The sequence below is a fragment of the Pseudomonas viridiflava genome, assembly GCF_900184295.1.
Lineage (GTDB): Bacteria > Pseudomonadota > Gammaproteobacteria > Pseudomonadales > Pseudomonadaceae > Aquipseudomonas > Aquipseudomonas viridiflava.
This window is the reverse complement of the sequence record NZ_LT855380.1, coordinates 792,436-850,106: the sequence shown is the minus strand read 5'-3', so window position 1 is coordinate 850,106 and position 57,671 is coordinate 792,436. Positions and strand designations below refer to the sequence as shown.

Here is a 57,671-nt window from a genome sequence, read left to right as displayed (position 1 = left end):
GAGCACCACGCTGGGCAACGTGATCACCGGCGCGGCCACTCTGCTGAACAGTCTGACCGGCGCACTGGATGTCATCGTCGAGAATACCCTAAAGCCCTTGCTGACCTCATTAGTGGACCCACTGCTGGCGTCCCTTGGCGTGACACTGGCGCCTGCCGATGTGGGCGCCAACCTGAGCTGCAATTTTGGCCAGGCCTATCTGGTGATCTAACCGGCGTTGAAGATCGGCAGTTCGACGCGGAATCGTGCGCCTTCGCCAACGTTGCTGACGCTCAACTGGCCACCCATCTGATCGACGATGCCATAGCTGACTGACAAGCCCAGCCCGGTGCCGACACCGACTGGCTTGGTCGTGAAGAACGGCTCGAAAATCCGCTCCAGCAAGCGCGGGTCGATACCGCCGCCGTTGTCCTGCACGACGAGCCGGATAATGTTTTCATCGCGCTCGACTTCGACACTGATCCACGGCTCGAACTCGCGGTCGTTCTCGCGACGTGAGAGCAAGGCATCACGGGCGTTGACCATCAGGTTGATCAGCACCTGCTCCAGTTGATCGACATGCCCGCGCACCTGAACAGGCGCGCTCATTTCACCGATGCGCAGCTGCACGCCCTTGCCTTTCATGCCCTCGGCCAGCATCGAAACGGTGCCTTCCACCGCCTGGGCCGGGTCGAACAATTGCTCCTCGATTTCCGAGCGCCGCCCGAACACGCGCATGTGGTCGACCACCCGTGCAGCACGCTGCACCTGCGTGTCGATGCGGTTGAGCTTTTCGGTGAGGTACTCGATGTCCACATCACCCCTGCCCAGCCGCTTCAACACATTGACCACCGCCATACGCATGACATTGAGCGGCTGATTGATCTCGTGGGCCAGCCCGGTCGACATCTCGCCCAGCGTGGCCATCTTGGCGCTCTGGTTCAGTTGCATGCGAGAGCGGCGCACGTCCGTGTTGTCGCGACCCACGGCCTGAACTTCGATCAGCCTGCCCTGCTCGTCGAAAACCCCACGATCCGCCCAGATCCACCAGGCGTATTCACGGCCGGGCAATTCAATACAGATTTCCTCCGTGCTCATCGGCTCTTCGGGCGTTAGCTGGCCGATACGGCGGACGAACGCCTCACGCTGCTCGTCGGACATCCAGTCGCCCAGATTGATGCCGGTCAGTTGCTCGGGCGTACATTCCATGTAGCTGGCCAACGGTTTGTTACCGAAGCTGAGCACCAGATCCGGCGTGTAGCGGCAGATCATCGCGGGCGAGTCCTCGACCAGAATCCGGTAGCGCTCCTCGCTCTTGCGCACCTGTTCGGCGGCCAGCGTGGCCTCGGTCACATCCAGCCATAACCCGACCGCCTCGACCGGCATGCCGAGGTCGTCACGCAGCAGGCGGGCCTCGTCCAGTAGCCAGTGGTAACTGCCGTCCTTGTCGCGCAGTCGATAGCGACGGCTGACGAACCCTTCACGCAACAGCTGGCGACTGCGCTCGAACCAGATATCGCGGTCTTCGGGATGAATATATTCGGCAAGCTGGCCCTCGACGCACTCGGCCAGGGTCCAGCCCAGCAACGGCGTCAGGCTGTCGCTGAAAAAACTGGGCTCAAGATTGCCCTGGTCATAGCGCTGCACGTAGATCACGGCGGGTGAACTGGCGATCAGGTTATCCAGCCGCTTGTGCGCGGCCGCCGCATCGGTTTCCTGGTTCTTGATGTCGCTGACGTCGAGCATGAAACCCAGCACACGCTGCACCTGCCCGCTGATCAACGCCTGGCCCTGAATCCGGAACCAGAGGGTTTCCTGAGCGGGATCGGCCTGCGCCAGACGCACACACAGCAGCATGGGCGTGCCTTTGTCACGCAACTGGGTCAGGCGGCTGGTCAGTTCCTGACGGTCCGCCGGATGAATCAGCGCCAGCCAGTCCTGACGCGACAGGCTTTCGACCCGATCACCCAGGCGCAGGCTGCGCGCAAGTTGTGGTGCCAGCAGAATCTCGTCCGTGCCGGGCAGCAATTCCCACCAGCCGGTGCCCAGCAGATCCTGAAGCACGGCCAGCCGCTCTACGTGATGCCGGTTGTGCTGTTCCGACAGCCTGAACAGCACCGGCCCGGCCAGGGCAGAACACAGGTTCAGCCATTCTCGCTCGCCCAGGTCAGGTGCCTGTTGCCCGGCATCGTAGAAACCGAACAACAGCCAGGCCCTGGCCACGCCTTCGCGGCTGTGCGGCATCAGAAAGCCGTCGGCATTGGCGAACGCACTCTGCAGCGATGAGGAAGGCGAACCCATGCCGAACGACAACTGATGCGTGACGTTGGCGTCAAGGGTGTCCAGTGCACTGCCCAGACGCTGACCGGCCTGCCACAATTCGGGCGCCGTGTGGGCGTTGTACTGACAATAAACCCGCCAGCCAGCGCCACCCGCTTCAGGCAGGACCAGCGCTACACAGGGGATGCGCCAGAGCTGTGCAAGCTCTTCGAGCTGCTCGGTGACGACTGCCTTGAGCCGGTCAACGTGGCACACACGCACACGCTCGGCGATCTGCCCGGCCACGCGCAGGCATTGCTGGCGGCTGCGGGCTGCGCTGGCCTCCTCCATCAGGTCACTGATGTCGAGCAGTTGCAGCAACCACTCCTTGCCGTGCGCCTGAACCCAGCCGCGTGCGTGCAGGATGTGGGCATCGGCACTCTTGAAATCCAGATCGAGCATATGCCCCAGCCATTCCTGCGGCACACCCTCGATCACCAGCGCGCTGTTGGGCAACAGCAGACTCATCAGGCGCTGTGATTCAGCCATGGGTGCCGCGATACCCAGCCTCGAAGCCAGGTGAGGACTGATGCTCTGCACTCGCCCGTCATCGTCCAGCAACAGGTACAGATCGGCGCCGATGGGATCGGGCTCAGTGGTCAACGGCAACGATTGCGCGACCGGAGGCGCATCGGCACGGCCCAGCCAGCGACTCAGACGGCTTTTCTCAAGGGACAAGTTGCAGGCTCGCTTGGGCAGAAAGGTTGTTGGGCAGACGGGGTATTTCGCCGATACCCGGCAGGGTCAGAAAGGGCAGAACCTGCGCCAGCCTGGATTTTGGATAACTGATGTTGGCCGTCAGCACACCCGCTGTGTAGGTCACCCGCACATTGGAATTGCTGAACCCCAATGACGCGGGCATCCATGACAACTGGTTCATGACCACCGTCTCGGCCTGGCTCACGATCAACTGGTTATAATTGATTGCCGTCGGACTCAGCGCCACGCTGCGACGCACTGCTTCACTGGCAGCCGCATTGAAAGACTGCATCATCAACAACGGCAGGCTGTAACTTACGACACCGTAGAACACCGCGAAAAAGACCACGAACACCACCGCAAACTCGATAGCGGCGGCGCCCCGTTGTCTGCGTGGCGAAGAAAGATACGAAGTGATTTTCATGTCAACGTCTACTCTGACATTTACGACTTCACATCAGCATAGTTTCTTTCAGGAAAACAGGACGTTTTTTACCGAATGCATTTATTTTTTCTACTTGTATGGTTTGCACTGTGTGCTGAACAGGATGCGCGGCAAAGGGAAATTTCCAATTGGCTGACAGTGGGCATGGCGATACTGGCGGGCGGATACCTCCTGTACAGCGGCGAGACATGGTTGGGCGCGACACCCGGCGAGGCTGGCTGGGCAGTCCTGACCGCTCTGGCACTGACCTTGCCGGGCTATGTGCTGGGCAAATTGGGGGCCGGGGACGTCAAACTTCTGACCGCGCTGGCACTGCTCACCGACAGTCTGTATCTGTTGGGTACTTTTATTGGCGCAGGCATTGCTATCGCACTCTGGAGTGTATCGATCAATACGCTATGGCCCCTTGCAAACCAGCACGTTATGCGCCGTTATTTGCATCTGGGCCCGCAGACGACAAATAAATATCCCTTCTCGCCCTTTCTATTGATCGGACTTCTGTTAACGGTGTTAATTATTCGCTGATCAAAGAATGCACTATTGCCATGTACATAATCACAAAGTACGACTACGGTTATTGGCAGGCGCACACCGCTATTGAAGCAGTGCCATCCGCGCCGCACTTAGTTCAGCTGAATGGATTCAGGCTGCAGTTTCCCACTGTTGCCGACCAGCATGGAGTCGCACGTGAACACGTATTCGTCGGTAAAAATACTGGTGGTGGATGATCAGCCTGCTGTGGTCGAAGAGCTGTGTGAGTTTCTCGAAAACAGTGGTTATCACTGCGTGCCTTGCGTTTCCAGTGCGCAGGCCATGGAACAGTTCAATCAGGACGACACTATCGGGGTCGTGCTGTGCGATCTGGACATGCCGGGCATGAACGGTATCGAGATGGTCGAAGCGATGAAGCGTGCAGGCGGCAGGAAGCACCTGTTCGAGGCCATCATGCTCACCGGCAAGGCCGAGAAGAAGGACGTCATCAAGGCCTTGCGTGCCGGAATCGCGGATTACTATCAAAAACCCGTCAATCTGGACGAGGTACTGGAGGGCGTGCAGCTTCAGGTCGAGGCACTGGGCGAGCGCCAGCGAAACCTCCATCAGTTGGGGCTGCTCAACGAAAAACTCCAGTACCTGGCAGCATCCATCGACAACCTCTACCAGAATCTCGATCAGAACCGACCCGGTTCATCGATTGAAAGAAAGGCCGAACCTGCCTCAAGCGAAGAGCCGCGGATGCCGGATATCTTTGCCGGGTTGTCGCCACGCCAGCTGGACGTCGCAAGGCTGGTCGGCACGGGCCAGACCAACTATCAGATTGCCTGCGAGCTGGGCATCACTGAAAACACTGTCAAACTCTATGTCTCACAGGTGCTGCGCCTGACCCGCATGCACAACCGTACGCAACTGGCGCTGGCCCTTTCACCCGGCAGTGCGAGTGTACGGCAGCGCGCCAGCGTAACCTGACCGGCTGGAAGGCATCAGGTTTCGGTTTCAGGAAGCATGACGTGATACGGCGCATCCACCAGCGCCGAGTGCACCTGATTACGGCCGGCATGCTTGGCGCGATACAGCGCGCTGTCGGCCTGGGCGGCCAGACTCAGGCTGTCATCATGCAGCCCGAGGGAAACCACACCTGCACTGAACGTACAGAACAGATCGGCAGGCTGCGCCGGATAATGGATTTCCGCGAAACGATGGCGGATTTCCTCCAGCACCTGATGCGCGCTCTGGATATCCGTGTCCGGCATGACGATGGCAAATTCCTCGCCTCCGTAACGCCCGATGAAATCGGTCTTGCGCAACCTTTGCTTGAGAAACAGCGCCAGACTCTTGATCACCCGGTCACCCATGGGGTGCCCGTGGCTGTCGTTGACCTTCTTGAAATGGTCTATATCGAGCATCGCGAAGCACAGCGGCTTGCCTTCGCGACGCGAGCGAAAGCTGCAGTCTTCCAGCAATTGCAAAATATGCGTGTGGTTATAGAGACCCGTCAGGCTGTCGCGCACCATGCGCGCCTTCAGATTACGGGCGCGGGCAGCGCGGTTGCGCACGGTGGTGATCAGGTGACGCGGTTTGATCGGCTTGGTCAGGAAGTCGTCCCCGCCTTCACTCATGGCGTCCAATTGCTTGTCCTGATCATCTTCGGCGGACAGATAAATGATCGGCACGCTGACGTAACGGTCGTTGTGGCGAATGACCTTGGCCAGCTCAGTCCCCGTACAGCCGGGCATGTACATGTCGAGGATGATCAGGTCAGGCTGGAATTCGGCCAGTTCGCCCATCGCCTGGATCGGGTCGAGCAAGGTACGCGTGACAATGCCCGCCGCGTTGAGCACACGCTCGGTGTGCGTTGCCTGTGCGCGTGAATCGTCGATGATCAGCACCTTGTACGGCTCGTACTGCGCCACGCAGGTCAGGATTTCGATCTTTTCCAGCAGGCTCGACGCCTCCAGTGCACCGGTCAGAAACTCCTGGCCACCGGCACGCACGGCAGCGAGCCGGGTCGGGGTGTCGGTTTCATTGAGACTGAAGAATAGCAACGGCAGCTTTTGCTCGAGCCCTTCCTGGACCTGAGACGCCAGTTTCAAGCCCTGACCGGGCCCACTGAAATCGACGTCCATGACAATGGCAGCCGGATGGCGCTGGGTCATGGCCGTCTGAAACTCGGACACACTGTGCAACGACAGCGCGGACAGACCGAAGAACTCCAGTTGCTTGGCCAGCCGCTCTGCCCGCTCATGGTCCTGAAGCACCACATAAACCGGTTTGCGCAACGGCGGCAGCGACGTCTGCTCCAGACGATCACCATGGCGCAGACCTGTGCGCGACAGGCGCTGCATCAGGCGATTGAGCTCGGTGATGGCGCTGCTGTTCAGGCGGCCCCGATTGGCCTCGACCGCACTGAGCGCTTCGTCGATATCCTGAGCCAGAGCAATGTGCTCGGTCTGCTCGAAACGCTCGGCAAAGCGCAACAGACGCAAGGTCGAATCCTTCAGTTCAGCCATGTCACCAACCGACCATTCGGACTTCTGCAGCCGTTGCCAGGTTTCAAGAATCTGACGTGCCTGATGAATGACCCGTTGGGCAAAATGGTGCTTCAAGCGATCACGGCTGGGATCTTCGGGCTCGTTCATATCAAGGCTACTTTAGGTTCGCAGAGCGAAACGGTTGATGGCGCTATGCTAGCACCTTCGATACGACAGCTGAGTGCCGCAAGTCACTTATTTGACAACAAATATATGGCGCTATGCCATTACGTATAACTATGCCTGTATAGCCAATAGCTATCGCTGGTTTTTGCCGTCTGCCGAGGCCCTGATACAGGGTCTTCGCAGGCCGCGCACAGTTCTTGTCAGACAAAATGTAAACAGCCTGATCGCCGCGATTCTCCAGCCTGAAACCTGGTGCGGCACAGAGCGATGCCAGCAGCTCAATCACGAAAATCCGCCCCGGATACGCTCGTACATTGCACCTTGAGGTAAGGTTACGGTCGAACGCCACGTAGCATTCAACTCAAGATCGAAAGGACCCCACCATGCTGGATTGGAAAAACCGCGCAGGCAGCGCGGGTGAGCGTACCGCTGACACTGCATCGGTCAAACGACGCGGCTATCTGGGCAACCTGTTTTACAGCCGTGCGCTGGGTGCCTTGGTCTTGATCTACCTGCTCGTCTGCCTGGCTGTCGGCTGGTACTGGAGCAAGGAGCCTGCGCTGTTTCCGGTGCAGCAGAATGCACAGGCCGCCGCCGAGCGCGAAGGCAAACCGATGGTCATCGGCTACACCACGGTCGAGACCCTGAAAAGCGTCGCTCAGACCCTTCTGGACAAACGCGGCGGCTACCTTTCCAACGACCGCATGCCACCGGGCCTGTGGCTCGACAACATCCCGAGCTGGGAATACGGCGTGCTGGTGCAGGTGCGAGACCTGAGCCGTGCGCTGCGCAAGGACTTCGCCCGCTCCCAGTCGCAATCGGCTGAAGACGGTGATCTGGCGCGTGCCGAACCGCTGTTCAACTTCAACAACCGCAGCTGGATACTGCCTTCCAGCGAATCGCAGTACACCGACGGCATCAATGCTCTGAGCCGCTATCAGGCGCGTCTGTCCGATCCGAACCAGAAAGGCGCGCTGTTCTACGCCCGTGCCGACAACCTGAACAACTGGCTGGGCGATGTGGGTACCCGTCTGGGCTCGCTGTCGCAACGTTTGTCGGCCAGCGTAGGTCGAGTCAAACTCAACAGCACGCTGAAAACCGAATCCATCGCCTCGGTCAAACCGGGTGAAGTGCCACAGGTGGACGAAGAGATCGTCGAGACGCCATGGCTGGAAGTGGACAACGTGTTCTATGAAGCACGCGGTCAGACCTGGGCGCTCTCGCACCTGCTGCGCGCCATTGAAGTCGACTTCGCCGACGTACTGGCCAAGAAGAACGCCACGGTCAGCGTGCGCCAGATCATTCGTGAGCTGGAAGCCTCGCAGGAGCCGTTGTGGAGCCCGATGATTCTGAACGGCAGCCCGTTCGGCGTGTTCGCCAACCACTCGCTGGTCATGGCCAACTACATTTCGCGCGCCAACGCAGCCGTCATCGATCTTCGTCAATTGCTGAACCAGGGCTGATGGCGATCCCTTCGAACGAGGCCGCGCACCGCGCCGCCTCGGACGCCGAGCAGATTGCCTGGGTCGACGAGCACGACACGCTGCTGGGCGCACGCCCGCGTATCGAGCTGCGCGAGCAGGGGCTGATCGGCCGGGGCACGTACATTCTGCTGTTCAACTCCGCTGGCGAGCTGTGCGTACATCGCCGCACGCTGAGCAAGGCCATCTACCCCGGTTACTGGGACGTAGCAGCGGGCGGCATGGTGCAGGCGCATGAAAGCTATGCCGAATCCGCCGCCCGGGAGCTGGAAGAAGAACTGGGTGTGCACGACGTCGCGTTGCAGGCCCATGAGCGTTTTTTCTTCGATCAGCCGGATAACCGTATCTGGTGCGCGGTGTTTTCCGCAGTCTGGGACGGCGCCTTGAAACTGCAGCCCGAAGAAGTCCTGGAAGCGCGCTTCGTGCCCGTCGCAGAGGTGTTGCGTCAGGCCGAAGAAAAACCGTATTGCCCCGACTCGCTGGCAGCCTTGAAACGCTACCTGAAGCAGGTCGCAAATGTTCAGTAAATTGGCGCATTCAACCCCTTAGCAACTGGCTGTTTTGCCGTTACACTGCGCGACCTTTTCAAACTGGACCGGCCTTGTCGGTCCAGTAGCGCTGCCCCTGCCAGAGTGGGGCTTCGCGGTCGATGGCTCCAGCGAGTCCGACCCATCGTCAGTCCTCAACAAGAGGATTTCCCGTGGCTAAAAAAGCCGCTTCCCTCGCCGCCCTGGGTGGCCTGGTATTTTCAACCGACGCAGGGCGTCACTGCCCCGACTGTCGCCAACCCGTTGATGACTGCACCTGCAAGCAGACCGCCATTCCCGAAGGGGACGGCATTGCCCGCGTTCGTCGCGAGAGCAAAGGTCGCGGCGGCAAGACAGTCACCACCATTACCGGCGTACCGCTGGCCGAAGACGCGCTCAAGGACTTGGCCAAGGCCTTGAAGCAGCGTTGCGGCACAGGTGGTTCGCTCAAGGACGGGGTGATCGAGATTCAGGGCGATCATGTCGAACTGCTGCTGGCCGAACTGACCAAAAAAGGCTTCAAGGCGAAAAAGTCGGGCGGTTGAACGAACCCGCCAGTCTGCGAACGGCTGACCGGAACAAATACCGTCATTTCCACTCTTTACACTGCGCCCAGCTGGCTATGGGCTGGCGCTACGACTTCTTTATAGGGGACTTCGATGTCCGTACGACGTACACGCAAAGACGATGGCAGCCAATGGACCGTTGCGGACAGCCGCAGCGTTTATGGCATTCGCCATTGGGGCGCCGGTTATTTTGCGATCAATGAAGCCGGTCGCGTTGAAGTTCGTCCCAACGGGGCTGGCAGTTCGCCTATCGATCTTTACGAGCAGGTCGAAGACTTGCGCAAGAGCGGTCTGTCCCTGCCACTGCTGGTCCGTTTCCCCGACATTCTGCAGGACCGTGTCCGGCAGTTGACCGGTGCGTTCGACAGCAACATCGCGCGCCTGGAATATCAGAGCCAGTACACCGCGCTCTACCCGATCAAGGTCAACCAGCAGGAAGCGGTGGTCGAAAACATCATCGCCACCCAGAACGTGTCCATTGGTCTGGAAGCGGGCTCCAAGCCTGAATTGATGGCCGTGCTGGCCCTGGCGCCGAAAGGCGGCACCATCGTCTGCAACGGTTACAAGGACCGTGAGTTCATCCGTCTGGCGCTGATGGGCCAGAAGTTGGGCCACAACGTCTTCATCGTCATCGAGAAAGAATCCGAAGTCGAACTGGTCATCGAGGAAGCCGCCGAGCTCAAGGTTGCGCCTCAGGTCGGTCTGCGCGTGCGCCTGTCTTCCCTGGCGTCGAGCAAATGGGCTGACACCGGTGGCGAGAAATCCAAGTTCGGTCTGTCCGCCGCGCAGTTGCTGTCGGTGGTCGAGCGCTTCCGCAAGGCCGGTCTGGATCAGGGCATCCGCCTGCTGCACTTCCACATGGGCTCGCAGATCGCCAACCTGGCCGACTATCAGCACGGTTTCAAGGAAGCGATCCGTTATTACGGCGAACTGCGCAACCTCGGCCTGCCGGTTGACCACATCGATGTGGGCGGCGGTCTGGGCGTGGATTACGACGGTACTCACTCGCGCAACGCCAGCTCCATCAACTACGACATGGACGACTACGCCGGTGTCGTGGTCGGCATGCTCAAGGAATTCTGCGACGCGCAGGGCCTGCCGCATCCGCACATCTTCTCGGAAAGCGGACGCTCGCTGACCGCTCACCACGCCATGCTGGTGGTGCAGGTCACCGACGTCGAGAAACACAACGACGAAGTACCTGAAATCGCCGACAAGGAAAGCCTGCCGGAAACCGTGCAATGGCTGGTGGACCTGCTGGGTCCGACCGACATCGAGATGGTCACCGAGACCTACTGGCGCGCGACGCACTACATGAGCGACATAGCGACCCAGTACGCCGACGGCAAGATCACGCTGGCGCAGAAAGCGCTGGGCGAGCAGTGCTATTTCGCTGTGTGCCGCCGCCTGCACAACTCGTTGAAAGCGCGTCAGCGTTCGCACCGTCAGGTGCTGGACGAACTCAACGACAAGCTGGCCGACAAGTACATCTGCAACTTCTCGGTATTCCAGAGCCTGCCGGACACCTGGGCCATTGGTCAGGTGTTGCCGATCCTGCCGCTGCATCGCCTGGGCGAAGAACCTGTGCGCCGCGCCGTGCTGCAGGACCTGACCTGCGACTCCGACGGCAAGATCAAGCAATACGTCGACGAGCAGAGCATCGAGACGAGCATGCCGGTCCACCCGCTGAACGAAGGCGAAGACTACCTGCTGGGTATCTTCCTGGTGGGCGCCTATCAGGAAATTCTCGGCGACATGCACAACCTGTTCGGTGACACCGATTCGGTGAACATCTATCAGAACCCGGATGGCAGTGTTTACCACGCCGGCATCGAAACCCACGACACCATTGAGGACATGCTGCGCTACGTGCACTTGTCGCCGGAAGAACTGATGACCCATTACCGGGACAAGGTCGCCAGCGCCAAGATCACCCCGCGTGAACGCACCTACTTCCTCGACGCCCTGCGTCTGGGGCTGACACGCTCTTCCTACCTGTCATCCTGAACCTGAACGGATGATCGCTCCCTCGCGGGGGCGATCATCCGTCACAGCCCCCTGTGTAAGCCCCTTCCTGCGTGCCGTGTAGGCAACTTCCTTTTCTGTGTGCCACCTCTTTACCGCACGGTCTTCTCCGCCAGAATCGCTGACCGCATTTTCGGTAGAGAACACTTCATGCCCGACTCAGCCAGCGCACCCTTCTTTCGCCTGGAGATTGCAAGCCTGCGTCGCCATTTCAGCGTGTTGTCCTTCAGCGCCACCGAGGCGATCAGCCAGCCGTACGTGTTCCAGTTGCAGGTCAGCGGCGATGAGGTCGATCTGGCGAGCCTGATGTACACCTCCGCCTTTCTGAGCTTCAACGGTAGCCCGCAAGGGTTTCACGGCCAGATTCAGGGCGCTACCCGCGTGCATTACCGGCCGGGGCCTGCGTGCTACCGGCTGACCCTCGGCCCGAGGCTGACGTGTCTGGGTCAACGCCATAATCACCGTGTCTTCGAGCAGATGAGCGCTAACCAGATCATCGCTCAGGTGCTCAAGGAGCATGGGCTGAAAGACAGTTACCGGTTCGACCTGAAGAAAGAATGCCAAACGCGCAAAACCTGTTTTCAGCACAACGAGTCCGACCTGATGTTCATACAGAGGCTGTGCGCCGAAGAGAACATTCACTACCACTTCCATCACTACCGACGTCGTCACGAAATGATATTCAGCGAAGGACTGCGCGGGTTTCGGCGCGCCCCCATCGCAGCCTTGAGCCAGTTTCAGCATCAGCCGGGCGTTACGCAGTTTGCCGTGACCCGGACAGGGACGGACAACCGGGGACCGCAGCGTGCGCAAGGCGAAAGCACCCTGCCCTTCGTCACCAGCGGATTGCTGCTGCCGCTGGCCGGGCTTCCCGAGCGCGACTGGAATCACATGTGGCTGATCACCGGGGTCGAGCACCGCTTCGACGATCAGCCAGCAAAGGATGGCTCGTCCAGACAGCCCTATTCGAACCGTTTTCAGGCCGCGCCCTGGCAAGACGGCTTCGTCTCGGACGAACCCTGGCCGTGGTCCATCTTCGCCCGGATGCAGCGCGCCTGGCTCACGGGCGCTGCGGGCGAACTGCAGGAGCGCGATCCGGACGGACGGGTTCAGGTGCAATTCGAATGGGCCAGACAAGGCCCCGATGCGCGCCACACCACGTGCTGGCTGCCTGTCGATCCGGCGCTGCGACTCTTGTGCCAGGGCGGCATGCAAGTGGTGGTGGATTTCAGGGTGAACGATCCCGACAACCCGATCATCGTCGCGACGCTGCATTCCGGCTCCACGCAACCTCTCGTGCTGTTGGGCGCAGAAGACGTACAGGACGCGCCATGCGTACGGCTGCTGCTCGATTGGCACAGCGTTCCCGGTGACAGCCAGAGACTGAAGCTGGGCGACGGGTCGAAGATTCACCTGGAGCGTGACGGCGAGTTGCTGCTGCAGGTTGGCGCCAGTCAGGTCAGGTTCGACTCGGACGGGATGACACTCATCAGCCCGCGTATTGTGCTCGATAGCGAACGACCTGCATGGGAACCTGATGACCGGGATGAACCAGAGTTCACTTACTAACGTACCGAGGTGATGTAACTATAGGGCCTTGCAACAGTCCGAACCTGGACTGCCTGATCCGGCCACTTCCCCCTTATCGAGACTCCACCATGCCCCGAGCGATTTTCCGTACGCTGATAACCGGTGCCCTGCTGACGATATTGTCGGGTTGTTCTGTGTTCAAGGTGCTCAATACCCTGACACCGGCCAACGGCGTTCACGAGGTGCCCGATGTGGCGTATGGCCCGGAAGTGCGCAACCGGCTGGACATCTATACCCCGAAGGCGAACGTTGAACAGGCACCGGTGGTGGTGTTTTTCTACGGCGGCAGTTGGACCCATGGAGAACGAGCCAACTACGCCTTCGTCGGCAGAGCACTGGCTGAGCGTGGCATCGTGGCCGTCATTGCCGATTATCGGCTGTACCCTGAGGTCACCTACCCGGACTTCGTCGAAGACTCGGCCAAGGCCGTGGCCTGGACCCGCAAGCACATCAAGACCTATGGCGGCGATCCTGACCGGTTATTTGTAATGGGGCACAGCGCGGGTGCCTACAACGCCGCAATGCTGGCACTCGATCCGCGCTGGCTGGCCAGGGAAGGTGTTTCCAACCACATCATCAGTGGCTGGATCGGCCTGGCCGGGCCTTATGACTTCCTGCCCATCAAGGATCCCGAGATCCAGCGTGCGTTTCTGTTTCCGAACACACCTCGCGACTCGCAGCCCATCAACCACATAAATGCCGGCTCGCCAGCGGCCTTGCTGCTGGCATCCAGCAAGGACAAAGAGGTCGACCCGAAGCGCAACACGGGCGGTCTGGCCATGAAGCTGCGTGAAGCGGGTCTTCCGGTCCGTGAACTGTATTTCTCGCACACCACTCACGGCTCGCTGGTCGGCGCATTCGCCAAACCCTTGCGCAGTCTGGCCCCGGTGATCGACGAGGTGGTCATGTTCGTGAACGGCCCGCACCCGACTGCAGTTGCAGCCAGCCCGGTGACAGCGCCTTAACGGGCGAACCAGCCGTCATTGCGCGTCAGACGCAGGGCAATGCTGCCCAGGCTGATGCCGCGCAGCAGGGTGAACGCCAAAAAGGTCAGCCATAGCGCATGATTGCCATGGCTGGCCGCCAGATACGCGACGGGCGCGATGGCGGCTGCGCTGATCAGCATTGCATTGCGCATCTCGCGGGCACGGGTGGCACCGATGAACAACCCGTCGAGCAGATAGCTCCAGACGGCCAGCAACGGCATCAGTGCCAGATACGGTAGGTAAACCATGGCGGTTTCGCGCACGTCTGGAATGTCGGTCTGCAAGCGAATGAACCACTGACCGCCCACCAGAAACAGCACCGCGAACCCGACACTGGCAATCAATGACCAGCCTCCGGCCACCACCAGCGAGCGACGCAGGGTTGTACGGTCGCGCCCGCCGATGGCGTGGCCGCACAGGGCTTCCACCGCATGGGCCAGTCCGTCCAGCGCGTGGGAGGTCAACAAGAGGCCGTTGAGTAGCAGCGCGTTGGCGGCGACCGTGGCGTCACCCAGTCGTGCGCCCTGCGCCGTGATCAGAAACATCACCGATTGCAGCGCCAGCGTGCGCAGAAAGATATCGCGATTGACCGCCAGCAGCGGTCGCCAGTTGCTCCACAGCTTCAGCGCCGCCCAGACGATCTGACCGGGCCAGGCGCGCAGCACCTTGTTTGCCAGGATCAGGCCTAGCACGACCCCGGTCCACTCAGCCAGCACCGAGGCCCGCGCCGAGCCGACTACGCCCCAGTCCAGACCGATCACGAACCAGAGATTGAGCGCGATGTTCACCAGATTGGTGGTCAACAGAATCGCCAAGGGCGCTCGTGCGTTCTGAGTGCCCAGAAACCAGCCGACCAGCGCATAGCTGGCCAGTGCGGCGGGCAGGCCGAACAGTCGGGTGTGAAAGAAATCCAGTGTCATCTGCTGCAGATCGGCAGACGGTTGCATCATGGCCAGCGCCAGTTGGCTGAAGGGCACGGCGACCACACCCAGCAGCAGCGCCAGGCCGACCGCCAGAAGCAGGCCCTGCAACAGAATCTGGCGCAGCGCGGCACCGTCCGAGCGCCCCGCCGCCTGCGCTGCAAAACCGGTGGTGCCCATGCGCAGAAAGCCCATGGCCCAGGCGAGAAAGGTATACAGCGTCGCGCCGACCGCCACCGCGCCCAACTGGTGCGCATGCGGTAAATGGCCAATCACCGCACTGTCGACCAGCGCCACCAGTGGCACGGAAATGTTCGACAGAATCATCGGCGCGGCCAGCGCCCAGACACGACCGTGGGTGGGGCGATGACGCCAATCGTGGAACAAACTGGACATGAGGACTCCCGGCAAGGCGGGCATTGTAGCCAGCGCTGCGCGGGTTTGCCGACTGAAGATTTTTGCGCCAGCCATAACACTGATTGTTCCGCAGGCTCCGCGCTCGGCGTTATATACAAGTCCTCTGGCTATGATGATCGTTCCTACGCTCTGCGTGGGAATGCCTCCCAGGACGCTCCGCGTCCGGTTGCGCCACCTGCGAACAACGTCTCAATACGAAGGTCTATTCGCGCGCTTTGTAATACTTGTAACCTTGGCTGATATATAGTCTCACCCGTTACAGCTCCCCCCTCTCAATTGCCGTCGATGAGTGCCCAAATGTTCAACAAAGGACTGTTTTTGGCTTGCGCGCTTGCGCTGCTGAGCGCCTGTGATTCTTCAACCTCGGAAAAGCCTGCGCCCGCAGCAGCGCCAGCCACTCAGGCGGCAACCGAGGCCAAGCCCAAGCCGGCGGTGGATCTGGCTGCGCTGAGCAAGCGCTACGCGGGCCGTGAACTGACGGTCATCGATGTCTCGGAAATCCAGGTCGACGGCGCCAGCACGCTGTCGGTGAGTTTTTCCGTACCGCTGGACCCGGAACAGAAGTTTGGTGAAAAACTGCATCTGGTGGACAGCAAGAATGGCAAGGTCGATGGCGCGTGGGAACTGTCCGACAACCTGATGGAGCTGCGTCTGCGCCATCTGGAACCGCAACGCAAACTGGTCCTGACCGTCGATGCCGGGCTGCTGGCCGTCAACAAGGCCAAGCTGGCGGCCGAATTCATCAGCCGTCTTGAAACCCGCGACCTGCAGCCCAGCGTGGGCTTTGCCAGCCGTGGCAGCCTGTTGCCGACCCGCCTTGCCGAAGGTCTGCCGGTGATCGCGCTGAACGTCGACAAGGTGGATGTCGAGTTCTTCCGCGTCAAAGCCGACTCGATGCCCAGCTTCCTCGCGCAGTGGGACGGTGCATCCAGCCTGTCCAGCTACAGCTCCGAAGAGCTGCTGCCGATGGCTGATCTGGTGTACGGCGGCCGCTTCGACCTCAAGCCAGCCCGCAACACCCGCGAAACCCTGCTGCTGCCGATTGCCGGAATCAAGGCCTTGCAACAGCCGGGCGTTTATCTGGCGGTGATGCGCGCTTCGGGCACTTACAGTTATTCGCAGCCTGCGACCCTGTTCACCCTCAGCGACATCGGTCTGTCGGTGCACCGTTACAGCAATCGTCTGGATGTGTTCACTCAGGCGCTGGAAGGCGGCAAGGCCATCAGTGACGTCAACGTCGAAGTCTACGATGACAATGGCAAGGTGGTCGCCCAGGGCAAGACCGAAGGCGACGGCCATACGCAACTGCCCTTGCCCGCCAAGGCTGCAGTGGTGCTGGCGCACAAGGATGAACAGACCAGCATGCTGCGCCTGAACAGCTCGGCGCTGGACCTGGCGGAGTTCGATATCTCCGGCCCGCAGGCGCATCCGCTGCAGTTCTTCATCTTCGGCCCGCGTGATCTGTATCGCCCCGGCGAAACCGTATTGCTCAATGGCCTGCTGCGCGACAACGATGGCAAGAACGTCAAGCCTCAGCCGATCACCGTGGAAGTACGCCGCCCTGACGATCAGGTCAGCCGCAAGTTCGTCTGGGAAGCCGACAAGGACGGCTTCTATCAGTATCAATTGCAGCTCGCCGACGAAGCCCCGACCGGGCGCTGGCAACTGGTGTTCGACCTGGGCGACGGCAAGCCGCAGCTCTATGAGTTCAAGGTTGAAGATTTCCTGCCGGAGCGTCTGGCACTGGAACTCAAAGGCAGCGATGTGCCGGTCGCGCCTGCCGATAATCCCGAGTTCGACATCACTGGCCGCTACCTGTATGGCGCGCCAGCCTCGGGCAACACCCTGACCGGTCAGGTGTACGTGCGTCCGTTGCGCGAAGCCGTGCCCAAACTGCCGGGTTATCAGTTCGGTTCGATCACCGAGGAAGACCTCAAGCACGACGTCGATCTTGAGCCTGTCACCCTCGACCCCAACGGCCATACGACACTGGCTGTTGAAACCAAATGGTCCGAAGCCAAATCCCCGTTGCAACTGATTCTGCAGGCCAGCCTGCAGGAGTCCGGCGGCCGCCCGATCACCCGTCGTCTGGTCCAGCCGATCTGGCCTGCCGAGCAGTTGCCCGGCGTGCGCGCGCTGTTCGGCAAGAGCTCCGGCGACGATGAATACGACGAGGACGCCAGCAAGGGCGAAGCGCAGACCGATGGCGACGGCCCGGCCGAGTTCGAAATCGTCATGGCAGACGCTGCTGGCAACAAGCTGGCAGCAGACAACGTCAAGGTGCGCCTGATTCGTGAGCGCCGCGATTACTACTGGAACTACTCGGCCGATGATGGCTGGAGCTATCACTTCAACGAGAAATTCCTCAACCTGAACGAAGAAACCGTCAGCCTCAAGAAGGACTCCACGGCCAAAATCAGCTTCCCGGTCGAGTGGGGCCCGTACCGCGTCGAAGTGGAAGATCCATCCACCGGCATGGTCAGCAGCATGCGTTTCTGGGCCGGTTACCGCTGGCAGGACAACACCGACGGCGGCGCGGTGAGGCCGGATCAGGTCAAGCTCGCGCTGGACAAGCCTGCTTACAACGACGGCGACACCGCCAAAATCACAGTCACGCCGCCTGCCGCAGGCAAGGGTTATCTGCTGGTCGAGTCCAGTGAAGGGCCGTTGTGGTGGAAGGAAATCGACGTGCCGGTCGAAGGCAAGTCGTTCGATATCCCGCTGGACAAGAAGTGGGCACGCCACGACCTGTACGTCACCGCGCTGGTGGTACGTCCCGGCGAGCGCAAGGCCAATGTCACACCCAAACGCGCGGTCGGCATTCTGCACCTGCCGCTGGACCGTTCGCAACGCAAGCTGGCGCTGCACGTCACCGCTCCCGAGAAGATGCGTCCCAAACAGCCGCTCAAACTCAAGGTCGCCGCGAAAAACGCCGACGGCAGCGTGCCGAAACAGGTCCGCGTGCTGGTCTCGGCCGTGGACGTCGGCATCCTCAACATCACGAGCTATGCCACACCGGATCCGTTCGCCAGCCTGTTCGGGCGCAAGGAATACGGTGCCGACCAACTGGACATCTACGGCCAGTTGATCGAAGCCGGTCAGGGTCGTCTGGCCAGCCTTGCCTTTGGTGGTGACGCCCTGGCCAAGGGCGGCAAACGTCCTGACACCAGCGTCACCATCGTGGCCCTGCAAAGCACGCCAGTGACCCTGAACGACGCCGGAGAAGGCGAAGTCAGCGTGGACATTCCAGACTTCAATGGCGAGTTGCGCATCATGGCGCAGGCCTGGACCGAGGACCGCTATGGCATGGCCGAAGCGAAGACCGTGGTCGCCGCGCCGATCATTGCCGAGCTGTCGACACCGCGCTTCCTGGCCGGTGGCGACCAGACCACGGTAGCGCTGGACGTCTCCAACCTGTCGGGCGCCGCTCAGAAGCTGGACGTGAAGATCAGCGCCGAAGGGCAGTTGAGCATTCCCGGCGGCGACCAGCTGAAACCGCTGCAACTCAAGCAAGGCCAGCGCGTCACCCTGAAAATACCCGTGCTGGCGCAAGGCGGTCTGGGTCAGGGCAAGATCAAGGTGTTGGTGGAAGGCCTGAACCTGCCGGGCGAAAACCTGCCTGCATTCACACGCGAATGGACCGTTGGCGTGCGTCCGGCCTACCCGGCGCTGCTCAGGCATTACCGGGCAACGCTGAACGATCAGCCCTGGAACCTGCCGGAAGGCGCGCTGGAAGCCTTTGAACCGGCCGGCCGCGAAGCCATGCTGTCGCTGTCGAGTCGTCCGCCGCTGAACCTGGGTGAGCAGATTCGTGCACTGAAAGCCTACCCTTATGGCTGTCTGGAGCAGACCGCGAGCGGCCTGTACCCGTCGTTGTACGCCGATGCCGCCACGCTCAAGCGTCTGGGCCTGACCGGCGAACCGGATGCCGAGCGCAAGCGCAAGGTCGAAATCGGTATCGAGCGCCTGCTGGGCATGCAGCGTTACAACGGCAGTTTCGGCCTGTGGGGCTCGGACAGCGAAGAGGAATACTGGCTGACCGCTTACGTCACCGACTTCCTGCTGCGCGCCCGCGATCAGGGCTTCGCCGTGCCGCCAGACTCGCTGAAGAAAGCCAACGAGCGTCTGCTGCGCTACTTGCAGGACGCCGGTCAGATCCAGGTCAACTACAGCCAGAATGCCGAGCACACCCGCTTTGCGGTTCAGGCCTACGCCGGTCTGGTGCTGTCGCGCAGTCAGCAGGCGCCACTGGCGGCCCTGCGCAGTCTGTTTGATCGCCGCAGCGATGCACGCTCCGGTCTGCCGCTGGTGCAACTGGCCGTCGCGCTGGAGAAAATGGGCGACAAGCCGCGTGCCGATCTGGCACTGACGGCAGGTCTGGCAATCAGTCGCAAGAACGAATGGCTGGCCGACTACGGCAGTTCGTTGCGTGATCAGGCGCTGATTCTGGCGCTGCTGGAAGAAAACGACATAGCCAAGGACAAGCGCGATGAACGCTTGTTTACCCTGGCCGATGAGGTCGCCGCCAATCGCTACCTGTCCACACAGGAAAGCAATTCGCTGTTCCTGGCCGGTCGCAACCTGCTGAACAAGCCGGACAAGGACTGGGCGGCAAAACTCACCAGCGGCACTGAAACGCGTGACCTGAGCAACAAGCAGCCAGCCCTGAAGCTCGACGGCCCGCTGCTGGCGTCACCACTGTCGGTCCACAACGAAGGCAGCGACCCGCTTTATCAGCAACTGACTGTGTCGGGCTACCCGACTCAGGCACCGGTTGCCGGTGGCGAAAACCTTACGATTCGTCGTGAGTACCTGAGCCTGAGCGGCGCGCCGCTGAACGTCGGTGCGCTGAAAACCGGGCAACTGGTGCTGGTGCATCTGGAAATCGGCGCCCGTCAGCGCGTGCCGGATGCGCTGGTCGTCGACTTGCTGCCAGCCGGTCTCGAGTTGGAAAACCAGAACCTGGCGCAAAGTTCGGCCAGTCTGGCAGACGCCAGCGAAGAGGTGAGAACCCTGCGCGAGTCGATGGAGAACGCCGGGATCAAGCATCAGGAATACCGCGGTGACCGCTATGTGGCCGCACTGGATATCAACGGCGGCACCAGCGTGCACCTGCTGTATCTGGCCCGCGCTGTGACACCGGGCACCTATCGTGTGCCGCCGCCGCAAGTGGAGTCGATGTATCGGCCGAACTGGCAGGCCCTGGGTGATGCGCCTGCGCAGATGGTTGTGAAGGGTAAGTGATCTGCCTTACGTGCCCGCTTGCACAGGGGCACGTCGCAGGGTGAAGGGCTGAATCAGTGAATGATCCAGCTCAGCAGCCAAAGGCCCAGTGCCAGCCAGATGATCCCGAGGATGATCGACGCACGCATGAAGGCACGGACGGCGGAGTACAGCAGCATCAGCCCGATGACCAGCGCCACAATGCTGATCAGCGAGGTGTCCATGCCCAAGGTGCGGGACAATCCGTCGACAAAGTTGCCGCCCGCGTGGGTGAAACCGTTGAACAGCCATGCCAGACCGTCGACGAAGAAGCGGATGACCGCGCCGATCGCCTGCCCGAGCCACTCAAAAAAGCCTTCTACCTGCATATGTCCATCCTGATTGGGGCCATGAATAAAATGATCTGTGCGCTTTGGCTGTCGCCAGGCGTGTCAGGTTCCGTGGATCATAAAGGCTCTTTGCGTTGAAACCTGAATTTCTTGTGCGTCTCATGACAGTTCTCCAGCCTGCACCGGGCTCGCTGCGCACGTCGCGCCTCTACAAATGTGTGCGCTGGACGGTCTGTATCTTGCTGCTGTTGGTCGCCCTGCTCTGGCTGGCGGACCGCATCTGGCCCCTGCCGCTGCCCAAGGATGATCTGGCCCGCGTGGTGCTGGCCGAAGACGGCACGCCCTTGTGGCGCTTTGCCGATGCCAACGGCGTGTGGCGCTACCCGATCAGCAACGATCAGGTGTCGCCGTATTACCTTGAAGCGCTGCTGACCTACGAGGATCGCTGGTTCTACAGCCATCCCGGCGTGAACCCGCTGGCGCTGGTGCGTGCTACCTGGCAGAACATCAGCGGTGCGCGCGTGGTGTCGGGCGGCAGCACGCTGTCGATGCAGGTCGCACGCCTGCTCGACCCGCATTCACGTACGCTGTTCGGCAAGCTGCGCCAGTTGTGGCGCACGGCACAGCTGGAATGGCACCTGTCCAAGGACCAGATCCTCGGCATCTATCTCAACCGCGCGCCGTTTGGCGGCACGCTACAAGGCGTGGCGGCTGCAAGCTGGGCGTACCTGGGCAAGTCGCCGCACAACCTGACCCGCGCTGAAGCGGCGCTGCTGGCGGTACTGCCCCAGGCACCCAGCCGCCTGCGTCCGGATCGTCACCCGCAACGGGCTCAGGTCGCACGGGACAAGGTGCTCCGGCGCCTGGCCGAATTTCAGGTCTGGCCACAGGGCAGTGTGAACGAAGCGCTGGAGGAACCGTTGTGGCTGGCGCCGCGTCAGGAACCGAGCCTTGCTCCGCTTTTGGCCCGACGCCTGAACCGTCCGAACAGCCCGCCGCTGATTCGCACCACGCTGGACGCCAGCCTGCAACGACGCATGGAAGACCTGCTGCTGGGCTGGCGGGCGCGTCTGCCGGAGCGCACGTCTGCGGCCATTCTGGTGGTCGAGGCCGAAACCATGGCGGTACGCGCCTACGTCGGTTCGGTGGATATCAATGACGCCAAACGTTTTGGCCATGTGGACATGGTCACCGCGCTGCGCTCGCCGGGGTCGACACTCAAACCGTTCCTGTATGGCATGGCGATGGATGCCGGGCTGATCCATTCCGAATCACTGATGCAGGACGTGCCGCGCCGGTATGGCGATTACCGGCCGGGCAATTTTTCGACCGGATTTGGCGGCCCGGTCGCGGCCAGTTCCGCACTGTCGATGTCGCTCAATCTGCCTGCGGTGCAGTTGCTGGAAGTCTACGGACCGAAACGCTTTGCCGCCGAACTGCGCAACGGCGGAGTGCCGCTGACCCTGCCGCCGCTGGCGGAGCCGAATCTGGCGCTGATTCTGGGGGGCGCGGGCAGTCGGCTCGAGGATCTGGTGACCGGTTACAGCGCTTTCGCTCGTGGCGGGCGCAGTGCAGATGTGCGCCTGCAGCCACAGGACCGTTTGCGCGAGCGGCGCATGATGTCGCCCGGCGCGGCATGGATCATTCGGCGGATTCTCAGCGGCCAGTCGCGCCCGGACATCGACCCTCGCGCCGAACTGGTGCAGCGCCCGCAACTGGCCTGGAAGACCGGCACCAGCTATGGCTTCCGCGACGCCTGGGCCATTGGCGTGGGGCCGCGCTTTCTGGTCGGTGTGTGGATCGGCAGGCCGGACGGTACACCCGTGCCGGGACAGTTCGGGCTGGCCTCGGCAGCGCCACTGATGCTGCAAGTGCATGACGTGCTGGTCAATCGCGACAGTCAGCGCGGCATTGCCGCGCCTGTTCAGCCTGTGCCCATGAACGTTGGCGTGGCTGCGATCTGCTGGCCACTGGGTCAGCCGATGAGCAAGAGCGACCCGAACTGTCGCCGCCAGCGTTTTGCCTGGACCCTGGACGGCACCACGCCGCCCACGCTGCAAGCGGCCGACCAGCCGCTCGGACTGGGGTTACAGGAAAGAATCTGGATCAACGCCAAGGGACTACGCGTCGCCGCCAGTTGCCCGGACGCTCAGCCACAGGACATCGCGCTGTGGCCCGCACCGCTTGAACCCTGGTTGCCCCGAGCCGAACGCCGTGAAGCACGCCTGCCTGCTGCCGACCCGGACTGCCCGCCCCAGAACCTCAATCTGGCGCCGCCACTGAGCATTGTCGGCGTGCGCGAAGGCGACCACCTGCGCCTGCCCGCCGCCAGCCGTCAGGCCTTGCGTCTCAAGCTCTCGGCACTGGGCGGCAGCGGTCGCCGCTGGTGGTTCATCGACGGCGCACAAGTGGCGGACACCGAAAACCAGCAGGACTTCACCCCGACCCTGAACAGGCTGGGGCGTTATCAACTGAGCGTGCTGGACGAAAGCGGCCAGACGGCTCGGGTGGAGTTCAGCGTGGTGGATTGAGGGACTGTGATCGTTTCCACGCTCCAGCATGGTAACGCCGCCCAGGACGCGGAGCGTCCCGGGTCATGCGCCTGTCAAGCCTGCGTACTCAGGTCCAATTGGGACGCGGAGCGATGGGCACGATCAGTGTTGAGGCGGACTTGTGTATAACGCCGAGCGCGGAGCGTGGGCACGATCGGGCAGGCAAGGACTCACTGAACCTGAAAGATCTTCGGCTCGGGAAAGAGGTTGTTCAGGGTTTCCAGCAGGCGGACGTGGTAGATGGGTTTGCGGAACAGGTCCAGCACATGCAGCCGCAGCATGTCGCTCACGTCGTCCATGTCGGCATGGCCGGAGGTGACGATCACCGGCAAGTGCTGACGCGAGGTGTGTTCCCTCAAGTGTTTGATCAACTGCAGACCGCTTTCCTCGGGCATGCGCAGATCGGTGATGACCAACGCGATGTCCGGATGAAGGGTCAGTTGCTGCAGGGCCATCTTGACCGACGATGCGGTGAAGCAGCAAAACCCCTCACCTTCGAGCAATTCCGCCAACTCTTCATTGGCGTCTTCTTCATCATCGACCAGAAGCAGCTGTTGGCGGGTAGGCTGGACGGCCATGGGGGATACCTTTGAGCGTGGGTCAATGCGAGCAGGATATCCAGATTTCCCGACTTGAAAAAGAGCCCTTAAGACAATAACCGTCTATGTCAGAGCGGCCTGAATTTGAGTAAACAGCGCTGTGACCCTGCCACTGATGGCAGGCACAAACGCAACCAGCGCAACCGCGACCATCGCTGCCAGCAGTGCATACTCGATGCCGGACGCCGCCTCCTTGTCCTTGATAAATGAACTGACCCGGGTGTGACACTCAACGTAAAGCGCGGTAAGGAACATCTTATTTCTCCTTGCGCCCTGAATGGCGCGACATGCATACACATGTGAAACCGTCTGCACCTACAGCATTGTCTCCATTCCCCAAACCCACAATCGTAATAAAGCATTAGTCGAAAAGTGATAATCGACGTCACACGCGACTTGCTGAAAGATCCCGCCTGCCCAACCGGGTCTTCTCCTTCACGTACCCCGCCAAAGCGCGCAATCCGACAAAAGTACGGGCACTTTGATAGGCCGTCGAATGGCGTTTTAAAGGCGTTGGGCTACCTTCATAGAACGAAATGGATGCGTTCATCCTTGCCCGCTTGCGCAGTTCACGCATGGGTTCGAGGTTGTCGTGCGATGACAAAGGGAAAGTTGCCATGAGCAGTCGTATCACCATGGTGCTCGCCGTGCTGTTTTTGCTGGGCGCGATCATCGCCGGGTATCTGGGAATCATCGTCAGTCGCCAGCCTGAAGCCGAACAGCCCGTTGCTGCTCCGCAGGCGCCTGCAGAGCCTGTTGCAGTGCCAGCCGCTCCGGTCACCGCTCCGATGGAAGACACTTTGCGCCAGAACGTCGTTGTGCTGGCGCGGGATGTTCCGGCCTACACGCCGATCACGGCGGATGACCTGACGGTGGAACGCCTCAAGGTCGCACCGGTCGGCAGCTTCGACTCCATCGAGGCTGCCGTCGGTCGCATGAGCTGGCGCGCGCTGAGCGCAGGGGCCTGGCTGAACCAAAGCAGCTTCGACGTCGGTGGCACGCTGGCCCGCATGATTCGCCCGCAGGAACGTGCGCTGGCCCTCTCGGTGGATGAAGTCACTGGCGCGGCCGGGCAGTTGAGTCCTGGTGACTACGTGGATGTACTGCTGTTTCTGCCGACCGACGCCGACAACCCTCGTCGCTCCAGTCAGGTGGCGGTCCCCGCGCTGCGGGTCCTGAGTGTGGGCGAATTGCTCGGACCGGGTCTTGACGGCAAGCCGGTCGATGCCATCAGCGCCAGTGACCGCATCAAACAGGAAGAGCGCCGCGCCACCGCTCGCACTGTGGTGGTGGCCGTACCTCAGGCCTTGCTCGCCCGACTGATGCTTGCCACCCAGAGCGGTACACTGCGTCTGGCCGTGCGCAGCGCGTCCGAGGGTAACCTGCAGGATTACTGGGCCAGCGAGAACACAACTCGCGCCGTGGCCGAACGTCTGGATTCAGCCAATCGCCAGATGGTCAGTTTCAGCCAGTTGAGCCTGAGCCCGGCAGCGGCCCCCATTCAAACCGGTGCACCTCGTACAAAGCATGAAGTCGAGGTCATACGCGGTAACCAGATTACGCAACAAACTCCCTGATCGAGCAAGGATTGCCATTGATGAGCTGTTGTTCTCTGTCCGCTACAAAACGCAGATTGCTGGCGTTGCTGTTAACTGCCTTATCGGCCCAATCGGCTTGGGCAGCGTCTGAAAAGTGCACCGGGCTCGCGGCGCTGCCCGCCGTGGTGGAAGTCAGCCAGGGCGTGCAGCAGAACGTCCAGTCGCCGGTAGCGATCACGCGGATTGCCGTGGGCGATCCGAAAGTCGCCGATGTGCATGTGAGCAGCAATGACGGTTTTCTGCTCACCGGCGTTGCCCCCGGCACGACCAGTCTGATGGTCTGGACGGCCTGTTCCAAAGCCCCGCGCCAGAGCATGGTGTTCGTGCGCGGCCGTGCGACCGCTTCGATGGTAGACGTACAGCCCCTGCCCTCTGCCGATGCGCAACTGCCCAGCCAGGTTCAGACCGATATCCGCTTCATCGAAGTGAGCCGTCGCAAACTCAAGGAAGCCAGCACCTCGATCTTCGGCAAAGGCTCGAACAATTTCCTGTTCGGCGCACCCGGCACCGTGCCTGGCGTGAACGTCACACCGGGAACCGTCAGCGGGACAAGGCCGAGCATTCCGCTGAACAACGACACCTTCAACATCGTCTGGGGCGGCGGCAGCAGCAAGGTGCTGGGCATGATCAATGCCATGGAAAACAGCGGCTTCGCCTACACGCTGGCGCGCCCGAGCCTGGTGGCGCTCAACGGACAAAGCGCGAGCTTTCTGGCCGGCGGCGAGTTTCCCGTGCCGGTGCCCAATGGCGAAGGCAACGGCATTTCGATCGAGTACAAGGAGTTCGGCGTACGTCTGACCCTGACGCCGACCGTGGTGGGCCGCGACCGAATCCTGCTCAAGGTCGCTCCAGAGGTCAGCGAACTGGACTTTACCGCAGGGATCACCATCGCAGGCACCTCCGTTCCGGCATTGAACATCCGGCGTACCGACACCAGCATCTCGCTGGCCGACGGCGAAAGCTTTGTGATCAGCGGGCTGATCAGCTCCAGCAACGTCTCGTCGGTGGACAAGTTTCCCGGCCTCGGCGACATCCCGATTCTGGGCGCGTTCTTTCGCAGTTCACAGATCCAGCGCGACGAGCGCGAACTGCTGATGATCGTCACCCCGCACCTCGTCCAGCCGCTGGCCGCCAATGCGCAGCTGCCGTCGCTGCCCGGCGAAAGCCTGCGCAACTACGACCCCAGCTTTCTACGCATGTACTTCCTGGAAAACGGCGACTTTGATCGCCAGGGCGGTTTGTCCCAATGAGTCAGAGCCTGAGCCAGACGTTTCTGGCAATCACCCGCAACACCACGGACCTTGAGTGGCTACAAGGCGCGCTGGGCTCGCTGGGTCAAGTGGTCAGCGCAGGCACCGGCAGTCTGGATGACCTGCTGGCTCTGGTGGATGTCACCTTTGCCAGCGTGGTGTTCGTGGGCCTGGACCGGGAACATCTGATGAACCAGAGCGCGCTGATCGAGGGCGCGCTGGAAGCCAAACCGATGCTGGCGATTGTTGCGCTGGGCGATGGCATGGATAACCAGTTGGTGCTCAACGCGATGCGCGCCGGGGCACGGGATTTCGTGGCCTACGGTTCACGCTCCAGCGAAGTGGCGGGGCTGGTCCGGCGCCTGAGCAAGCGCCTCCCCGCCGTCGCACCCAATCCCAACATGAGCGGGCTGTCGATGCTGTATGGCGCGCAAAGCGATGGCGACGGCGCGCTGATTGCCTCGCATCTGGCCATGACAGTGCAGAAAAGCGGACAACGCGCCCTGCTGCTGGATCTGGGTCTGCCGCGTGGTGACAGCCTGGCCATGCTCGGCCTGGAATCCTCGTTCAGTTTCGGTGATGCCCTGCGCCACTTGCGCAGGCTCGATGCAACGCTGATCGACAGCGCCTTCACGACACACGAAAGCGACTTGCGAATCCTCGCCTACACCGAAGCCGATGATCATCTGGAGCAATCCAGCGCCGCCGAGCTGTACATGCTGCTCAGCGCCCTGCGTCAGCACTTTCAGCACGTGATCGTGAACCTCGTTGGTCAGCCGGACAGTGAAGCGTTGCGCACCCTGGTCAGTCACTGCGACCAGTTGCTCTGGTACACGGACCAGAGCGTGCTGGGCTGTCGACGCAACCTGAACGTGCTCAACCTGTGGCGCGAAAAAGGCATGAAGCTGCAACACGCAGGGCTGCTGGTCGATCGCTACCTGCGTTCGGTCGCGCCCAATTCGGACACCATCGGCAAGACCTTCGGCCTGCCGGTACGCGCCGTGCTGCCCTACGCCCCGGAATTGCGCCTTAACGCCAAAAATCAGGGAGTGACGCTGTTCGAGCTGGCCTCGCGGGATTCGCTGTGCTCCGGGCTGCGCAAGCTGGGCGAGCATCTGGCAAGCAACTCCGAAGCCCATGACAAACCCGGACAAGGCTGGCTGGCCCGGCTATGGGGGAACAGGTAATGGCGGAAAAACTGTTTGGCGTCTCTTCGCGCTCGCAAAACAACGCCGATGACGGACAGGGCCTGAAACTGGTCCTGCACCGCTACATCATCGACGGCATCGAAGAAAGCGGCAAAAACCTGCTGGAAGGTTCACGGCCGGTGCTGGCGCAGTTTGTCATCGACAAGGTTGCCGAGTACGTCGCACGCCTGCGACTGGCCATTTCACGCTACGAAATGGAGCGTCTGGCAGAAGAACTGGTCGACGAACTGACCGGTTTCGGCCCGTTGGAAGTCCTGCTGCGCGACGATTCGATAACAGAAATCCTCGTCAATGGACCGAGCAAGGTCTTTGTCGAGCGTGACGGTGTGCTGCATCACACCGACCTGCGTTTCATCGACTCGCATCACGTCGAGCGCGTCATGCAACGCATTCTTGCCCCGCTCGGACGCCGACTCGACGAATCGTCCCCCATGGTCGATGCACGACTTCCCGATGGCAGCCGGGTCAATGCAATCATCCCGCCCATTGCCTTGGACGGACCTTGCCTGTCGATCCGGAAATTCCGTCGCGAGATGTTCAAAAGCGCCGATCTGGTGGCGATGCAGACCATCGACCAGCCGATCTTCGACTTCTTTGCCGAGGCCGTGGGCAAGCGCTGCAACATACTGGTCAGCGGCGGGACCGGCACGGGCAAGACCACTATGCTCAACGTACTCAGCCAACTGGTCGACACGCACCAGCGTCTGGTGACCATCGAGGACGTGGCCGAACTTCAGCTCAATCACCCGCACGTTGTCCGTCTGGAAACCCGACCGCCCAACGCCGAAGGTCACGGTGAAGTCCGCGCCAGCGATTTGATCCGCAACTCGCTGCGGATGCGCCCGGACCGCATCATTCTTGGCGAGATCCGCGGCGTCGAGGTGCTGGACGTACTGACCGCCATGAACACCGGTCACGATGGTTCGATGAGCACTGTGCACGCCAACAATGCCCAGGACGCCCTGCTGCGTCTGGAAACGCTGGTCGGTCTGACCGGACGACAGATTCCGGAAAAGACGCTCAGACAGATGATCTGCGCGGCGCTGGACGTGATCATTCAGCTCACGCGCCTGCCCGACGGACGCCGTGCGGTCAGTGAGGTGGTGGAAGTCGTGGGCATCCGTGACGACGTCTATGTCACCAATACCCTGTTCCGTCTGGATCGCCGCACCGGGTTCGGATTTCAGCGCGAGGCGATGCATGCCGCGGGCGAAAAACTGCGCCCCGGATACTGAGACGAAGGAGGCCCTGACATGAGCGCATCACTGTGGCTGGCCATCATCGCCGCGCTGTTGCTCTGCGCCTCTGCCTGGCTGTTTCTGACGGCGTTGAGTCGCGCCGACAGCGAGCGGATCATGGAGCGCCTGATTGCAGGCCAGGTAAAGCCAATCGTTGAAAGGCCGGGCTGGGTCTATCTGGACCGGGCTTTCCTGCGCGCAGGCCTTGGGCACCCGACCGAGCGTTTCCGTCTGGTGCTGATGACATGGGCGGGAATGATCCTGATCGGCTATCTCATGCTCGGCTGGTTTGGCGCCGCGACAGGCCTTATCGGCATGCCCTTGATGCTGCGGCTGTTCGTTTCGTGGCGCTACCACAAGCGAGTGCGACGCATGGTCGAGCAGTTGCCGCAGTTGCTCGATCACACCGTTCGCAGCCTCAAGTCCGGCAGAACGCTGGCGGACGCCGTTCTGCATGGCATAGAAGCCGCCGACCAGCCGTTGCGGGACGGCATGAGCCGCATCGAACGCAACGTGCAACTGGGCGTCGGCCTGCCGGATGCTGCACGGGACTTTGCCGAACTGTACGAACGGGACGAGTTTCACCTGTTCGCACTGGGCCTGCGCGTCAACCACCGCTACGGCGGCAACGCCAGCGAGCTGATGGAAAACCTGATCAGATTGATTCGCGAGCGGGAACAGGCCAGTCGTCAATTGCGCGCCATGACCGGCGAGACGCGCATGACCTCCGTGGTGCTGGCGCTGCTGCCAGTGGGCATGGCGGGCTACTTTCTGGCGGTGAACCCGACTTATCTCATCCACATGTGGAACGACAGCGGCGGCCGAATCATGCTGATGGCAGCCTTCATCCTGCAAGTAGTGGGCTGTCTGGCGCTGTGGCGCATGTTGCGGAGTATCTGAAATGGCCATCGCACTGTGCGCAATGATGCTGGTGGCTGCCGCACTGCTTGTGCTGTCCAATATCGCCCGCCAACGTCGCAGTGAGCGTCTCGTCGTTCAGCGTCTCAAGGGCCAGACCGTGCGCGAAAGCCGCATCGGCAGCTGGCTGCGCCTGCTGGGTGACACTCGCCTGGGCCAGCGCACTGTCAGCCTGGACAAAGAAACGCAACTGCTGCTCAACCGGGTCGGCTGGCGGCGGGCCAGCAAGCGCTCTTTGTATGCAGCGTGCCAGATCGGCGTGCCGTTCGGGCTGGTTACTGTGGTGGTGCTGGCTCAGATGCTGTTCTTCAAAGAGGTCTCACAACCGTTGGTCGCGCCCATGTTCGCGCTGTGCATCGGCTACCTGCTGCCCAAAAGGGTTCTGGCCGCCTACGCCAAGGCACGCCAGAAACAGGTCGTCGTCGAGATATCCACCTTTATCCCGCTGCTGCGCATTTTGTTCGAATCCGGCATGGCGGTGGAACAGGCGTTGCGAGTACTCAGCAGTGAAGGCAAGGACCTGCTGCCGGTCCTGTCGGAAGAAATCCGCGTCATTCTTACCCGGGTCGACTCGGGTCTGGAGCTGGGTGAAGAGCTGCGCAAGGCCTCGATCCTGATGGATGTGGATGAATTCAGCGACACCTGCGTGATTCTCAACCAGTTGATCCATCAGGGCGGCGGTGCGTTGAAATCGCTGCTGACCCTCAAACAATTGATCGACGATCGCCGCCTGACGCGCCTGCAGGAGTACATCTCCAAGCTGTCGGCGAAGATGTCGGTGGTCATGATGCTGTTTCTGTTTCCCGCACTGCTGATCGTGCTGGCAGGCCCCAGTTTTGTCGCCCTGAGCCGTGCTCTGGGCGGTTGAGGTTCAGGTTGTTCAAGGAAGAGATGCAATGAAGGCAATCATCACGTTACTCGGATTATTGATGCTGACCGGCTGCGCCAGCGACGGCAGCGCGCTCTGGATGCAGTCATCCACTCAGGCACAGAGCTGCCCCAAACTGACATCGGATCAGGAACTGGCCCTGAATCTGGCCCAGAACATGGCGGACGAAGGCCGCCTGCACGCCAGCCTCGCCCATCTGGAAGAGCTGCCGGACAACCTGGGCGAAGTGCGGCTGCGCAAGGCACGGGTACTGCGGCTGCTGGGCAGCAACGAGGCTGAGCCGCTGTACCGCAGCCTGCTCGGCACCTGTCGCGCGGCTCAGGGGGAACATGGCTTGGGGCAACTGGCCGCCGCACGGGGTGACAATGCCCAGGCTCAGCAGCATTTGCTCAGGGCCAGCAAGCTGGAGCCCACCGACGAGAAAATCCGCAATGATCTGGGCGTGGTCTATCTGAATCAGTTGAAGCTTGAACAGGCGCGCTTTCAATTCCTGACGGCCATGGAGCTCAAGCAGTCCGATCCGCTGGCAGCGGTGAATCTGGTCACCCTGCTGATTTATCAGGACAACTGGAAACAGGCAGCCGAACTGGCATCACGGGCCAACCTGACGCCCGAGCAGATCACCGACGCGACCGCGCGGGCTGAAAAGCTCAAGGTCACGGCCGTCCAGCCTGTGGCCCAGAAGACCCCGATCACCGCCAGGCTTGATCAGCCAGGCCAAGGAGCACGACCATGACCCGTACGACCCGGACGTTCTGCATCATGTGCGCTGCCGCAATCGTTTTTTCATCTGGTGCTCGGGCCATTGATGGCGGCACCTCGTCAAACAGTCCGCCAGCGAGCCAGAGCCAGACCGAAACCTGGTTGAATGTGCAGGCCAAGGGCTCTGCCGCTTCTGCGATACCTCAGACCAGCACCTCTGCCGAGCGTGACCTGAGCCTGCAGCGGTGGCTTGAAACCTACAAGCATGAGATACCGGCGTTTTACGACCAGAAAGCCGGTGGCAGCGTTTCTTCAGACAAGTAGGATCGAGCCTTCGGAGCCCTCCTGAAATCGGCTCTTACACTCCATGCCGCAGCACGCAGTGAAGCAGTCCGTTATCATGCGCCAACTTCGAGCTCCGAGATTCTGGACTGCCATGCGCCGTTTGCTATGCCTGATGCTGTTGATTCTGACCCTGCCCGCCTTCGGCGCAAGCCTGCTGGAAGGTCGTCCAGCCCCGACTCTGGGTGGCGCAGCCCTCGATAACAGCAAGCAATTCCTGCCCGTTCGTCAAGCCTATCAACTGAGCCTGATTGAAACCACACCGCAATCGATCAAGCTGCGTTTCGTCGCCACCGAAGGCTACTACCTGTATCGCCATCGCTTTCAGTTCCGCACCGAGCCCGCCGACATTGGCCTGGGCGAAGCGCAACTGCCCAAAGGCGAGCAGAAGCACGACGAGTACTTCGGCGACGTTGAGGTCTATCACGGCATTCTGGACATCGACCTGCCGCGCAAGCCCGGCGAAGATCGACCTTTCACCCTTGCAGTCACCTATCAGGGCTGTGCCGACAAGGGCTTGTGCTATCCGCCCGAGACCGAACGCCTGGACATTGGTGATGTGAAGGCCAGTCAGCCTGCTTCCACGTCAGCCTCCGTTGCAAAAACCGCGTGGAGCTGGAAAGAGCTGGCGCTGTTTTTCCTGGCTGGTGTGGGCCTGACGTTTACGCCGTGCGTGCTGCCGATGCTGCCGATTCTGTCCGGCGTGGTACTGCGCGGACAGGTCGGTGGTCTGCGTGGTTTGAGCCTGTCACTGGCTTACGTGCTGCCGATGGCGATCTGTTTTGCATTGCTCGGTGCGCTGATGGGCATGTTCGGCGCAGGTCTCAATCTGCAGGCACGCCTGCAATCGGCCTGGGTGCTGGTGCCCTTCTCGGCCTTCTTCGTCATTTTCGCCATTGCCATGTTCGGCCTCTTCGAACTGCGTCTGCCACAGGGCCTGAGCAATCGGCTTGATCGCATCGCGGGCAAGACCGAAGGCGGCTCGCTGTGGGGCGCTGCGGTGTTGGGCGTAGTTTCCAGTCTGCTGGTATCGCCCTGCGTTTCAGCACCTCTGGCGGGCGCGCTGCTGTATATCAGTGCCAGCGGCGATGCGCTGGGTGGGGCCTTGAAACTCTTCGCTCTGGGCCTGGGCATGGGCGCCCCGCTGCTGCTGGTGGCTACCGGCGGCGCAGCCTGGCTGCCGAAAAGCGGGCCTTGGCTGGTCACGGTAAAAAACGCCATCGGCGTGCTGCTGCTGGCATTGGCCATCGGCTTGCTCAGTCGCGTTCTGCCCGGCCAGATCACCCTGTTGCTGGTCGGTTTGTTGAGCGCTGGCGTCGCACTGTTCATGGGTACGCTGCAGCTGACCGACAAAACGTCTCGCCAAAAACTCGCCCAACTCATCGGCCTGCTGCTATTGGTCTACGCTCTGGCATGCTGGTACGGCGCATTGACCGGCCAGACCGATCCCACACGCCCGTTGGGCCGCGCGCAGACGACGGCCAGCAGCGGTGCGGTAGCGTTGGCGACCAACCCATGGCAAACCATCACCACCTCCGCAGAACTGGACCGTGTGCTCGACGAAGCAAAGCGCGACGGCAAACCCCTGATGCTGGACTGGTACGCCGACTGGTGTATCAGCTGCAAGGTCATCGAACATGAAGTGCTGCCCGATCCAGGCGTTGTTGCAGGACTTTCGGGCTATCGACTGGTGAAGTTCGACATGACGGACAGCAACGCCGAGCAACGCGCACTGCTGGATCGCTACAAGCTGTTCGGCCCGCCGGCGCTGCTGTTTTTCAGCAAAAGCGGCGAAGAACTGCAAAACGTTCGGGTCGTCGGCGAAATCGACGCTGCGGGGCTGATCGAGCGTCTGAATGGAGCAAATGACCAAATCTAGCGCCTGAGTCACAAACTTTGCGCGAATATCGCTCATCGTGCTGGCTACTGTTGTTAACTGGACAGTCCATTGCCCTTCCGGCATAGTCGCCGGGCGTAAACGCTCGCAGACAATAAAAGGACTACACAATGGCGACCATTCTGGTTCTTCACGGACCTAACCTGAATCTGCTGGGCACTCGGGAACCGGGTGTCTACGGCACTGTCACCCTGTCTCAGATCAATCAGGACCTGGAACAGCGCGCCCGCGACGCTGGCCACCATCTGATGTACCTGCAAAGCAACGCCGAATACGAGCTGATCGACCGAATTCACGCCGCTCGCGACGAAGGTGTGGACTTTATTTTGATCAATCCGGCCGCTTTTACGCATACAAGTGTGGCAATACGTGACGCGCTGATGGGAGTGAGCATCCCATTCATCGAAGTGCATTTGTCAAACGTGCACAAACGCGAACCTTTCCGCCATCACTCCTACTTTTCAGATGTCGCTGTAGGAGTGATCTGCGGCCTTGGCGCCAGCGGTTACCGACTGGCCCTGGAGGCCGCCCTGGAACAATTGGCCGTTGGCTCCAGGCCATGAATGGTGCAGCCAGACGCTGACCTCATGGCTTGAACCGGCTGCCGAACTGACTTACAGACCCCTTGGGAGTTGATGATTGATGGATATTCGCAAAGTCAAGAAACTGATCGAATTGCTGGAAGAGTCCGGCATCGACGAACTGGAAATTCGTGAAGGCGAAGAGTCCGTACGAATCAGCCGTCACAGCAAGACCCCGGCGCAACCGTATTACGCACCGGCGCCAGCGCCTGTAGCTGCACCGGTTGCCGCACCTGCGCCAGCCGCTCCGGTTGCTGCCGAAGCGCCATCGGCCCCTGCGCTGAACGGCCACGTCGTCAAATCGCCAATGGTCGGTACGTTCTACCGCACCCCTGCGCCGACTTCGCCTGCATTCGTTGAAGTGGGCAAGACCGTCAAGGTCGGCGACACCATCTGCATCGTTGAAGCGATGAAAATGATGAACCACATCACGGCCGAGAAAGCCGGTGTGATCGAATCCATCCTGGTAGAAAACGGTCAGCCGGTTGAATTTGACCAGCCGCTGTTCACAATCGTTTGAACCGGGGAGAGCCTGCGATGTTGGAAAAAGTTCTGATCGCCAACCGCGGCGAAATTGCCTTGCGCATCTTGCGTGCCTGTAAGGAACTGGGCATCAAGACCGTCGCTGTACACTCCACGGCAGATCGCGAGTTGATGCACCTGGGCCTGGCAGACGAAACTGTCTGTATCGGTCCGGCGCCAGCCAACCTGTCCTATCTGCACATCCCTGCAATCATCGCGGCCGCCGAAGTCACCGGCGCCACGGCGATTCACCCGGGCTATGGCTTTCTTGCGGAAAACGCCGACTTTGCCGAGCAGGTCGAGAAATCGGGTTTTGCCTTCATCGGCCCCAAGGCCGACACCATTCGCCTGATGGGCGACAAGGTATCGGCCAAGGACGCCATGAAACGCGCCAACGTGCCTACCGTTCCAGGTTCCGATGGTCCACTGCCTGAAGACGAAGCCACTGCGCTGCGTATCGGCCGTGAAGTCGGCTACCCGGTGATCATCAAGGCCGCCGGTGGCGGTGGTGGTCGCGGCATGCGTGTGGTTCACAAGGAAGAAGACCTGATCGAAGCTGCTGCCCAGACCCGCGCCGAAGCGGCTGCCTGGTTCAGCAACCCGATGGTCTATCTGGAAAAATACCTGACCAACCCGCGTCACGTGGAAATCCAGGTCATTTCCGACGGCCAGGGCAATGCGATTCACCTCGGTGATCGTGACTGCTCGCTGCAACGCCGCCACCAGAAAGTACTGGAAGAAGCACCGGCTCCGTTCATCGATGAGCAGGCGCGCAAAGACGTCTTCGCTGCCTGCGTCAAGGCATGCGTCGACATCGGCTACCGCGGCGCGGGCACGTTCGAGTTCCTGTACGAGAACGGCCGCTTCTACTTCATCGAAATGAACACCCGTGTTCAGGTGGAGCACCCGGTTTCGGAGATGGTCACCGGTATCGACATCGTCAAGGAGATGCTCAGCATCGCCGCCGGCAACACGCTCTCGTTTACTCAGGATGACGTAGTCATCAAGGGTCATTCGCTGGAGTGCCGGATCAACGCTGAAGATCCGAAAACCTTCATCCCGAGCCCAGGCCTGGTCAAGCATTTCCATGCACCGGGCGGTAACGGCGTTCGTGTCGACTCGCACCTGTACAGCGGTTACAAGGTGCCATCGAACTACGACTCGCTGATCGGCAAGCTGATCACCTGGGGCGCGACCCGCGAAGAGGCCATGGCACGCATGCGCAACGCCCTGGACGAAATCGTGGTCGACGGGATCAAGACCAACATCCCGCTGCACCGTGATCTGACCCGTGATGAAGGCTTCTGCGAAGGCGGCGTCAACATTCACTACCTGGAGCACAAACTGGCCAATCAATAAGCCAGTGTGTTTCAAAACGACGAAGCCGCAGTGATGCGGCTTTGTTGTTTGCACCGCTTGGAAGTAAACTTGCCCGCTTCTCGCGGCCAAGCCCGCACTTATTTTTGAATCGAAGGTAATCCGCCATGCCTTGGCTGCAAGTCCGTCTCGCCATCAGCCCAGAACAAGCCGAAACCTACGAAGACGCTCTTCTCGAAGTCGGCGCCGTGTCCGTGACCTTCATGGACGCTGAAGACCAGCCGATTTTCGAACCCGAACTCAACACCACCCCGCTGTGGGCACACACCCACCTGCTGGCCCTGTTCGAAGCCGACACGGACGCCGATCTGGCGCTGGCGCACCTGCGCCTGCTGACTGACGCCGAATTGCCCGAGCACACCGCCGAAGTCATTGAAGACCAGGACTGGGAACGCAGCTGGATGGACAACTTCCAGCCAATGCGCTTTGGCCAGCGCCTGTGGATCGTCCCGAGCTGGCATGCCGCACCCGAGCCTGAGGCGGTGAATCTGCTGCTCGATCCAGGCCTGGCGTTCGGCACCGGCACGCACCCGACCACCGCACTGTGTCTGGAATGGCTCGACAGTCAGGACCTCAAGGGCTGCAACGTGCTGGATTTCGGCTGCGGATCGGGCATTCTGGCCATCGCCGCACTGTTGCTGGGCGCCGAACAGGCGGTCGGCACCGACATTGACGTGCAGGCCCTTGAAGCCTCCCGTGATAACGCCGGGCGCAACAACATCGCCGAACAACGCTTTGCGCTCTACCTGCCGGAAGACCTGCCCCGTGAACCCGCCGATGTACTGGTCGCCAATATTCTGGCCGGCCCGCTGGTGTCACTGGCCCCGCAACTGGCAGAACTGGTCAGGCCGGGCGGGCGTCTCGCGCTGTCCGGCATTCTGGCCGAGCAGGGAGAAGACGTGGCTGCAGCCTATGCTGCTACATTCGATCTGGACCCGATCGCGAACCGTGATGGCTGGGTACGCATCACGGGCCGTCGCCGTTAACCGCCGCCTGAACCGGACCGCCGCATGACCGACAGTTTCGTCACCCAGTGCCCTCACTGCCAGACCAGTTTCCGAGTCAGCCACGCGCAACTGAGCGTGGCACGCGGCGTGGTGCGCTGCGGCGCCTGCCTGCAGGTCTTCAACGCCGCCCGACAATTGCTGGAGCAGCGAGCGAGCGACGAGCCCGGGAAACCGGTGCAGACCGACGCGCCATTGATCGTCGACCCGCCGATTGCCGAGCCTCTTCAGCCCACTCTGCCCGTTGCGCAGGTGCCCGCTGCAGAGCCTGCTGCGCCAGCCCGCGTCGAGCCAGCCAGAGTTCAGGACGAAGACGAGGACCTGTGGCAGGTCAGCGAAATGGACCTGGACAACCTGAACCTGGACGAAGAACTGGCGCGCCTCGAAAAGCGCGACAACCCGCGGTCAGACAGCTTTGCGCGCCACAACCGTAACGATGACAGCATGCTGACGGCGCAGCGTGACAACCCCAAGGCGGATGAATCCGCGTGGGTCGACACGCTGCACAACGATGACGTCAGTCATCTACTTGAACTGCAGGCCGAAGTGGTCGACGAGCCTGCGCATCATGATGATGAAGAGCACAGGCACTCAGACAACGACCGCACCGAACCCTCGCTGTCGGCAGGCAACCACCTGGACGATGACGAGCCTATGGCGCCGCCGGTCAGTCTGCGCAAACAGCCTGTAACCGAAAAAGCCGAACGCTGGTCCGCAGTCGACGACGATGACATCGATGATCATGATGACGAATACGTCAACGATGAGCCGGAACCAGATCCGCGCAGCAAACGCACGCGCAATGAACCCGCCGTACGCGACAAGCCCCTGATTGACCTGACGGACGATCCTCTGCAACTGGACTGGCAGCCACCAAAGCCGCGATCGGGCCGTCGCCTTGCGTGGGCACTGCTGATCTTGCTGGCCCTCGTGGGACTTGCCGGGCAATACATCTGGTATCACTTCGATCAGTTGGCGCGCCAGGATCAATACCGTCCATGGTTCCAGCAATTGTGCCCGCAGATTGGCTGCAAGGTGCCGTCGAAAGTCGACATTTCCCTGCTCAAGAGCAGCAACCTGGTGGTGCGCAGTCATCCCGAGTTTCAGGGCGCCCTGATCGTGGATGCGATCATCTATAACCGGGCCTCTTTCTCCCAGCCGTTTCCACTGCTGGAGCTGCGTTTTGCCGACACCAGCGGTCAACTCATTGCCAGTCGTCGGTTCAAACCAAGCGAATACCTGAGCGGCGAAATGGCGGGCAAGGAAGAGATGCCGCCGCAGACTCCTATCCATATTGCGCTGGATATCCTCGATCCGGGGGCGAAGGCCGTGAATTACAGCCTGAACTTCCGTTCGCCCGAATAGCGATCCTGCAGGGTGAAACCACCCTGCACAGACCTGCTTTATCTGTTGTTTTCCCCGAACAACCCAGCATTTTCGCCAGGTATTCTCTGACAATCGCTCTGGAATCCCGGTCTTGGCGAGATGGAAAAAGTTGTTCAGATTTTATCCAATTCAGCCTTTATCCAGTCATCGAGAGCGGGTATCATGCCCACCCTTTTTCAAACTCTCGGCTCGGTCTGACGGTTGCACAAGCAGCTGGCTGAACGACCCGTTGCAGACCGTGTGAAACGGTTGTTTACACGGCCTGCGGATGATTCGGCCCCACTATAGGTAAGGCTATGTCGGCGGTACGCATCGGCCCATATACATTGCAGAACGGCTTGATCCTCGCCCCTATGGCGGGCGTCACTGACCAGCCTTTCCGTCAGCTGTGCCGTCAACTCGGCGCAGGGCTGGTGGTCTCGGAAATGGTGACCAGCGACATGAGCCTGTGGAACAGCCGCAAATCGCGTCTGCGCATGATCCACGAAGGTGATCCCGAGCCCCGCTCGGTACAGATCGCCGGCGGAGATCCGCAGATGCTGGCGGACGCGGCACGTGCCAATGTCGATCTGGGTGCTCAGATCATCGACATCAACATGGGCTGCCCGGCCAAGAAGGTATGCAACAAGGCAGCCGGTTCAGCGCTGTTGAAAGACGAACAACTGGTGACCGAGATCCTGCAGGCCGTGGTGGCTGCGGTCGATGTGCCGGTCACGCTGAAGATACGCACCGGCTGGGACCGGGAGAACAGAAACGGGCTCACCGTCGCAAGAATCGCCGAGCAGGCCGGCATTCAGGCACTTGCGGTCCACGGGCGAACCCGTGCAGACCTTTACACCGGTGAAGCCGAGTACGACACGATTGCCGCCATCAAGCAGGCCGTGTCGATCCCTGTATTTGCAAACGGCGACATCGATTCACCTGAAAAAGCCCGGTATGTACTGCAGGCCACCGGAGCGGACGGGTTACTGATTGGCAGGGCAGCCCAGGGGCGGCCGTGGATTTTTCGCGAGATAGAACACTACCTGCGTACCGGCGAGAAACTCCCGGCGCTGCAGCTCGGTGAGGTGGAGCGGATCCTGCTGGAGCATCTGGCAGCACTTCATGTGTTCTATGGCGACGTGATGGGCGTGCGAATTGCACGCAAACATGTCGGCTGGTATCTCGCAACCTTGCCGGGCGCCAGGGAGTTTCGCGCCCGATTCAATCGATTGGAAGAGACGGAAGCACAGTGCGCCAACGTTCGGGAGTTCTTCAGCCAAGGCTGCAAGGGCCCGGATAACCAGAACGATAAAGAGGTGGCCGCATGACGATGATGACCGAGACTTTAGTGAGTGGAACGACACCCGTGAGCGACAACGTCAATTTGAAACAACACCTGAACACGCCGAGCGAAGAGGGTCAGACCCTGCGCGGCAGTGTCGAGAAGGCGTTGCACAATTATTTCGCCCACCTCGAAGGCGCATCCGTCACTGACGTCTACAACCTGGTGTTGTCGGAAGTCGAGGCCCCGCTTCTGGAAAGCGTGATGAACTACGTCAAGGGCAACCAGACCAAGGCCTCCGAGCTGCTGGGCCTCAATCGCGGCACGCTGCGCAAGAAACTCAAACAGTACGATCTGCTTTAAGCATTCAAAACAGAAAAGGCGACCCACCTGACAGCGGTCGCCTTTTTTTGCTGACTTCTTTTGCTTGTGATGGAAATTGAGATGACCGACCAGACTACCCGCCTGCCGATCCGCCGCGCTTTGATCAGCGTATCCGACAAGACCGGAATCCTCGAATTCGCCCGCGAGCTTGAAGCGCTTGGCGTCGAGATCCTGTCCACTGGCGGCACGTTCAAGCTGCTCAGGGACAATGGCGTTGCGGCAGTGGAAGTGGCCGACTACACAGGCTTCGCCGAAATGATGGATGGCCGGGTCAAGACCCTGCACCCCAAGATCCACGGCGGCATTCTGGGTCGTCGCGGCATCGACGATGCAATCATGAACGAGCACGGTATCAATCCGATCGACCTGGTTGCCGTCAATCTCTATCCGTTCGAAGCCACCGTCTCCAAGCCGGGCTGCGACCTGCCGACCGCGATTGAAAACATCGACATCGGTGGCCCGACCATGGTCCGTTCCGCCGCCAAGAACCACAAGGACGTCGCCATCGTCGTCAACGCGAGCGACTACGGCCAGGTGCTGGAAAGCCTCAAGGCTGGCGGCCTGACCTATGCCCAGCGTTTCGACCTGATGCTCAAGGCGTTCGAACACACCGCCGCCTACGACGGCATGATTGCCAACTACCTGGGCAGTGTCGATCAGACGGCACAGACCCTGAGCACCGAAGGCCGCAGCCAGTTCCCCCGCACCTTCAACACCCAGTTCGTCAAGGCACAGGAAATGCGCTACGGCGAGAACCCGCACCAGAGCGCGGCGTTCTACGTTGAAGCCAAACCTGCCGAAGTCGGCATCGCGACCGCCACCCAGCTGCAAGGCAAGGAGCTGTCGTTCAACAACGTGGCCGACACCGATGCCGCGCTGGAATGCGTAAAGAGCTTCGTCAAACCTGCCTGTGTGATCGTCAAGCACGCCAACCCGTGCGGCGTCTCGGTCTGCCCGGACGAGGAAGGCGGTATCCGTCAGGCCTACGAGCTGGCCTATGCCACCGACACCGAGTCGGCCTTTGGCGGCATCATTGCGTTCAACCGTGAGCTGGATGCCGAGACGGCCAAAGCCATCGTCGAGCGTCAGTTCGTCGAAGTGATCATTGCCCCGAGCGTCAGCGCCGAAGCGCAGGCCATCGTGGCCAGCAAAGCCAATGTACGCCTGCTGACCTGCGGTCAGTGGAGCGAGCGCACCCCTGCGTGGGACTACAAGCGCGTCAACGGCGGTCTGCTGGTGCAGAGCCGTGACATCGGCATGATCACCGCCGACGACCTGAAGGTTGTCACCAAGCGCGCCCCGACCGAGCAGGAAATCCACGACCTGATCTTCGCCTGGAAAGTCGCCAAGTACGTGAAGTCCAACGCCATTGTCTACGCCAAGAACCGCCAGACCATCGGCGTCGGCGCAGGCCAGATGAGCCGCGTGAACTCGGCACGCATCGCCGCCATCAAGGCCGAGCACGCCGGTTTGCAGGTTCAGGGCGCAGTCATGGCTTCCGACGCATTCTTCCCGTTCCGTGACGGCATCGACAACGCGGCCAAGGTCGGCATCACCGCTGTCATCCAGCCGGGCGGTTCGATGCGTGACAATGAAGTCATCGCCGCGGCAGACGAAGCCGGTATTGCGATGGTTTTCACCGGTATGCGCCACTTCCGCCACTAACTCAGGAAACGGCCGCACTGCCGCAGGCGTCTGCTGCGTTGGATGGGGCTCCGCTGATGCTCATTGCCAGGAGGCAACTCCGCTCAGCGAAGCCCCATCCGCCTTGCATACACCTACGTCATTGCGACCTCGTACCGCGGGGTCATCTGACGATGAACTGCCGCGCTACCTCCCAGAATCAGCGTCATCGAGGTTTTTGACATGAATGTTTTGATTATCGGCAGTGGCGGTCGTGAACACGCCCTGGCATGGAAAGTCGCGCAGGATCCACGTGTAGAGAAAGTATTCGTTGCGCCGGGCAACGCAGGCACGGCCATCGAAGCCAAGTGCGAAAACGTTGCAATCGACGTGCTGGCGCTGGAGCAACTGGCTGACTTCGCCGAGAAGAACGTCTCGCTGACCATCGTCGGCCCGGAAGTGCCGCTGGTGGCTGGCGTCGTGGACCTGTTCCGCAGCCGCGGCCTGGATTGCTTCGGCCCGACTGCCGGTGCAGCCCAGCTTGAAGGTTCCAAGGCGTTCACCAAGGACTTTCTGGCACGCCACAAGATCCCGACCGCCGATTACCAGAACTTCACCGAAATCGAGCCGGCGCTGGCCTACCTGCGCGAAAAAGGCGCACCGATCGTCATCAAGGCCGACGGCCTGGCGGCCGGCAAGGGCGTCATCGTTGCAATGACCCTGACCGAAGCCGAAGACGCCGTACGCGACATGCTGGCCGGCAATGCCTTTGGCGACGCAGGCTCGCGCGTCGTGATCGAAGAATTCCTCGATGGCGAAGAAGCCAGCTTCATCGTCATGGTCGACGGCAAGAACGTTCTGCCCATGGCCACCAGTCAGGATCACAAGCGTGTCGGCGATGGCGACAGCGGCCCGAACACCGGCGGCATGGGTGCCTACTCCCCTGCCCCGGTGGTGACCGCCGAGGTTCATCAGCGGGTCATGGACCTGGTCATCTGGCCGACCGTCCGGGGCATGGCAGAGGAAGGCAACGTTTACACGGGCTTCCTCTATGCTGGCCTGATGATCGACAAGGCTGGCAACCCCAAGGTGATCGAATTCAACTGCCGTTTCGGCGATCCGGAAACGCAGCCGGTCATGCTGCGACTGCAATCGAGTCTGGTCCTGCTGGTCGAGGCCGCCCTGGCACAGGCGCTGGACAAGATCGAAGCGCAATGGGATCCACGCCCGAGCCTGGGGATCGTTCTGGCAGCAGGCGGCTACCCTGCCGACTACGCCAAAGGCGATTTCATCAACGGGCTGGATGAAGCCGCTAAACTCAATGGCAAGGTTTTCCACGCGGGCACCGCCCTGCAGGATGGCCGTGTCGTGACCAGCGGTGGTCGTGTACTGTGTGCGACAGCCCTGGGCGACAGCGTGGGCACCGCTCAGCAGAATGCCTACGCGCTGGCGGCAAAGATTGATTGGGAAGGTTGTTTCTATCGCAAGGACATTGGCTACCGGGCCATTGCCCGTGAGCGTGGTGAGAGCCAGGAATAAAAGACCAGGCCAGCCCTTTTCGGAGGCTGGCCGGTGTTCCCGGCGATGCGCAGTTTTACCAGGTATTCACTCACGAAGGGATTTCATTGTGCGCTGGCTCAGGATTGCCATAGCCTCAACCGTCGGGTTGATGACCTTGCTCTTCATGCTCTCGGCTCAAGCCGAACATGGATCGGGCTGGTCAACGTTGCTCGACGAAAAGGCAAGCCTGGACCTGGAGGAAATCCGTTCGGCGCGCTATCAGAATCAGTTCAGCCCTGTCGAACTCGAACGCGTCACTGCAGCGGGCAGACACAGTGCTGTCTGGCTGCACTATCGACAGCATCCGACACAGCACGAGCAACTGCTGCGTATTTTCGCACCCGACCTTGCCACCGCCGACATGTACGTCATGGACGGAGATCGTCTGGTCGACTACATGCGCACAGGCAATGAAGTACCCAGGCAGGATCAGCGACTGCCATCCAACGACTTTCTGCTGACCGTACCGCAAAGCAGCGTCCCGCTGGACATCTACCTCAGGCTGGTTTCAACCCAGCAAATGCGCCCCAGCATCACGCTGGAGCCCGCCATCGAAAGCGCGGCCGACGAAACCGAGCCGTTTCTGTTCGGGCTGCTGTTCGGTGCACTGGCCATGCTCATTGTTCAGAACCTGACCCGCTACGGACACTCACGTTCGCGCAGCAACCTGTGGCTGGCGGCCTGTGAGGCCTTGCTGGCACTGAGCGCCCTGCTGCTGCTCAACCTGCTCAGCCCACTCGAGTCCTGGAACATCGCACAGACTCCCGGCGCCCATCTCGCCTTGCTGATGGCCGCCATTGCCGGACTGATCTACACCTACTGCTTCTTTGTGCATCGCAACGTGAAAGTGCTGGATCGTCTGCTGCTGGGCAATGCCGTGCTCATGGGCATCGGTGCGCTGCTTGTGATGCTCGACGACGACCTGCCCATCAACATCCTGACCTTCGTGCTGGTTTCCCTGACCACGCTGAGCATCCTCGCGGTCTCGGTATGGCACTGGCAGAAAGGCTACCGCTCGGCGCGTCTGTTCGTGTTGGGAATGATCACCTTCAATATCGGCTACATGATCGTGCTGCCAGGCCTGTTGTGGCTGAGTCTGGTGCCGCCGCAGTGGCTGATCCTCGCCCTGCTGTGCGTGTTCTGCATCAGCGGACTTTTGATGAGCATCGCGCTCAGCGAGCGCCAGCGCAGCATCACCGAGGACCGATTCAGCATCAGCCGCGATCAGGCCGCCAGCACGGCCGAAATCAACGCCAAGGCCGAATTCCTGGCCAAGATCAGTCATGAAATCCGCACCCCGATGAATGGCGTGCTGGGCATGACCGAACTGCTGCTGGGCACACCGCTGTCGGTCAAGCAACGCGATTACGTGCAGACCATTCACAGCGCAGGCAACGAACTGCTCACGCTGATCAACGAAATTCTCGACATCACCAAGCTTGAATCGGGGCAGATCGAGCTGGACGACGTGCAGTTCGACATCAGCGCACTGGTCGAGGACTGTCTGAACATCTTCCGCGCCAAGGCCGAGCAACAGCAGGTCGAACTCATCAGCCTGATTCAGCCGCAGGTGCCTCGCGTGATCGGCGGTGACCCGACCCGACTGCGCCAGACACTGTTGAGCCTGCTGGAAAACGCACTGAAGAAAACCGAAGAAGGCGAAATCCTGCTGGCCGTTGCGCTGGACAGCGCAAAGTCCGGCACGCCGCGTCTGCGCATCTCCGTGCAGGACACCGGTGAGTCGCTGTCGGATGAAGAGCGTGACGCGTTGTTGCATGCGGAACTGCACAGCAAGAATTTCCTGGCCAGCAGCAAGCTGGGTGGCCACCTCGGGCTGGTGATCGCACGGCAACTGATCGTGCTGATGGATGGCGAATTCGGCATTCAGAACAGCGGCACGCCGGGCAATACCCTGTGGCTGACGCTGCCGCTGGACGCCAAGCTGCTGGAACAGCCCACCATCGATCTGGACAGTCCGCTGAAGGATGCCCGCGTGCTGGTGGTCGACGACAATGACACCTGCCGCAAGGTGCTGGTGCAGCAATGCAGCGCCTGGGGCCTGAACGTGAGTGCCGTGGCCTCCGGCAAGGAAGCGCTGGCCCTGCTGCGCACCAAGGCGCACTTGCGGGACTATTTCGACGTGGTGCTGCTGGATCAGAACATGCCGGGCATGACGGGTATGCAACTGTCGGCCAAGATCAAGGAAGACCCGAGCCTCAACCACGACATTCTGCTGATTATGCTGACAGGCATCAGCAATGCGCCAAGCAAGATCATCGCCCGTAACGCGGGCATCAAACGCATTCTGGCCAAGCCCGTGGCAGGCTACACGCTCAAAACCACGCTGGCTGATGAACTGACCCAGTTGAACAAGGGCGTCACACCGATCAATCCGGCGCCGGTGCTGAACATGCCGGTTCGTGTGCCAAGCGATTTCCGCATTCTGGTGGCTGAAGACAACAACATCTCGACCAAGGTGATCCGCGGCATGCTGGGCAAGCTCAACCTGCATCCCGATACCGCCAGCAATGGCGAGGAAGCCCTCCGCGCCATGAAAGCGCAGCGCTACGATCTGGTGCTGATGGACTGCGAAATGCCGATCCTCGACGGGTTCTCGGCCACCGAGCAGTTACGCGCCTGGGAAGTCGGCAATCAGCGCGTACGCACGCCGGTCGTGGCCCTGACCGCGCACATCCTTACCGAACACAAGGATCGTGCACGTCAGGCTGGCATGGACGGCCACATGGCCAAGCCTATCGAACTGTCTCAGTTGCGTGAACTGGTCGAGCACTGGGTGGCGCAACGCGACAAGGTTCGCGGCCTGACATCGGCTGGCGAACTCTACCAGCAGAACTGACAACGTCAGGTCAGGCAGCGCGCTGCCTGATAGACTGCTCTCGCCCGCCCCCTGCTGCCAAGAGCCCATGCCATGCTCCATGTGTTGTCCAGCGTTTACCTGAAGATGCTGGTGCTTTACAGCCCGTTCTTCGTCCTGTCCTGCTTTATCAGCCTGACCCGTGGCCATTCGCGCAAGGAACAGAAGCGCCTGGCCTGGAAAGTCGCGCTGGCAACGCTGGTTTCAAGCGTCCTGCTGTACCTGTTCGGGCGGGTGATTTTCGATGTGTTCGGCATCACGGTCGATGCATTCCGGATCGGCGCCGGCAGCGTCCTGTTCATCTCGGCGCTGGGCATGGCTCAGGGCAAGTCCGCAATCCAGACCGACAACATCCAGCAAGACGTGACCATCGTCCCCCTGACCATCCCGATCACCGTCGGCCCCGGTACAATCGGCGCCCTGCTGGTCATGGGCGTGAGCCAGCCACATTGGGATGACAAGCTCACCGCCATTCTGAGCATTGCGCTGGCCAGTCTCACAGTCGGTGTGGTGCTTTACCTCTCCAACCGTATCGAGCGGATCCTCGGCGATCAGGGCCTGCAGATCGTCAGTCGGCTGATGGGGCTTTTCGTCTGTGCGCTGGCCGCGCAGATTATCTTTACCGGTGTCCGGGGTTATCTGATTACCTGACTGACTCAGGCCAGGTTCTCGAAGTAAATACGTGTGTAGCGATCCAGATTCTCGACGACCTTTTCACGAAAGGGCTCGTAACTGTCCGCAGAGTAACGATAGGCGCCACCGTCGATACGAATGTTCAGGGTAGACGTGGGCCGGGTAAACCATGAACCGCCTGTTGATTCTGTCTGCATATGAATGCCACATACAAGCACATCGACAGCGCCAGCCGTTGACTGTCGGCAAGGTACAATCTGCAAGCTTTCGCCTCGACTGGTACTGAACCAATCCTCGAAAAAAGCCTTCATCTGATGGCTGCTCAGGAGTTTTCCCAGCGCTTCGCTGGCCAGACTCGCCAGCTCCGCATGGCCGGATCCGCGAATGACGTCTCGCGTCGCAACAAGCAAATCACGAGGCTTGTTAATTAGAAATGTTTCTTTATTCAATGCGCCACTCAGGCTGAAGCCGTTCTGATATAGGCCTGCCTGATACCGGTTTATCCATTTGGACCAGTCTTGCTGACGATCAAATTTACGGCCTGCTCTGATTTCCGAGTAATTCAGGCAATCAAGGATATCATTCGTCTCTTGCTCCGATGCGTCAGCAAAAAAGGACACCAGACTATGTCCAGTCATCAGGAGCGGAGCCTGCGCGTTACTCATCTCCTTCATCCAATGCAGGCGTACAAAGTAGAGGCAGTATCAAACCGTCTTTTTTGCCGACCAGAAAACTCTGGACCTTTTTACGCACACTCTGATATCCACTGACGTCCCAGTTGTGCGTGGAAAACCGCAGATCAATCTCGCCCACAATTTTGTCAGGAGAAAATACCTGCCGGTACACATCAGGCTCTGCTTCAGCTGTCGTCGTGAATGTCATGAATAATGACGTCAGTGTGGCCACTCCATCCAGAGCACTGAGCTGCAGGGTAAAGGTCGAATGCCCGGGCTTTTCGACGCGCACCTTCACGGTAAACCGCTGGAACAGGGTTGAGCAATGATCAGTAGGCGCCAGAATGGCTATACAACGCAGTAACTCCTTGAAGTGCCCCTGTGTCTCTGGATGGCTTGAGGTGCCCTGCTTGATCAGCCATTCAAAAGAAATAGCTGCATCGTCCGCAGGCTCGAATGCACGCCGCTGATAGTATGAGGAGGCCCACTTCAACTCCTGCATCGCTTTCTCATGCAGGGAATACCAAGTGAAGGGCGCATCAAATTTTTGGGTCTTGAGATCAGCGTACAGTTGACAAAACAGCAGGGCGTCGCTGGTGTCGCTCAGACTCTTTAAAGACAGCGCACTGTTCACTGACAGCAACTGACCGGCCAGCACAAACCTTTCATATTTAATATTCATCGTGTGCATCCTTGCACTCACTTAAATGAATGGAGGTTGCTGCAAAGCAACCTCCAGCCCAACCGTTAGTTCAGTCCGTCGAAGAAATCATCCGCATCCCGGTCCAGATACTTGAGGATTTTTGGTTTGTAACGCTCATGCGAAGCCTTGTCGAAGTTCAGGCCTTTTACCAGGCGCCTGATTTTAAGACGTGAAACCGACCACTTCCAGAACAGTGCGCCTCCCGAATCACTCATGTAGTCGCAATGCATGGACAGCAGATAGGTCACCGGAATGCCGCTGGCAGACTCCAGGCAAGGCATGATGCGGAACGTCGAGGTGTTGCCCTTTTTACTATTGTGCTCGAACAGCTTCATGAGCGGTTCGTTCTTCTGCAGTTTATCCAGAGTCAGACTCAGCAACTGAATGAGCGTTGCCTTGTTGGGGCCTGCAATTGCGCCGATCAGCTCAAGCACCACTGAATCCATGGTCAGCGACTGATCGTGGGTAGTGTACTCACCGTACTCATGCCCACCGAGCGTGAGCCATCCGCCGTAACGCATGGCAGTGGAGTATTCCTCTAACCACTTGATGGGATCACTGCTGATATCCGACTTGCTGTGCGCAACTGTTTCGGCGAAGGCGACGGACAACATGACAGCCTCGCGATTCTCTGCACTGACGCCGTCAGCAAACGCGATGATCGCAGGCGATTCTTTATTTATCTGCCCAACAGGATCATTAACATCGCTCATACCAACGCTGCTCGACAGGGCCATTGCCTGAGGCACAATCACATGATCAGCCTGCGTCAGCGCCGGCAACGCCTCAAAGTAAGTATCTGCTTCTTTATCCGTCGGGAACGATGGGGTTTCTTCGTAAATCATTTTGCATTCCTTGCATTAATGAGTTTCAGACGGGCCGTTTTTGGCCTCTCATTAAAACTATCGACGAAACCGAAACCCCACAACCTTGGCACTTGGCCTGCCTCGCACTCAAACCAGGACCCAGCCCATTGAGCCACTGAATGACCGAAACAGCATGGACACGGGACACTTATAAGTTTCCTTCGCTGCCATTTATATATGCCTTCGAAGCACAGTAACGCTACTGCGGATACGGAAAGAAAAAACAACAAGCCTCGTTGATAAAGCCCACTTCTTTTAGGGAATGCTCCTCAAACCACGCAAGTATTCTCCTACAAATCCTCACCAACAAAAGAAGCCTCGGCTTTTCAATGGTTGATGAGGTTTGTACATGAGACGTATTGAGCAGTGGAGGCTAAGGCTTTTTTCCATACCAGCGCGGTGTATAGACCCACTGACTTCCGTCGGGACGCGCGAAGACGCAGGTCAGAGACGAGCCCACCAGAACCATAGTGCGCATGTCCACCTGCTCGGGCGTCAACTCGCCCAGCGTAATGATGCGCAGGGTCTGACCCGGACGGCCAATGTCTCGGCCCAGCGTGACCGGCGTCTCGGGTGTGCGGTGCTGACGCACGATCTCCAGTGCCCGGCCCAGTTGCCAGGGCCGCGAGCGGGAAATCGGGTTGTAGAACGCCAGCGCAAGGTCCGCCTGAGAGGCCAGGTCCAGACGCTTTTCGATGACGTCCCACGGCTTGAGGTTGTCCGACAGCGAGAGTACGCAGAAGTCATGCCCCAATGGCGCACCGGCCTGGGCTGCGGTGGCCAGCGAGGCCGAGACGCCGGGCAGGATTTCCAGCTCGACAGCATGCCACTGCGGATTGTCTGACTCGTGCAGCGCTTCAAGCACGGCCGAGGCCATGGCGAACACACCGGGATCGCCCGACGACACCACCACCACCGAGCGACCTTGTGCCGCCAGCTCGAACGCATGGCGTGCCCGCATCATCTCCTCGCGATTATCGGTGCAGTGCAACACCTGATCCGCACGAAACGGTCCGGCCATGCGCACGTAGGTTTCGTAACCCAGTACGTCATTGGCCCGCGCCAGTTCGGCCTTGACTGCGGGCACCATCAGATCCGCAGCGCCCGGCCCCAGGCCGATCACAGCAAGACGCCCACGGCCACGACCGATGCGGCTGACGTCCAGCGGCTGAGCCGCGACCGAGATAGCCAGGCCCGAAGTGCTCACAGGTGGCAGTAATTGCGGGACCGCACTCATCGCCATCTCACTGGGCGAGCCCGCAGCGGCAAAACGCACCGGCACGTCCAGCTCTGCGGCAGCCTGATGCAGCAGCGCATTGGCCATGTGGTGCTCACCCGCCAGCAGGCAGGCCAGAGACTGTTCGGCAATGCGGGCATCACGCAGGGCCTGACGAACCCGAGACGCCAGTTCAGGCGAGCAATCGTCCACCGCCACCAGCACGTTGCGCGGATAGATCAGCAGTTCGTTGGCCGACAGTTCACGCAGACCGGAGCCAATGTGGATCGACAATTCTGCCTGCGGATCTTCAGGCAGTTGCGCCTGAGCCAGCCAAGGCGCGTCACCTTCGATACGCACCTGTTCGCCGGACAGCAGATCGGACACGAAGCGCTTGCCCAGTTCCAGGTCGCCCAACGCATAGCCACTCGGCGGATTGAGCAGGCAGGTGCCGAATCGCAGTTCGCCACTGGTGGTGATCGCCGGATTGACCGCGAGGCCTGCGGCAATCGTGCGAGCCATGACGTTGACGCCGCCCAGCCCGCCGAGCAGCGGCACCACCGCGCTACCGTCTTCGGCCACGGCCAGCACTGGCGGCTCGACACCCTTCTCCAGCAACAGCGAGGCCAGTGTACGAATCACGATGCCCGCCGCGCACAGCGCAATGATCGGGGTGTTCTGCTGATACAGCTGACGCACGGTGGCGCCGAATTCGGTGTAGGTGCTATCAGCGCCCTGTACTCGTTCAGCCAGACCGTGAATCACTGCATCGGGATACAGACGCTGGATACGCCGTGCGGTCGCAAGGCTGCCGTTGCCGAGAATGACGATGGCCGGAATGTTGTGCGCCATCAGCCTTGCCACCTGTCGCCGGGAACAATGATCAACGAGAAATAGGGCGAGGACATCGGATCGACCTGATCCAGCGGCACGATCTTCTGATTGGCCATGGTGGCCCGCTCGACGTAAAGCGCACGTTCGTGCATGCCCAGTTCGGTCAGCACTTCTCGCACCTTATGGAAGTTGCGACCCAGCTTCATGATCACCGCCGCGTCGGCATCGGCGAGCTTGCGTTTCAGGTCTTCATGGGAGAGCACGCCAGACAGCACCGACAGGCTCTGATTGCGGTACACCAACGGCGCACCCAGCACCGAAGCGCCGCCCAGCATCGAGCAGACGCCCGGAATCACCTCAGCCTCGTAACGCTCGGCCAGACGGTCGTGCAGATACATGTAGGAGCCATAGAAGAACGGGTCGCCTTCGCAGATTACCGCCACGTCCCGGCCGGCATCCAGATGTGCAGCGACCTGTTGGCTCGACTCGTCATAGAAATCACTGATGACTTTTTCGTACGACAGCGGCGCGGGCAGCGCTTCGGTGGTGACCGGGTAGACCAGCGGCATCAGCGTCTGCACCTCCTGAAGGTGCGCCTCAATAATGCCGAACGCGTTGCCTTTCTTGCCCTTGGCCACGAAATACGCGACCACTGGCGACTCGCGCAGCAGGCGTAGGGCCTTCACGGTAATCAGTTCCGGGTCGCCGGGGCCGACACCCAGGCCAATCAATCGACCGCGTGCCTGCATCATTCGATCTCCGTGGCCAGAGCATTGACGGCGGCAACAGCCATGGCGCTGCCACCACGACGGCCCTGCATGATCACGAACGGCACGCCACGGCTGTCAGCGGCGAGCATTGCCTTGGATTCGGCGGCGCCGACGAAGCCAACCGGGAAACCGAGGATCAGCGCAGGCTTCGGCGAACCGGCATCGAGCATTTCCAGCAGATAGAACAGCGCCGTCGGCGCGTTGCCGATCACCACCACACTGCCTTCCAAGTACGGACGCCACAGTTCCAGCGCCACGGCGGAACGGGTGTTGCCCAGTTCCAGCGCCATTTCCCGCACACCTTCGTCGTGCAGGGTGCAGATGATTTCGTTGTTGGCCGGCAGACGCGTGCGGGTGATGCCTTCGGACACCATGCGCGCATCACACAGGATCGGTGCGCCCGCCGCCAGCGCATCACGCCCGGCCTTGCCTGCGCCCGGCGAGAAGCGCAGGTCTTCGATGACTTCGACCATTCCGCAGGCGTGGATCACGCGCACGGCGAGTTTTTCCAGGTCGGCAGGGATCGTGTCCAGGCGCGCTTCAGCGCGAATGATCGAGAAGGAGTTGCGATAAATCTCCTGACCATCGCGGATGTAATCAATCATGCATGTTGCTCCGTGAGTCGGCGTTCAACAACGCACCGACTGCTTCAATAGTGAGGTCACGCGCGCGCAGCACACCGAAACCGGCATGGGCTGCGTCGCGAAAATAAAGGTCATAGCGGCCGGGCGAGACGGCCAGCAGGGTCACGGGTGCCACATGTGCCGCCGCGCAGGAACGTCGGCAACCCGTGAGGTGTACCGCCTGGCTTTCATGCAAGCTGGCGGCCAGCAATCGGGCGTCGGTCTTGGTATTGGCCAGTCCCTTGGCACACCCGGCAGAACCGGTGCAGGCAACAATGTGCGCCAGCGGCTCCTCGACCGAGCCGATCAGGCCGGCAGCCTGCAACGCATTGAGCACATCCGGCCCTCGTTCGACCGGAACGTTGGGCAGCATCAGGCTTTGCCACGGCGTCAGGCGCAAAGAGCCGTCGCCCTGATCCATGGCCAGTTGCGCGACAGCCGAGAGCATCCCGGCATCGAGACGCCCCAGCGGTACGGCAGCGCCCACCGCGACCAAGCCTGCATCGGCCTGTGGATAAATCCCGATATGGCGATCTGGCTGGATGGCAGGACGTTGCCAATCCGTAATCCCGGGCTCGACGCACAAGGCGACGTTCAAGCGCGCTGAAAGCCGGCTGAGGATTTCGTCGGTCGATACCTCGGCCAGCAGGTGGCGCATGCGGGTGTGTTCCGGGCGCGCCAGATCGAGAAACAGCTCCAGCAACGCCACGACCAGCGCATGACCGTGGACCAGAGGCACAGCAGCCAGAGGCTTGTCACGAGCCGGACAGCCTGCCAGACCGAACGCCAGCATCATCTGGTCGCCATGCTTCAGCGCCGAAAGCCACAGGTCATGAGGATGCTCCAGCATCACCAGCGCTTCGCCAGCGTCCAGCGAAATCGCGAACTTGGGCGACAGCTCGTGGAAGCGCGGATGCGTTTCCAGCGCCGCGAGAATCTGCGCTGCCAGCGGCCGGGCATCGAACAGACTCTGCGCATCCAGGCCGGCCACCGGGCTGAGCATCAGGTTGCGCACATCGTCGCTGTCGGGATTGTCCGGGCCGAGACCTGCGTCCATCAGGACACGGATCAGCCCATCGTGGTCATCGCCTACGCCGCGAATCTGCAGGTTGGAGCGGTTGGTGGCTTCGATCACGCCCTGTGCATAAGTCCGCGCCGCGTGAGCCACAGCCTGCGCCTGCGCGGCCAGCAGCCCCCCTCCGGGCAGTTTGATCCGGCAGATGCCACCGTCCAGCGCCGGGACGATACGCAGCAACCCCGGACAGGCCGAGGGGCGTAGCGTTGCGCTGGATGTGCGAGCGTACTTCTGCTCGTTCAAGGGATCACCTGGCAGGAACCGGCTGGAGCCGTACGTGGATTAGAGCACTTGTACCCCGTCGGGCGCGGTATTATGCCTGCTTTGTCCGCAGGCATGAAAAGGCGCTCTGTCGGAAGTTCGGATTGAGGGGTGTGCATGTCGCCTTGGCTGACAGTCGTGGGAATCGGAGAAGACGGTTACAAAGGCCTGGGCAGGAACGCTCGGCATGCTCTGCTGCACGCCGATCAGGTGTTCGGCGGGCCACGCCAGCTGGCCTTGCTGCCGCCCTGCATCCGCGCGGAACGTCGTACATGGCCGAGTCCTTTTTCGCTCAATCCCGTTCTGGAACAGCGCGGCGCCGAAGTCTGCGTGCTGGCCAGCGGTGATCCGATGCTGTTCGGCGTTGGCGCCAGCCTGAGTCGTGTCGTCGCCATCGATGAGATGCGCGTCCTGCCAGCCCCCTCTTCCTATTCACTGGCCGCAGCGCGGCTGGGCTGGCCGTTGCAGGAGGTCGTCACGCTGTCGGTGGTTGCCCGTCCGGTCGCCGCGCTCAATGCCCATATTCATCACGGCGTGCGCCTGCTGGTACTGAGCAACGACGGCAGCAGCCCGGCGATCATTGCCGGTCTGTTGCGTGAGCGCGGTTTCGGCCCCAGTCACATGACCGTGCTGGAGCACCTGGGCGGCGATGCCGAACGACGTGTCGACGGGCTGGCCAGCGAATGGGGCAACCCTGACATTGCGGCGTTGAATCTGGTCGCCATCGACTGCCGCGCAAATGCCAATGCCACGCGCCTGACGACGCTGGCAGGCTTGCCGGACAGCGCGTTCGAACACGACGGCCAACTGACCAAGCGTGACGTCAGGGCAATCACGCTGGCGCGTCTGGCCCCGGTGCCGGGCGAGTTGCTCTGGGATGTCGGCGCCGGTTGCGGCTCGATAGGCATCGAGTGGATGCGTGCCCACCCGACCTGTCGCACGCTGGCCATCGAGGCTGACGAAGGACGCCAGCAACTGATCGAATTCAATCGCGATGCACTCGGCGTGCCTGGCCTGCAACTGGTGCGCGGCACGGCGCCTCAGGCTCTGAGCGGTCTTGAACGGCCGAACGCAATCTTCATCGGCGGTGGCGTGACCCGTACCGGCGTGCTGGAAACCTGCTGGGAGCAACTGCGCTCTGGCGGCAGGCTGGTCGCCAATGCGGTCACGCTGCAAAGCGAAACAGCACTGATGGCCTGGCGCGAGCGTTACGGCGGCGAACTGACCCGCATCCACGTCGCCCACGCGCAGCCGTTGGGCGAGTTCGATACCTGGCGTCAGGCCCTGCCGATCACCCTGCTGGATGTGGTCAAGCCCTGATGCGCGACGAGACCGCCGAACAACCCGCACCGCTACGCAGCGGCCTGACCACGGGGAGCTGCGCGACCGCGACCAGCCTCGCTGCGGCCAGGTTGCTGCTCAGCGGACAGGTGAACGATGCGGTGGAGATCGTGCTGCCCAAGGGCAAACAGGTGCAGATGCGTCTGGAATTCTGCCGCTGTGTGGATGATTACGCCGAAGCGGGCACGCTGAAGGATGCAGGCGACGATCCAGACGTGACCCACGGTGCGCTGGTCTTCGCCCGTGTCAGGCTCGAATCCGAGCCCGGCGTGCGCTTCATCGCGGGCGCAGGCGTGGGCACGGTGACCCGCCCCGGCCTGGTGCTGGGCGTTGGTGAGCCCGCCATCAATCCTGTGCCACGTCGCATGATGACCGAGCATCTGATGCATCTGGCCGAATCGCTGAGCTATGAAGGGGGATTCGAGGTCACAATCGGGGTCGAGGGGGGTGAAGCACTGGCGCTCAAGACCATGAACCCGCGCCTGGGGATTCTCGGCGGGTTGTCGATTCTGGGCACCAGCGGCATTGTCCGGCCGTTTTCCTGCGCGGCCTATATCGCCTCGATTCATCAAGGCATCGATGTTGCGTTCACCAACGGCTACGTGCACATCGCCGCCTGCACCGGCAACGCCAGCGAAGACACGATGCGCCGGGTCTACAACATTCCAGACATCGCCCTGATCGAAATGGGCGACTTCGTCGGCGCAGTACTCAAGCATCTGCGCAAGGTGCCTGTGACTCGACTCAGCCTGTGCGGCGGCTTCGGCAAGATCAGCAAACTCGCCGCCGGGCATATGGACCTGCACAGCCGTCATTCCAGCATCGACCTGCCACAGCTTGCACGTTGGGCGGCCGATGTCGGGGCCGATGCTGCGTTGCAACAGCAGATACGCGACGCCAACACGAGTCAGCAGGCCCTGGCGATGAGTGCTGCGGTCGGTGTGCCGCTGGGTGACGCCGTCTGCCAGCACGCCCTGAATTTCGCCCGCAGCGTGGTGCCCGCCAGCGTGCAGGTCGAGGTGTTTGCCATTGACCGCCAGGGCGGGATCGTCGGGCAGGCGGGCGTTGCGTCACGTGGAGAAACCGTATGAAACGCATTCTGTTGTTGGGTGGCATCACCGAAGCCCTGGCCATCGCCCGAACGCTGGGGCCAGAGCATATTTACAGTCTGGCGGGCGTCGGCCGGGTGCCGACCGATCTGAAGTGCCAACTGAAAGTCGGTGGTTATGGCGGCGCCGAAGGCATGGCGCAGTACATTCGCGAGCAGAACGTCGACCTTTTGCTGGACGCCACACACCCTTACGCAGCACAAATCAGCCACAACGCTGCGCTCGCGGCGAAGAGCGCGGGCATTCCCTGCTGGGCCTTGCGCCGCACCGCCTGGACAGCAGGCCCCGGCGATGACTGGCGGGAAGTGACTGACTGGCCGGAACTGGTCGCGGCGCTGGCGCCGTTCGAACGCCCCTTCTTCACCCTGGGTCGCGAGCCGCTGCAGCATCTGGAAGAAATCCCCGAGCATCAGTTCTGGACCCTTCGCGCACTGGACAGCTACCCCGGCAACGAACGCTGCGACGTCATCGGCGCACGCGGTCCCTTCCATCTGGAGGACGAACGACAGCTGTTCGAGCGACGCCGCATCGACGTACTGATCAGCAAGAACAGCGGCAGCGGCTCCACCGAGCCCAAGCTCGACATCGCGCGGGAACGCGGCTTGCCGGTGCTGATCCTGAAGCGGCCCGAATTGCCAGCAGTGGATCGAGTGCTGTGGAGTGTCGACGAGGTGTTGCAAGCGCTTGAGTCATGACAGGGTTGCGCCAATACGGCCATAGCAGAGTTCTATTGGACACACGCCCTACCCTGTCCGATCATTCCCGGCAGATAGCAACACCCTTCCCGAGGAGCACCCTGCCATGAGCAAGCCAAAGCGGCCGAACAAGGCCAAATCCATCATCGCCCAACCGTTGTTCCGCAGCCGACAGGAACAACCCGCCAAGGGCAAAGGCAGCTACCGCCGCGAAGCCTTCCAGTGTAAAAGCTGGGAGGCTTCTTCCGTTATAGCGGCCTGATATCAAGCAACATCTCCGGGGCGCTTTTGGATGCTTGGCCGTGTTATGGTCTGCACCTAACGGTAATACCCTTGGACTCAAGCATGCCTTCTTGTTTTACCCATCGCCCGCAGTTGCGCCAACTCATCGCCGCCTCCAGCCTTATCGCATTGGTAGCTTGCGCAGAAAAACCCACTGCAGCC

The 57,671-nt window shown here is 60.9% G+C and carries 50 protein-coding genes (2 of these 50 only partly in view); 36 read left to right on the top strand and 14 right to left on the bottom strand.

Translation table 11 applies throughout. The features are described from left to right. A protein-coding gene (locus CFBP1590_RS04180) for a pilus assembly protein TadG-related protein (RefSeq protein WP_088234518.1) crosses the window boundary here: on the top strand, window positions 1–211 show its 3' portion. The gene continues 1,820 nt to the left of window position 1, outside the view; 211 of the gene's 2,031 nt are visible here — the last part of the coding sequence; its start codon lies beyond the left edge, outside the window; the stop codon is at window positions 209–211. Here the strand turns inward: CFBP1590_RS04180 and CFBP1590_RS04175 are convergent. Together CFBP1590_RS04175 and CFBP1590_RS04170 are read right to left on the bottom strand one after the other, a co-directional pair. Next, the gene (locus CFBP1590_RS04175) at window positions 208–2,976 is read right to left on the bottom strand and encodes a PAS domain-containing sensor histidine kinase (protein WP_167383074.1); all 2,769 of its coding nucleotides are present in this window, start codon (window positions 2,974–2,976) and stop codon (window positions 208–210) included. The genes CFBP1590_RS04180 and CFBP1590_RS04175 overlap by 4 nt on opposite strands. Then, window positions 2,966–3,421, bottom strand: coding sequence for a TadE/TadG family type IV pilus assembly protein (locus CFBP1590_RS04170; protein WP_058431560.1), 456 nt, complete (start codon window positions 3,419–3,421; stop codon window positions 2,966–2,968). Before CFBP1590_RS04170 ends, CFBP1590_RS04175 begins: the two co-directional genes overlap by 11 nt. Window positions 3,422–3,496: 75 nt before the next feature. Between CFBP1590_RS04170 and CFBP1590_RS04165 the strand changes: the two genes are divergently transcribed. Both CFBP1590_RS04165 and CFBP1590_RS04160 read left to right on the top strand, forming a co-directional pair. Continuing rightward, window positions 3,497–3,967, top strand: coding sequence for a prepilin peptidase (locus CFBP1590_RS04165; protein ID WP_029243986.1), 471 nt, complete (start codon window positions 3,497–3,499; stop codon window positions 3,965–3,967). Window positions 3,968–4,117: 150 nt separating this feature from the next. Continuing rightward, window positions 4,118–4,906 (top strand): response regulator transcription factor, encoded by a 789-nt coding sequence (locus tag CFBP1590_RS04160; RefSeq protein ID WP_088236357.1) that lies wholly within the window; start codon window positions 4,118–4,120, stop codon window positions 4,904–4,906. A gap of 14 nt (window positions 4,907–4,920) precedes the next feature. Here CFBP1590_RS04160 and CFBP1590_RS04155 read toward each other — a convergent pair whose 3' ends face one another. Further along, window positions 4,921–6,576: a response regulator gene (locus tag CFBP1590_RS04155; protein ID WP_088234517.1), complete on the bottom strand. Its 1,656-nt coding sequence runs from the start codon at window positions 6,574–6,576 to the stop codon at window positions 4,921–4,923. A 401-nt stretch (window positions 6,577–6,977) separates the two neighbouring features. Between CFBP1590_RS04155 and CFBP1590_RS04150 the strand changes: the two genes are divergently transcribed. From CFBP1590_RS04150 to CFBP1590_RS04125, 6 genes are all read left to right on the top strand, one after another. Continuing rightward, window positions 6,978–8,057: a DUF2333 family protein gene (locus CFBP1590_RS04150; RefSeq protein WP_088234516.1), complete on the top strand. Its 1,080-nt coding sequence runs from the start codon at window positions 6,978–6,980 to the stop codon at window positions 8,055–8,057. Then, window positions 8,057–8,602, top strand: a complete 546-nt coding sequence (locus tag CFBP1590_RS04145) for an NUDIX hydrolase (protein ID WP_088234515.1) — start codon at window positions 8,057–8,059, stop codon at window positions 8,600–8,602. Before CFBP1590_RS04150 ends, CFBP1590_RS04145 begins: the two co-directional genes overlap by 1 nt. Window positions 8,603–8,775: 173 nt before the next feature. Continuing rightward, window positions 8,776–9,147, top strand: coding sequence for a translation initiation factor Sui1 (locus CFBP1590_RS04140; RefSeq protein WP_004882933.1), 372 nt, complete (start codon window positions 8,776–8,778; stop codon window positions 9,145–9,147). 114 nt (window positions 9,148–9,261) lie between these two features. Next, a complete protein-coding gene (gene speA, locus CFBP1590_RS04135; RefSeq protein WP_004882932.1) occupies window positions 9,262–11,175 on the top strand; it encodes an arginine decarboxylase in 1,914 nt (637 codons plus the stop codon). Window positions 11,176–11,343: 168 nt separating this feature from the next. Further along, window positions 11,344–12,762, top strand: coding sequence for a type VI secretion system Vgr family protein (locus tag CFBP1590_RS04130; RefSeq protein ID WP_088234514.1), 1,419 nt, complete (start codon window positions 11,344–11,346; stop codon window positions 12,760–12,762). 89 nt (window positions 12,763–12,851) lie between these two features. Beyond that, a complete protein-coding gene (locus CFBP1590_RS04125) occupies window positions 12,852–13,748 on the top strand; it encodes an alpha/beta hydrolase (protein ID WP_088234513.1) in 897 nt (298 codons plus the stop codon). Here the strand turns inward: CFBP1590_RS04125 and CFBP1590_RS04120 are convergent. Next, entirely contained in the window at window positions 13,745–15,085 is a 1,341-nt protein-coding gene (locus CFBP1590_RS04120; RefSeq protein WP_088234512.1) for an MATE family efflux transporter, read from the bottom strand. The genes CFBP1590_RS04125 and CFBP1590_RS04120 overlap by 4 nt on opposite strands. Window positions 15,086–15,403: 318 nt before the next feature. Between CFBP1590_RS04120 and CFBP1590_RS04115 the strand changes: the two genes are divergently transcribed. Next, window positions 15,404–20,350, top strand: coding sequence for an alpha-2-macroglobulin family protein (locus CFBP1590_RS04115; RefSeq protein WP_088234511.1), 4,947 nt, complete (start codon window positions 15,404–15,406; stop codon window positions 20,348–20,350). A 53-nt stretch (window positions 20,351–20,403) separates the two neighbouring features. Here CFBP1590_RS04115 and CFBP1590_RS04110 read toward each other — a convergent pair whose 3' ends face one another. Next, window positions 20,404–20,697, bottom strand: coding sequence for a hypothetical protein (locus CFBP1590_RS04110; RefSeq protein WP_004888398.1), 294 nt, complete (start codon window positions 20,695–20,697; stop codon window positions 20,404–20,406). A gap of 122 nt (window positions 20,698–20,819) precedes the next feature. Here CFBP1590_RS04110 and pbpC point away from each other — a divergent pair, with 122 nt between their 5' ends. Then, complete coding sequence (gene pbpC, locus CFBP1590_RS04105; RefSeq protein WP_231991823.1) at window positions 20,820–23,189, top strand: peptidoglycan glycosyltransferase PbpC; 2,370 nt, start codon at window positions 20,820–20,822, stop codon at window positions 23,187–23,189. 191 nt (window positions 23,190–23,380) lie between these two features. Here pbpC and CFBP1590_RS04100 read toward each other — a convergent pair whose 3' ends face one another. After that, the gene (locus CFBP1590_RS04100) at window positions 23,381–23,788 is read right to left on the bottom strand and encodes a response regulator (RefSeq protein WP_058432827.1); all 408 of its coding nucleotides are present in this window, start codon (window positions 23,786–23,788) and stop codon (window positions 23,381–23,383) included. 84 nt (window positions 23,789–23,872) lie between these two features. Next, window positions 23,873–24,064, bottom strand: coding sequence for a Flp family type IVb pilin (locus CFBP1590_RS04095; RefSeq protein ID WP_088234510.1), 192 nt, complete (start codon window positions 24,062–24,064; stop codon window positions 23,873–23,875). Between the two features lie 362 nt (window positions 24,065–24,426). On the opposite strand from CFBP1590_RS04095, the gene cpaB reads away from it, so the two are divergent. The 20 genes from cpaB (at window position 24,427) to tspR (ending at window position 47,078) form a co-directional block, all read left to right on the top strand. Beyond that, on the top strand, window positions 24,427–25,386 hold the full coding sequence (cpaB, locus tag CFBP1590_RS04090) for a Flp pilus assembly protein CpaB (RefSeq protein WP_058432834.1): 960 nt from the start codon (window positions 24,427–24,429) through the stop codon (window positions 25,384–25,386). A gap of 20 nt (window positions 25,387–25,406) precedes the next feature. Continuing rightward, window positions 25,407–26,657, top strand: coding sequence for a type II and III secretion system protein family protein (locus CFBP1590_RS04085; RefSeq protein WP_088234509.1), 1,251 nt, complete (start codon window positions 25,407–25,409; stop codon window positions 26,655–26,657). Further along, window positions 26,654–27,844 carry a CpaE/TadZ family protein gene (locus tag CFBP1590_RS04080; RefSeq protein WP_058432830.1) on the top strand — a complete coding sequence of 397 codons (1,191 nt, stop codon included), beginning with the start codon at window positions 26,654–26,656 and terminating at the stop codon, window positions 27,842–27,844. Before CFBP1590_RS04085 ends, CFBP1590_RS04080 begins: the two co-directional genes overlap by 4 nt. Next, window positions 27,844–29,100, top strand: a complete 1,257-nt coding sequence (locus CFBP1590_RS04075) for a TadA family conjugal transfer-associated ATPase (protein WP_029244000.1) — start codon at window positions 27,844–27,846, stop codon at window positions 29,098–29,100. The genes CFBP1590_RS04080 and CFBP1590_RS04075 overlap by 1 nt, the downstream gene beginning before the upstream one ends. Window positions 29,101–29,118: 18 nt before the next feature. Continuing rightward, complete coding sequence (locus CFBP1590_RS04070) at window positions 29,119–30,003, top strand: type II secretion system F family protein (protein ID WP_029244001.1); 885 nt, start codon at window positions 29,119–29,121, stop codon at window positions 30,001–30,003. 1 nt (window position 30,004) lies between these two features. Further along, window positions 30,005–30,889, top strand: a complete 885-nt coding sequence (locus CFBP1590_RS04065) for a type II secretion system F family protein (RefSeq protein ID WP_029244002.1) — start codon at window positions 30,005–30,007, stop codon at window positions 30,887–30,889. A 28-nt stretch (window positions 30,890–30,917) separates the two neighbouring features. Beyond that, entirely contained in the window at window positions 30,918–31,646 is a 729-nt protein-coding gene (locus tag CFBP1590_RS04060) for a tetratricopeptide repeat protein (protein ID WP_088234508.1), read from the top strand. After that, window positions 31,643–31,936, top strand: coding sequence for a DUF3613 domain-containing protein (locus CFBP1590_RS04055; RefSeq protein WP_058432833.1), 294 nt, complete (start codon window positions 31,643–31,645; stop codon window positions 31,934–31,936). Before CFBP1590_RS04060 ends, CFBP1590_RS04055 begins: the two co-directional genes overlap by 4 nt. A gap of 112 nt (window positions 31,937–32,048) precedes the next feature. Continuing rightward, entirely contained in the window at window positions 32,049–33,833 is a 1,785-nt protein-coding gene (locus tag CFBP1590_RS04050; RefSeq protein ID WP_269457922.1) for a protein-disulfide reductase DsbD, read from the top strand. 128 nt (window positions 33,834–33,961) lie between these two features. Next, on the top strand, window positions 33,962–34,414 hold the full coding sequence (gene aroQ / locus CFBP1590_RS04045; protein WP_088234507.1) for a type II 3-dehydroquinate dehydratase: 453 nt from the start codon (window positions 33,962–33,964) through the stop codon (window positions 34,412–34,414). A gap of 79 nt (window positions 34,415–34,493) precedes the next feature. Next, entirely contained in the window at window positions 34,494–34,952 is a 459-nt protein-coding gene (accB, locus tag CFBP1590_RS04040; RefSeq protein WP_029244006.1) for an acetyl-CoA carboxylase biotin carboxyl carrier protein, read from the top strand. Between the two features lie 17 nt (window positions 34,953–34,969). Next, window positions 34,970–36,313 (top strand): acetyl-CoA carboxylase biotin carboxylase subunit, encoded by a 1,344-nt coding sequence (accC, locus tag CFBP1590_RS04035; protein ID WP_029244007.1) that lies wholly within the window; start codon window positions 34,970–34,972, stop codon window positions 36,311–36,313. A 125-nt stretch (window positions 36,314–36,438) separates the two neighbouring features. Next, complete coding sequence (gene prmA, locus CFBP1590_RS04030; protein ID WP_029244008.1) at window positions 36,439–37,317, top strand: 50S ribosomal protein L11 methyltransferase; 879 nt, start codon at window positions 36,439–36,441, stop codon at window positions 37,315–37,317. A gap of 24 nt (window positions 37,318–37,341) precedes the next feature. After that, complete coding sequence (locus tag CFBP1590_RS04025; RefSeq protein WP_088234506.1) at window positions 37,342–38,700, top strand: DUF3426 domain-containing protein; 1,359 nt, start codon at window positions 37,342–37,344, stop codon at window positions 38,698–38,700. A gap of 317 nt (window positions 38,701–39,017) precedes the next feature. Next, window positions 39,018–40,031: a tRNA dihydrouridine synthase DusB gene (dusB, locus tag CFBP1590_RS04020; RefSeq protein WP_029244010.1), complete on the top strand. Its 1,014-nt coding sequence runs from the start codon at window positions 39,018–39,020 to the stop codon at window positions 40,029–40,031. Then, window positions 40,028–40,348 carry a DNA-binding transcriptional regulator Fis gene (gene fis, locus CFBP1590_RS04015; protein ID WP_002555375.1) on the top strand — a complete coding sequence of 107 codons (321 nt, stop codon included), beginning with the start codon at window positions 40,028–40,030 and terminating at the stop codon, window positions 40,346–40,348. The genes dusB and fis overlap by 4 nt, the downstream gene beginning before the upstream one ends. 81 nt (window positions 40,349–40,429) lie before the next feature. After that, the gene (gene purH, locus CFBP1590_RS04010; protein WP_004885774.1) at window positions 40,430–42,034 is read left to right on the top strand and encodes a bifunctional phosphoribosylaminoimidazolecarboxamide formyltransferase/IMP cyclohydrolase; all 1,605 of its coding nucleotides are present in this window, start codon (window positions 40,430–40,432) and stop codon (window positions 42,032–42,034) included. Window positions 42,035–42,235: 201 nt separating this feature from the next. After that, entirely contained in the window at window positions 42,236–43,531 is a 1,296-nt protein-coding gene (gene purD / locus CFBP1590_RS04005) for a phosphoribosylamine--glycine ligase (protein WP_029244011.1), read from the top strand. An 88-nt stretch (window positions 43,532–43,619) separates the two neighbouring features. After that, window positions 43,620–46,409 (top strand): hybrid sensor histidine kinase/response regulator RetS, encoded by a 2,790-nt coding sequence (retS, locus tag CFBP1590_RS04000; protein ID WP_088234505.1) that lies wholly within the window; start codon window positions 43,620–43,622, stop codon window positions 46,407–46,409. Window positions 46,410–46,481: 72 nt separating this feature from the next. Next, a complete protein-coding gene (tspR, locus tag CFBP1590_RS03995; RefSeq protein WP_029244013.1) occupies window positions 46,482–47,078 on the top strand; it encodes a type III secretion system genes modulator TspR in 597 nt (198 codons plus the stop codon). 5 nt (window positions 47,079–47,083) lie between these two features. On the opposite strand, the gene CFBP1590_RS03990 is transcribed toward tspR, so the two are convergent. From CFBP1590_RS03990 to cobG, 7 genes are all read right to left on the bottom strand, one after another. Then, window positions 47,084–47,725, bottom strand: a complete 642-nt coding sequence (locus tag CFBP1590_RS03990; protein WP_088234504.1) for a hypothetical protein — start codon at window positions 47,723–47,725, stop codon at window positions 47,084–47,086. Beyond that, entirely contained in the window at window positions 47,718–48,416 is a 699-nt protein-coding gene (locus tag CFBP1590_RS03985; RefSeq protein WP_029244015.1) for a hypothetical protein, read from the bottom strand. Before CFBP1590_RS03985 ends, CFBP1590_RS03990 begins: the two co-directional genes overlap by 8 nt. 65 nt (window positions 48,417–48,481) lie before the next feature. Then, on the bottom strand, window positions 48,482–49,282 hold the full coding sequence (locus tag CFBP1590_RS03980; protein WP_029244016.1) for a hypothetical protein: 801 nt from the start codon (window positions 49,280–49,282) through the stop codon (window positions 48,482–48,484). Between the two features lie 394 nt (window positions 49,283–49,676). Then, a complete protein-coding gene (gene cobJ / locus CFBP1590_RS03975; protein ID WP_088234503.1) occupies window positions 49,677–51,371 on the bottom strand; it encodes a precorrin-3B C(17)-methyltransferase in 1,695 nt (564 codons plus the stop codon). After that, window positions 51,371–52,102 (bottom strand): precorrin-2 C(20)-methyltransferase, encoded by a 732-nt coding sequence (locus CFBP1590_RS03970; protein WP_004885798.1) that lies wholly within the window; start codon window positions 52,100–52,102, stop codon window positions 51,371–51,373. The genes cobJ and CFBP1590_RS03970 overlap by 1 nt, the downstream gene beginning before the upstream one ends. Continuing rightward, window positions 52,102–52,728 (bottom strand): precorrin-8X methylmutase, encoded by a 627-nt coding sequence (locus CFBP1590_RS03965; protein ID WP_088234502.1) that lies wholly within the window; start codon window positions 52,726–52,728, stop codon window positions 52,102–52,104. The genes CFBP1590_RS03970 and CFBP1590_RS03965 overlap by 1 nt, the downstream gene beginning before the upstream one ends. After that, entirely contained in the window at window positions 52,721–54,064 is a 1,344-nt protein-coding gene (cobG, locus tag CFBP1590_RS03960) for a precorrin-3B synthase (protein WP_088234501.1), read from the bottom strand. The genes CFBP1590_RS03965 and cobG overlap by 8 nt, the downstream gene beginning before the upstream one ends. 135 nt (window positions 54,065–54,199) lie before the next feature. Between cobG and cbiE the strand changes: the two genes are divergently transcribed. The 5 genes from cbiE to CFBP1590_RS03935 all read left to right on the top strand — a co-directional run. Then, a complete protein-coding gene (cbiE, locus tag CFBP1590_RS03955; RefSeq protein ID WP_088234500.1) occupies window positions 54,200–55,402 on the top strand; it encodes a precorrin-6y C5,15-methyltransferase (decarboxylating) subunit CbiE in 1,203 nt (400 codons plus the stop codon). Further along, complete coding sequence (locus CFBP1590_RS03950; protein ID WP_069143712.1) at window positions 55,402–56,514, top strand: cobalt-precorrin-5B (C(1))-methyltransferase; 1,113 nt, start codon at window positions 55,402–55,404, stop codon at window positions 56,512–56,514. The genes cbiE and CFBP1590_RS03950 overlap by 1 nt, the downstream gene beginning before the upstream one ends. Then, window positions 56,511–57,227, top strand: coding sequence for a cobalt-precorrin-6A reductase (locus CFBP1590_RS03945; RefSeq protein WP_029244021.1), 717 nt, complete (start codon window positions 56,511–56,513; stop codon window positions 57,225–57,227). The genes CFBP1590_RS03950 and CFBP1590_RS03945 overlap by 4 nt, the downstream gene beginning before the upstream one ends. A 106-nt stretch (window positions 57,228–57,333) precedes the next feature. Beyond that, entirely contained in the window at window positions 57,334–57,489 is a 156-nt protein-coding gene (arfA, locus tag CFBP1590_RS03940; protein WP_029244022.1) for an alternative ribosome rescue factor ArfA, read from the top strand. Between the two features lie 83 nt (window positions 57,490–57,572). Further along, window positions 57,573–57,671, top strand: partial view of a lytic murein transglycosylase gene (locus CFBP1590_RS03935; RefSeq protein WP_004885829.1) — the 5' end (the start) only. It continues 1,230 nt past the right edge of the window; only the first 99 of its 1,329 coding nucleotides appear in the window; its start codon is at window positions 57,573–57,575; the stop codon falls past the right edge of the window.

Bases quoted from the DNA above. Each gene is read 5' to 3' on its own strand.
- CFBP1590_RS04115 (WP_088234511.1), top strand. From the start codon at position 15,404: ATGTTCAACAAAGGACTGTTTTTGGCTTGCGCGCTTGCGCTGCTGAGC.
- CFBP1590_RS04025 (WP_088234506.1), top strand. From the start codon at position 37,342: ATGACCGACAGTTTCGTCACCCAGTGCCCTCACTGCCAGACCAGTTTC.
- CFBP1590_RS04165 (WP_029243986.1), top strand. From the start codon at position 3,497: ATGCATTTATTTTTTCTACTTGTATGGTTTGCACTGTGTGCTGAACAG.
- CFBP1590_RS04130 (WP_088234514.1), top strand. From the start codon at position 11,344: ATGCCCGACTCAGCCAGCGCACCCTTCTTTCGCCTGGAGATTGCAAGC.
- fis (WP_002555375.1), top strand. From the start codon at position 40,028: ATGACGATGATGACCGAGACTTTAGTGAGTGGAACGACACCCGTGAGC.
- tspR (WP_029244013.1), top strand. From the start codon at position 46,482: ATGCTCCATGTGTTGTCCAGCGTTTACCTGAAGATGCTGGTGCTTTAC.
- purD (WP_029244011.1), top strand. From the start codon at position 42,236: ATGAATGTTTTGATTATCGGCAGTGGCGGTCGTGAACACGCCCTGGCA.
- speA (WP_004882932.1), top strand. From the start codon at position 9,262: ATGTCCGTACGACGTACACGCAAAGACGATGGCAGCCAATGGACCGTT.
- accC (WP_029244007.1), top strand. From the start codon at position 34,970: ATGTTGGAAAAAGTTCTGATCGCCAACCGCGGCGAAATTGCCTTGCGC.
- prmA (WP_029244008.1), top strand. From the start codon at position 36,439: ATGCCTTGGCTGCAAGTCCGTCTCGCCATCAGCCCAGAACAAGCCGAA.
- CFBP1590_RS04100 (WP_058432827.1), bottom strand. From the start codon at position 23,788: ATGGCCGTCCAGCCTACCCGCCAACAGCTGCTTCTGGTCGATGATGAA.
- CFBP1590_RS04110 (WP_004888398.1), bottom strand. From the start codon at position 20,697: ATGCAGGTAGAAGGCTTTTTTGAGTGGCTCGGGCAGGCGATCGGCGCG.
- CFBP1590_RS04050 (WP_269457922.1), top strand. From the start codon at position 32,049: ATGCGCCGTTTGCTATGCCTGATGCTGTTGATTCTGACCCTGCCCGCC.
- CFBP1590_RS03980 (WP_029244016.1), bottom strand. From the start codon at position 49,282: ATGATTTACGAAGAAACCCCATCGTTCCCGACGGATAAAGAAGCAGAT.
- cobJ (WP_088234503.1), bottom strand. From the start codon at position 51,371: ATGGCGCACAACATTCCGGCCATCGTCATTCTCGGCAACGGCAGCCTT.
- CFBP1590_RS04160 (WP_088236357.1), top strand. From the start codon at position 4,118: ATGGAGTCGCACGTGAACACGTATTCGTCGGTAAAAATACTGGTGGTG.
- CFBP1590_RS03965 (WP_088234502.1), bottom strand. From the start codon at position 52,728: ATGATTGATTACATCCGCGATGGTCAGGAGATTTATCGCAACTCCTTC.
- CFBP1590_RS04095 (WP_088234510.1), bottom strand. From the start codon at position 24,064: ATGTTCCTTACCGCGCTTTACGTTGAGTGTCACACCCGGGTCAGTTCA.
- CFBP1590_RS04085 (WP_088234509.1), top strand. From the start codon at position 25,407: ATGAGCTGTTGTTCTCTGTCCGCTACAAAACGCAGATTGCTGGCGTTG.
- CFBP1590_RS04065 (WP_029244002.1), top strand. From the start codon at position 30,005: ATGGCCATCGCACTGTGCGCAATGATGCTGGTGGCTGCCGCACTGCTT.
- dusB (WP_029244010.1), top strand. From the start codon at position 39,018: ATGTCGGCGGTACGCATCGGCCCATATACATTGCAGAACGGCTTGATC.
- CFBP1590_RS04070 (WP_029244001.1), top strand. From the start codon at position 29,119: ATGAGCGCATCACTGTGGCTGGCCATCATCGCCGCGCTGTTGCTCTGC.
- CFBP1590_RS03970 (WP_004885798.1), bottom strand. From the start codon at position 52,102: ATGCAGGCACGCGGTCGATTGATTGGCCTGGGTGTCGGCCCCGGCGAC.
- CFBP1590_RS04150 (WP_088234516.1), top strand. From the start codon at position 6,978: ATGCTGGATTGGAAAAACCGCGCAGGCAGCGCGGGTGAGCGTACCGCT.
- arfA (WP_029244022.1), top strand. From the start codon at position 57,334: ATGAGCAAGCCAAAGCGGCCGAACAAGGCCAAATCCATCATCGCCCAA.
- CFBP1590_RS04075 (WP_029244000.1), top strand. From the start codon at position 27,844: ATGGCGGAAAAACTGTTTGGCGTCTCTTCGCGCTCGCAAAACAACGCC.
- cpaB (WP_058432834.1), top strand. From the start codon at position 24,427: ATGAGCAGTCGTATCACCATGGTGCTCGCCGTGCTGTTTTTGCTGGGC.
- CFBP1590_RS03945 (WP_029244021.1), top strand. From the start codon at position 56,511: ATGAAACGCATTCTGTTGTTGGGTGGCATCACCGAAGCCCTGGCCATC.
- CFBP1590_RS03985 (WP_029244015.1), bottom strand. From the start codon at position 48,416: ATGAATATTAAATATGAAAGGTTTGTGCTGGCCGGTCAGTTGCTGTCA.
- CFBP1590_RS04125 (WP_088234513.1), top strand. From the start codon at position 12,852: ATGCCCCGAGCGATTTTCCGTACGCTGATAACCGGTGCCCTGCTGACG.
- CFBP1590_RS04120 (WP_088234512.1), bottom strand. From the start codon at position 15,085: ATGTCCAGTTTGTTCCACGATTGGCGTCATCGCCCCACCCACGGTCGT.
- CFBP1590_RS04060 (WP_088234508.1), top strand. From the start codon at position 30,918: ATGAAGGCAATCATCACGTTACTCGGATTATTGATGCTGACCGGCTGC.
- CFBP1590_RS04055 (WP_058432833.1), top strand. From the start codon at position 31,643: ATGACCCGTACGACCCGGACGTTCTGCATCATGTGCGCTGCCGCAATC.
- aroQ (WP_088234507.1), top strand. From the start codon at position 33,962: ATGGCGACCATTCTGGTTCTTCACGGACCTAACCTGAATCTGCTGGGC.
- accB (WP_029244006.1), top strand. From the start codon at position 34,494: ATGGATATTCGCAAAGTCAAGAAACTGATCGAATTGCTGGAAGAGTCC.
- CFBP1590_RS04155 (WP_088234517.1), bottom strand. From the start codon at position 6,576: ATGAACGAGCCCGAAGATCCCAGCCGTGATCGCTTGAAGCACCATTTT.
- pbpC (WP_231991823.1), top strand. From the start codon at position 20,820: ATGACAGTTCTCCAGCCTGCACCGGGCTCGCTGCGCACGTCGCGCCTC.
- purH (WP_004885774.1), top strand. From the start codon at position 40,430: ATGACCGACCAGACTACCCGCCTGCCGATCCGCCGCGCTTTGATCAGC.
- CFBP1590_RS03950 (WP_069143712.1), top strand. From the start codon at position 55,402: ATGCGCGACGAGACCGCCGAACAACCCGCACCGCTACGCAGCGGCCTG.
- CFBP1590_RS04145 (WP_088234515.1), top strand. From the start codon at position 8,057: ATGGCGATCCCTTCGAACGAGGCCGCGCACCGCGCCGCCTCGGACGCC.
- CFBP1590_RS04170 (WP_058431560.1), bottom strand. From the start codon at position 3,421: ATGAAAATCACTTCGTATCTTTCTTCGCCACGCAGACAACGGGGCGCC.
- CFBP1590_RS03990 (WP_088234504.1), bottom strand. From the start codon at position 47,725: ATGAGTAACGCGCAGGCTCCGCTCCTGATGACTGGACATAGTCTGGTG.
- cbiE (WP_088234500.1), top strand. From the start codon at position 54,200: ATGTCGCCTTGGCTGACAGTCGTGGGAATCGGAGAAGACGGTTACAAA.
- CFBP1590_RS04080 (WP_058432830.1), top strand. From the start codon at position 26,654: ATGAGTCAGAGCCTGAGCCAGACGTTTCTGGCAATCACCCGCAACACC.